This window comes from Metabacillus sp. 84, assembly GCF_050107715.1.
Classification (GTDB): Bacteria; Bacillota; Bacilli; order Bacillales; family Bacillaceae; genus Metabacillus_B.
The window spans coordinates 57,672-115,342 of sequence record NZ_JBNILN010000006.1; the positions used below are offsets into that span (position 1 = coordinate 57,672).

Consider the following 57,671-nt stretch of genomic DNA (forward strand, 5'->3'; position numbering starts at 1 on the left):
GGCGATAGCTAATATTGCCAGTGTCTCTGAAGAAGCAGCTGCCGGTATTGAGGAAACGGCAGCTGCTGCTGAACAGGCAAATTCTGCGATGGAGAAAGTCAGAGAAAATTCTATACATTTATCAGGACTTTCTGAAAAACTGGCTATGTCGGTGAATGAATTTAAGGGCTGAAAAAAAGGATGTTCCGGGCAGGAACATCCTTTTTAGATAAACACGTTAGTTGCTTTTATACTGAAAATGAGCGTTAAGCTGCCCCTGCAGCATTTTTTTTCGCAGCTGAGCGGGGTTTTTATGCTTTTCTTCTTTTTTTCGAATGTCTTTTAAAATTTCAGTCGTTTGTACTCCTTCTTCTCTGAGGTCCGCTATGTTCATGAGCCGCTCTACATCAAAGAATGAATATTTCCTTGTTCCCTTAGAGCTTCGCTGAGGAGAAATCAGCTGACGCTCTTCATAATACCGGATTTGTCTGACGGACAAACCTGTAAGTTCGCTTACCGTTCCGATTGAGATGACTTTTTTATCCTTGTAAGACCGTTCTTCATGCATTTGACTCACTCCTCTGAGGAAACAAATCTTTCCTCCACTATACAACAGTAAGCCTTGAATATCTCCGGTTGTGTTAGATTTCCTTCCATTTATGCTTCTTCTGAAAAACAACATGTCAGATTTTATATCAAAAACCGGGAATAAGGGAAGAGTGTAAGCTAAACTTGCTTTAACAGCAGGCTATGTTCATTTTGGCGGTTGATTGCAGGCAGCAAGCGGTCGCTCATTCAGGGCGGGCGGTGAGCCTTCTCTTCACTTCTCAGCAGGGGGGTCGCGCCTATCCGGCTGTTTTCTCTGTAGTCTCACGCTTTACGCTTTAAACAATGGACTGAAACCAACTATAGCTTAACAATAACAGGAAGTCTGACTGGGATTTCTGGCTGTTTACCAATGAGAGCTAAACTTAGAACCAGTTGAACGAAGGGGGCATAAGAAATGGAACGCGGCAAAGCAATAAAGCTTGCCCAAACTCTGGTCGAGCTGGATTTGAAAAGGGATTTGCTGCTTGAGGAACTGTTGAGGACAGCAGGAAAAGACACGTATGAATTACTGCGCTTTGTCCAAAACGGACAAATCAAGAGGAACAGGCAATCTCCTTAAATGGACGGTTCTCTGGAAATCCGCAAGCCACCCTTGAAGGAAATCGGGATGATACAGTACGGTGATCTCCCTGAACTCTCCATGTTCGAAAACATACAATGAAAGATCAGCTTGCCCGTTTGAGAGAAGCATAAGAGCTGCTGCATCAGGTTCATTTTTATTTAAAAAATAAAAATTATTTTTCTGATCAAAAGCAAAAAGTACAACAGCCATGGGCGATCCCTCTTTCGTATAGGATAGGATCATTGCACCATTTTCATAAATCACATACTTTTAAACAATCTTAATATCAGGCTCAGTAATTTTTACAATGGATTAACCGTCCGCTTACAAAGATTGGGTAATGTAGAAGTATGAGATGGCTTTATTAACTTTAAAGTTTTCGGCTGACCTTGCTATTTTTGGAAGATTATCGGGAGGACTGTCTTTTACTTATCAGAGAGTTTTCGCAGAATCATGCAGCTGGCTGCTTAGCGAAAAGTACAGGGCGGCGGCAGGCAGAGCCAATAAAAAGCAGAAGGGGGTAAGAATAATGAGCAAGCTTTTAAAATTCGCACTTGAGGAACAAAGAAATTACTATTCCCAAAAGCTGCTTGCGATTGGGGTTTATAATAATGAAGTTCTTCGAAAAATGACCATTTCTGAGCTGAAAAATGAGTATGTTTACTTTTACCATAGCATCCCGGCCATTAAACGCAAGCCGGCATCACCTTAAAAGAGTTTGCCGGACATGCAGACTCCTTTTTTGTAAATCGCCGGCTTCTTACCGGAAAAGAGTGCTTCATCATACCCTTCAGCTTTCTCCGATCCGTTCACAGGAAAGACACCATTTTTCTGCTTGCTATCCATCTTCTCTATATTGATTCAGCATCCCTTATTTCAGAAAAAACAGGCAATTTGCACCAATGGATAAAATCGCCCTTTAATTCTCTTTGTATTCATAGTAAAATAAAGATAAAATTTGAGAATTTTGAGAATATTTAAGAGGGCGATGAATATGAGATTTTCTTATACTCAAGAAGAAACCGACCGGGCGTTGGCCTTATTCAGGGTTTTTGCGAAAGCGTTTAAGAGTATTTCCGAGCATTCAATCAGGGATAGCAAAGAGCACGGGTTTAACCCGACAGAGTTTGCTGTATTGGAATTGCTGTACACAAAAGGTCCGCAAAAGCTTCAGCAAATCGGATCTAGGCTTCTTCTTGTAAGCGGAAATGTCACGTATGTAATTGATAAGCTGGAAAAGAACGAATACATCGTCCGCCAGCAGGACCCCCGTGACAAGCGGTCTATTTATGCAAAGCTTACAGCCAAAGGGGAAACTTACCTTGATGAAATTTATCCGATTCATGCTCTTCGAATTACGCGTGCTTTTTCAGGGCTTTCAACTGAGGAACAGGATCAGCTGATTCAGCTCTTGAAAAAGGCCGGACTCCACAGTCAGCATTTGCTGTTCCGGTAATCAAAGTGAGCCTGGCGTTTTGCGCCAGGCTCTCACTGTCTATTCTTCATGCCTATGCAGCGGAGGCTGCAGCTGCTTTCCCAGTAGCAGGCTGGCCCCCCAAAAATATAGATGCGTCAGGACAAGACCTGCACCATCCATAGCATGATGAATCAGAATCACATGATGTTGAACCAGCAAATAATCAGCAGCCAGTAAAAGGATAAAGAGCAGAAGCTTTAAGGTTTTCCATTTTGTAAAAGCGAAAATCGAATAGAACAGGCTGACTGCTATAAAGTAGATGGCGTTTGCAAACGTATGATCCCGGCTTGGTTCCTCAAAAAGACCGAAATGAAACAGTACGGTCGGGCGGATTGCGAACAACAGCCATGTAATGGTGGTTGAGAGGGTAATCATACAGACGTAATGGGTAATAAAAAGAGTTTGGATCCGTCCTTTTTTTAGGAGCCAATACCAAAGTTTTGATATGGAAAATAAGACCGGTATGAAGAAAAAGGTATATGAAGTTTTCCACCAAACATGTTCATATATATCCAGATGCAGAAAAAGGACTTCAATGGCTGAAAATATATAACTGAATATAAGAATGGAGGCTGCCCCCGATTTAAAAAGAGCAGCTACGGTTGCGGCAGCTGGGACTGAGAGACCTTGACTGAATATGGAACCGAAGGTACTATCCACAAAGGGATCCTTAAACACGTCAGGCTTGTACAGATAACAGTTGTACATGACGTACACGACTAATTCAAATAAGTAGGATAAACCTGAATTGAACAGCCATAGCACAATGGCTCTTTTTTTATCTTTTATCCCTGCTGAATAGAGCATTAAACCGGTGAAGATGAACAGGAGAAGGTACCAGAAGAAATTGGGCATATCAGACATCTCCTAGACAGAACGATACCGGTAGTGTTTGCAAAACCGTGCTTTTTAAACAAACTTCTCCTTTACTTGCAGAATAAGCCTTTTTACCCTGCAGAAAGACCAAAACATGTCGATACATAATACATAATCTGTTTTTTTGGAAGGAGGGAGTTTAATGCCTCTAAATCGCCCGTTAAAAAAGGAAGCCTTTAAGCAGGAGAACTCTTTTGAATTCCTGTATGAATTTCATCCTGATGCTATATTACATCTTGCAGAAGATAGAAGGATTCTGAATGCAAATATATCGGCAGCCAAGCTTTTTAATCTTCCCGTCCATGAGCTGTCAGGAGTCAGTTTATCATGTGTTTTGACAGAGGAGTGTTTTTCTGAATCTGAAAAATTGATTCATTCCTCTGTGAAATTACAAACGCCATATTCAGGTGAAGTCTGTCTTCCCTCCGGCAGGGTATGCTGTGTTACGTCTGTTCCTGTATTAACCCAAGATGATGAGCAGGGCGGGGTCTTCTTAAATTTTCATGATGTTACGGACATGAGAAATGCCTATGAGGAACTGCGCGCTTCTTCTTGCTTCGATGAACTTACGATGCTGCCTAATGACCGGACCGTTATGAAAAAATTAGAGGAAATAACGTTAAATGATTCCGGCCGTTCAGCAATTATTAAAGTTAACATTAGCCGGTTTAAATATATCAATGAAATGTTTGGAAAGAACATTGGCGATAAAATCATAAAAGAAATTGGGCAGGAGCTTCGCAGCAGTGTCCCAGCCCCTCATTTTGTCGGGCGTTTTTTCAATGACGAATTCGTGGTTGTAATCGAAAACATTACCGATATAGATGTTTTTTACAGACTCGCAAACGAAACGGCAGAGAACTTCAAAACCCGTTTTTTTACAGAAGGGCGCGAATACAAAGTGAAGGTCAGCTTTGGCGCAGCGATTCATCCGGACCACGGAACAAATCCGGATATGCTGCTGAAGAAGAGTGATCTGGCATTAAAAATAAATAAAGAGTCGGCTATTGGGACGTACAGCGAAGAAAAAAGCCAGGCAATAGAGAGACGGTATTTTTTGCAAAAAGAGCTTATGCACGCTTTAAAAAGGAAGGAGCTCCTGCTCTATTACCAGCCGCAATACGATACGAGGACAAACAGTATTACCGGAATGGAGGTTTTGCTGAGATGGAACCATCCGCTTCTGGGAATTGTTTCTCCAGTTGAATTTATTCCGATCGCGGAAGAAACGGGACTGATAATTGAAATAGGCAAGTGGAGCATGCATGAAGCCTGCCGTCAGCTAAAGGAATGGCAGGCGACAAATTCCCCTGCTTTGCGTCTCAGCATGAATTTATCCATCAAACAGTTCTACCAGCCGGATCTCGTTTCAATGGTATCCCGTGTGTTAGAAGAAAATGGAATCAGCCCGAATCATTTCGAGCTTGAATTTACAGAGAGTCTGTCCATGCATAACAGTGAAATGTTTATCCGGACCATTCAGGAACTGAAAAACATTAAGATTCATTTAAGCATTGATGACTTTGGAACAGGTTACAGCTCATTAAGCTACCTTACTCAGCTTCCTCTCGATAAAATAAAAATTGACCGCAGCTTTGTTCACAATATGCTTAGCAGCAAGCAAGATGAAATTGTCATTAAAGCGATTATCGGGCTTGCTGAAAATCTAGGTCTTCAAATGATTGCAGAAGGAGTGGAATCAGAAGTGCAGGCGCATTTTCTGGGGACCCATGGCTGCCATCATATGCAAGGGTTTCTGTTCAGCAGACCGCTCCCGGAGCATCAAATAACGGAATTGCTTGCAAAACAATCCAAATCACAGCTGCATTGAATTACAGGAAGCTGACAGAAGAAGGAAGAGGCTGTCTAGAAAAAGCAGACCGTTAAAAGGGAGACGCATACCGGCGTTTCCCTTTTATCATCTTAGGCGAGAAGCACCCCACTTCCTGCGGACTCCGGAGCAGGTACCCAAGGGACCGAGAGAAGAGGCTTACAGCAGGACCCTGAAGAGGGGTAATCAGGCTAGCGGGCATCCCAGATCTTTTTGTAAGCTCCTGTTCATTGACCCTGGCAGAATAGCGGCACCAGCCGGCTGCGGGATAAATCTCCGGAAGGATAAACGAGTTAAAAATTGTATTTAAAGGAAAACTATGAAAGAATCTGGTTAACGAATGATTAAAAGGAGTCACTTAAATGAAAATCAGCCTCTTTTCTATAAAAAGACCTATTTTTACATTGGTCACGATGATCCTTGTCCTTATTTTAGGTGCAGTATCCTTTATCGGGATTCCGCTCAAGCTAATCCCGGAATTAAACCCTCCTGTTGGCGTTGTCGTTACAGGCTATCAGGGAGCAGGACCAAAGGAAATTTCAGAAAAGGTCAGCAAGCCGCTCGAAGAATCCCTTTCAACCCTTGAGGGGCTGGACCGGATGACTTCAACCTCTGAAGAAAACTCCAACTTGATTTTGCTCCAGTTTTCCTGGACTTCCAATATTGAGGATTTGGAGAATGAGATCATTGAGAGAATGACATCTGCTCCTCTTCCTGATGGGGCAGACAAGCCGCGTTTTCTTAAATTTGATCCATCACAGTTCCCCATTATCCAGCTGTCTCTGTCCGCTAAAACAGACGAATCAGACAATCTGCAGGTCCTTTCAGAGGATCTGGAAGAGGAACTAGCCAAAATTAAAGGGGTTGCCAGCGTAAGCCTTACCGGTGAATTAACAAATGAGGTAGCGGTTGAACTGGACCAGGAAAAGCTGAAACAGTATCAGCTCTCCCAGGCTGATATAGTCGATAGAATCCGGGCAAATTCCGTATCGTCACCTGGCGATCCAATTATTTCTGACGGTAAAGAGCTGACGACGAGAACACTTAGTGTTATAGATTCTGTGGATATTCTGGAAAACCTGGCAATTGGGAAATCACCTGAAACAGGGGAAAACATATTGCTTAAAGATATGGCAGATGTTTCTCTAAAGCAGAAGGAACAGGAAACCATTACGAGGGAAAATCAGGAGCCTTCGCTGCTTTTGAGCGTCCTTCAGCAATCTGATGCAAATACAGCAGCCGTTTCTGCTGAGTTTCAGGAAAGATTGGAGGAATTGCTCAAGAACGATAAATATAAAAATATTGAATATAACATTATATTTGATCAAGGGGATTACATAGACCGCGCCATCGGCAATATGCTCAGCACGCTCGTTATTGGCGGTGCGCTTGCCATGATTGTACTGTTTTTATTTCTTCGGAATATTCGCAGTCCGCTTATTATCGGTATTGCCATTCCTTACTCAGTCATTGTGACGTTTGTGCTGATGTATTTTTCAAAGTTCACCCTGAATATTATGACCCTCGGCGGTCTTGCCCTTGGGATTGGCATGCTTGTCGATAATGCGATTGTCGTAATCGAAAACATTTACCGGCATCTGTCAATGGGAAAAGCTCCAAAAAAGGCAGCCTATGAAGGAGCGAAGGAAGTGGGGCCTGCGATTATTGCCTCTACTTTAACCACGATTGCAGTGTTTGTCCCGGTTATTTTTATAACAGGGCTGATCGGCGATTTATTTAAAGAGTTTTCGTTGACGATTGCCTTCAGTCTTTTTGCATCACTTGTCGTTGCCTTAACCGTTGTGCCGATGCTTGCTTCTAAATTGCTGATAAAGCCTCCAAAAATGACTGAGTCGAAAAGAAGAGAATCACGCGTGATGAAAGGGTATGAGCGGTCGGTTTCCTGGTGCTTGAGGCACCGGCTGGTTGTTCTGGCCGCAACAGGAGCCCTTTTTGCCGCAAGTATAGCCGGATTAACCAATGTTGGAGCGGTTTTTCTGCCGAACACAGATGAAGGTTTTTTCACGATCCGTACTGAATTGGACAATGGGACTTCCCTGGCTGAGACAGAGAAGGTAGTGGATGCCATCGAGTCCAGCCTATCTGAGAATGAAGCGGTGGATGTGACCGTAAGCTTAATCGGGACTACACAGGAAGAATCATTTAGAGGAACGAATTCTTCCAATATCGCAGAAACGTATGTCAAGCTTACCAAAAAAGAAAATCGGAAGGTGACGGCTTTTGAGCTGGTGGACCAGGTGAAAGAGGAACTCGAAAAAAAAGCCGCTGATCTTAATGCTTCAGCAGAGCTATCCTTTAACCTCCAGTCTACAACCGGTTCAACACCTAATACATTATCATTCAATGTGAAGGATGCGGATAAAGCGCGGTTGGATGAAACAGTTCTTAAAATGGAGCAGGCATTAAAGGAACTGCCTGAGGTAAATAAAGTTGAAACAGATTTAAATGAAACAAGAGAAGAAATTCAGATTCAAGTAGACAGGAAGAAGGCACTGGATCAAGGGCTCACTCCAGCCCAGATAGGAATGGCCGTCGAAACCGTTACAAGAGGAACGAATGCTTTCCAGCTTGACAGCAAGGAGGACAATGAAATTTATGACGTTACCGTCCGTTATAGCGGGAAGGTGACGGACAGTGCTGAATCGCTGAAGAAATTGCTGATCAAGAAGCCACAAGGGGGATTTATCGAACTCGGCGAGGTAGCCTCAGTAAAACGCGGAGAGGCGCCGGCATCTATTCAACGAATCGATAAACAGGATGCGGTGCAATTTTCTATCCTTTACAAGGACTCCGCTAATTTAAGCGAGGTTTCAAATAAAGCAGATAAAAAAATAAAAGATTTATCTATACCTGCTGAAACGGAAATCTCTTTTAGCGGTGACAGGGAACTGCTGGAAGGCTCAATTGATGACATGGTTCTTGCTCTTGTTCTTGCTGTCATTTTCGTCTATATTGTGATGGCTGCCCAGTTTGAATCATTCAAGTTTCCGTTCGTGATCATGTTTACGATTCCATTGATGACCATCGGTGTGGCGGGTGCGCTTTTACTGACAGATACCCCGATCAGTTTGTCGTCTGTGATTGGGATTATCGTATTGGTTGGAATCGTCGTCAACAACGCGATAGTCATAGTGGAGTATATCAATCAAAGGAAAAAGCAGGGGATGAGCCTGCCGAATGCTCTTGTTGAGGCATCCTCAGTCAGGCTGCGCCCTATTTTAATGACCGCGCTCACTACCATTCTCGGATTGCTGCCTCTTGCTTTAGGAATTGGGGAAGGCACCGAAATCAACCGTCCGATGGGAATGACCGTAATTGGCGGCTTGCTTGTCAGTACGCTTTTGACACTCTATGTGATCCCAGTGCTTTATAGTCTTTTTGATCAGGAAACGAGGAGAAAAGTTACGTTTTAATCAATTGAGCGGACGGCAGCAAAAAAAACCTCTGAACGATTCAATCATCATAGCTGCTGTTTTGCCTTCTTAATAAATTTTATTATGTCTGAGACTGCTTCGTCTTGGGGGCTGCTTAGGTATCCTTCAAAAGGGCAGCCTCTTTTTTTAATATGCTCAAAAACGGAAACAATCGTAAATTCTTCCGGAGACAGCTCATCAGTTACTTCCTCCCATAAAAGGGGTGCTGCCACCCGGGCTCCCTCAGCTCCTCTAGGTGAATAGGGAGCGACGATGGTTTTCCCTTCTCCATGCTGCAAATAATCCAGATAAAGCTTGCCTCCGCGTTTTTTCTTAAACCGCTCTGTTGTGAATTGATCTGGAAAGCGTTTAGTTAAATAATCCGCGATAAAACCTGTAAAAGTTCTCGTATCTTCAAAGGTCAATTTTTTACCGGATAGGGGAATGTGAACTTGAATCCCTTTTCCGCCGGACAGCTTCGGATAAGAGGCGAGGCCGAACTCCTTGCATAACTGATGAATCTCTTTGGCTGCCATAATCGCAAGGCTGAATTTATCTCCTGATGGAGGATCCAAATCAAAAACAATTTCCATCGGCATCGATTCAAAATACCGTTTAAATGGAAGATGAAACTCAAGCGCAAGCTGATTTCCAAGCCAGACTAAATCTGAAAGATGCCTGCAAATTATGTATTCGATCCCTTCATCTTCAGCAGTCTGCACAAATGAGGGAGCGTAATCCGGTACATTCTTTTGATAAAACCTTTCACCTGAAGTCCCATGAGGATAGCGGATGAGTGTGAGAGCTCTGCTATTCAACAAGGGCAGCATATGGGGGGCTATTTGGATGAGGTAAAGGATATATTGCCTTTTATTAATAGATGGGTTTTCCCATACCGGTTTGTCTGGATGAGTAATCTGGACGTCATGATGAAGAGGGGAGCTGTCGAGCTGAAGCTGCTCCCACGTGCAGAGGGAAGGATCCCCTTTAAATAGAAAAGAATCAAACGAGGGTTCCCTGAATTCGTTTAAAAAGGATAGAAATTTGATTTGAACGCATAACGCAGGCGCGATCTTGAAATGATCCCTGCTGCGGGAAAGGGCATTATTCTTAATGGTTTGAATAAGGGCCTCCCTTTCTTTTCCTTTTATCCCATGTGAAAAAGATCCTGGAGAAATCACAGTATCATCTTTGTACAAGCCTGTCTCGAAATAGCCGTTTTCCTGATTGTACGCAGTGATGAAAACAGCAGTGCGGCGGTAGTTCTTTATTTTTTTCCACGTTTCCGTTCTTTTCCCTGCTTCCCATCTTCCTTTTGGCTGTTTTGCGACCATTCCTTCTGCACCATGAAGCTCAATCTGCTCCCAAAGTTCTGCCGGATTGAGTGTATAAGGGATCATTTGGAGCGGGGTCAAGGAGTCAGCTGATGGCATTAGTGGAAACAATAATTGATTAAACAACTTATGAAGGTTTTCTTTTCTTTTATAATAAGGCTCGTTTGAAATTGACTGTCCATTTAGAACAAGAAGGTCGAAAACGAGCAGTCTGCAAGGCTGTTCTGAAGAGTACTGCTGGATTTTGGCTTTGGATTTGAGGCGTCCGCGGGTTTGGAGCTCCTGAAAATCGGCAGTAAAGGCTGTTTTAAGGCACACCAGTTCCCCATCCATGGTCAAGGGAAGATAAGGCTTTAATGCAGGCAGTTTACCAGACACAAATTTAATGATTTCAGGAAATAGCACGGCTAAGTCCTTCCCGTTCCTGCTTACCATGGAAACGGATTCCTCTTCTATGTATAAAATGGCACGAAAGCCATCATACTTCACTTCATAGACCCATTCAGGGCCTTCGGGGATCCTGGATGACAAAACTGGGAGCATCGGCTTCAAGATGAACACCTCATTCATTGAAATAACCTAATCGAGACCGTTTGCTTGCTGTTGTGGAATGCAGAAAAGCTTAAAAAGGAGCCGTGCTTGCTATGGAAAAAGCTGTATTTCTTGACCGTGATGGAGTAATCAATGAAGTTCTGACCCGGCGTGTTAAATTTGTGAATCGGCCGGATCAGTTCTATTTGCTTGATAAAGTGGGTGAGGCAGTTAAACTGCTGAATGACAAAGGTTTCCTGGTATTTGTCGTAACTAATCAAGGCGGAGTTGGTCTTGGATACATGTCAGAGCATGCTCTTCAGGAAGTGCATAAAGAAATGACTAAGCAGATTGCTGAGAAAGGGGGAGTCATTCACGAAACAATTAGCTGCACTCATACTCCAGGGAGCGGCTGCAGTTGCCGAAAACCTGAGCCGGGAATGATTCTTATGCTTGCTCTTAAACACAATGTAGACTTATCCCGTTCTTACATGATTGGTGACCGGGAGGCTGATATCGCTGCAGGCCGCAGTGCAGGAACCACCGTTTTGTATATTGGTGATCAGCCAGATCTTGGGGATGCTCAGTTTGCTTCATTGTGGGAGGCTTCTCATTGGATTGCAGAACGTTAAGCCTTCTTTCTTGCCGTCCGTTTCTTTTTCCCTGCTGTTCCGTTCTCTTTTTTTTCAGGCTCCGCTTCCTTTGCTTTTGGGGGTCTCGGCTTCGATTTTTCAATGCTGGCCTGAAGCTGGCTCATTAGGTCAACAACATTTTCCCGGGAATCATCTTCCGGAATGGCTGTCCCTTCATTTTGCTCTATTTTGCTTTTTATTAGCTTAAGCATCGACTCTCTATAATCATCTTTGTATTGCTCAGGATCGAATTCAGCCGTCAGCTGATCAATAAGCAGCATAGCCGTATCGAGTTCTTTTTTCTGAATATCCGTTTTTTCGGGGACTGAAGGCACCTCTGAAGCTGAACGAACTTCATCCGGATAGTGAATGGTTTCCATTACTAAGCAATTTTTATAAACACGGACAACCGCCATTTGCTGCTTAGACCGGATCGTCATTTCAGCCACGCCTATTTTTCCGGATTGCTGCAGGGCTTCCCGCAGTAACGCGTATGCTTTAGAACCATTTTCGCCAGGTCCTAAAAAGTAGCTGCGATTAAAATAAATGGGATCAATGTCTTCAAGCTTGACAAAATCTACGATTTCCACTGCTTTGTCCCCGTGCTCCCCCTTTATTTCCTTTAAATCATCGTCGGATAAAATGACGTACTTTCCTTTTACGTATTCATACCCTTTTACAATATCCCCGGCTTCAAGCTCCCGGTCACAGTTCGGACACTTTTTTTCATACTTAATAGGGGTATGGCACTCCTTATGAAGGCTTCGCAGTTTGACATCCTTGTCTTCCGTAGCGGCATAGAGCTTTACTGGAATATTGACTAATCCAAACCTGACAGACCCTTTCCACATTGTATGCATCCGCATCGCCTCTTCCGTAAGTAATACCGTTAGTTTGTATACGTTTCCATGGTATGATGAATAGAAAAATATGCAAATTCGGGAGGGAGTGGGAATAAATGAAGAAATGTATTATAACAGGTTTCCCGGGATTCATTGCGAGGGAAATGGTTAAAGAATCGGTCATCCAAAATCTATTTGATTTTTACTACGTACTTGTACTGCCGGAATGGAGAAAGCAAGCCGAGAAGGAGATTCTGTATTTAACTGGCGGGAAGGCTAAAGCGGTCACGGGTGATATCACGCTAAAAGGGCTTGGGATCAGCAAGGCTTTACAATCAGAAATCAGCAATGAGGTCACTCACGTTTTTCATTTAGCTGCTATTTATGATTTGGCAGTCGAACCCGAATCGGCAAAAAAGGTGAATGTAACCGGAACGGAGAATGTAGTAGAGTGGGCATGCGGCATGAAGCTGGATTGTTTTACATATTTCAGTACGGCTTACGTGTCCGGTAAGAGGGAGGGGCTGATCCTTGAGAAGGATTACTTCAGGCAGTACGGGTTTAAAAACCATTATGAATCGACCAAGTTTACGGCAGAGGAGAAAGTCCGGGAAAGGATGAATGAGCTGCCTGCAGTCATCATCCGGCCCGGAATCGTAACAGGCCATTCTCTTACAGGAGTTACCAGCAAATTTGACGGCCCTTATTATATGCTGAATATGTTCAGCAAACTGAAGTTTTTGCCTTGCATGCCCAGACTCGGTAATGGGATGGTGCCGTTTAACACGGTTCCTGTAGATTTTCTAGTAAAAACCGTCTTATACCTTTCCCATAAAAAGAATGCGGCAGGACATGTTTTCCATGTAACAGACCCTGATCCCGGTACAATAGGAGAACTGTATGAACAGTTTTTGAAAGAATTGCTCAGCATTTCCCCCGCAGGAAGCTTGCCTTTGAGGGTGGCAAAAATGGGCCTTTCTTCTAAAAGGGTTTGCTCCTGGCTGAATACGAAAAGAGAGGCACTTGATTATTTTCAGTATCATGTCCGCTACGATTGCACCAATTTACTTGCTCACCTTGAAGGCTCAAGACTCACATGCCCGAATATAAGGGAATACGCACCGGCACTCGTTCATTATTATAAAAACAAGCAATCAGCTGAGGAGGAGAAAAATTATGCTTAAAACAATCAATCCAGCCACAGGTACAGAAATGAAAGAAATTGAAGAGGTTTCGTTAAGCAGTACAGCAAGAATTTATCAGCAGGCTGAACAGGCACAAAAAGATTGGCAAGGAAAATCTGTCAGCGAAAGGCTTGCCTATTTTCAATCATTAAGACTGCTAATGGCATCCAAGCTTGACCAGCTGAGCACCATCATCCATGCCGATACAGGAAAACCGAAGGCAGAAGCACTGGCTACAGATATAATGCCTGTCATTGATTATATTCAGCATATAGAAAAAACGGCAGAAGCTTCATTAAACAGGCAGAGCCAATCCACTCCCGTGCTGTTTTGGGGCAAGAAAAGTTATATAGAATACATGGCGAGGGGTACAGTGCTGATTATTTCTCCATGGAACTATCCGCTGCAGCTTTCTCTTATTCCTGTTTTAAGTGCATTGGCAGGCGGGAATGCCGTAGTTTTAAAACCTTCCGAGGTGACGCCGCTTACAGGAAGACTAATTGAACTTCTTTTCAAGGAATCCCGTTTTCCTGATCAAATTGTCCAGGTCGCCCAGGGAGGAAAAGAGCTTGGGGAGGCACTCATAAAAGAGAAGCCGGACTATATTTTCTTTACTGGATCTGTAAAGACCGGGAAAATTATTCAAGAGCAAGCGGCCCGGGATCTGATCCCGACAACGCTTGAGCTTGGCGGCAAGGATCCTATGATTGTATTTGAGGATGCTAATTTGGAACGGGCAGCAAAAGCGGCGGTCTGGGGAGCTTTTACGAACAGCGGGCAGGTATGTATGAGTACGGAAAGGGTGTATGTGCAGCGCTCTGTGTATCAAACCTTTGTCCGGAAAGTACAGGAGCTGACGATGAACCTGAAACAAGGAACGTCGATTCATGATGATCTTGGTTCAATGACGTTTCCCAAGCAAATTCAGATTGTCAAAGAACAGGTTGAAGATGCGCTGAATAAAGGAGCGGTACTTGCTGCAGGCGATGCACCGGAAAATTGGGATAATGATTCCATGTTCATAAAACCGATGGTTCTCCTTAACGTAAATCAAGAGATGGACATCATGAAGGAGGAAACGTTTGGCCCTGTGATGCCAATCATGCCTTTTGACAGAGAAGAGGAAGCTATAGAGCTTGCGAACGGTACCAGCTATGGACTCAACGCAAGTGTTTGGTCGGGGGATATGGAAAAGGCTGAACGGGTCGTAGCAAGCCTGGTGACTGGGAATGCCGCAATAAACGATGTCATGCTGACGGTGATGAACCCGAATCTTCCTTTTGGAGGGGCAAAAAACAGTGGAATCGGCCGCTACCATGGTGAGCAAGGTCTCCGAATCTTTTGCCATGAGAAATCTGTCATGACAGATAGCGGGAAACGGAACACCGAGATTCAATGGTTTCCATACAAGGGCAAATACAAACCATTCAAAACCCTTTTTCAAACAATGTTTGGCCGGAATAAAAACTGGAAAGCAGCCGGGCAGGCATATAGGGAAATCATGAAGGCTTCGAAATAAAGGGATGGATTCGGAGGAAACCCAGTGAAGAGCAGCTAATTATCAATCCGAGAATACCCGGCTGCATGAGTATTCTCGGGTTTTTCTGTTTAAAGCGTGAAGTCCAGTTTGAAATGCGTGTCACTAAAAGACTCCAAAACCTTGAAGAAGCAGTATGCCTCCGCCTAAAATGAACACATAGAAGGCAAACCATCGAAGTGAATGCTTTTTTACAAAACTAATCACAAAAGCGACGGCTAAATATCCAAAAAAAGCAGCAGATAAGGTAGCGAGAAGCATCGCAGGAAAGCCGATGGCAGGGCCTGTATACCCGGATAGATCCTTCAGCTGAAATAATAAAGCACCGAAAACGGCCGGGATGGAAAGCAAAAATGAAAAGTAAGCAGCTGTTTCCTTTTCGATCCCCCTCATCAGAGCTCCAGCGATTGTGAGGCCGGACCGGGATATGGCGGGGAAAATGGCAAGTGCCTGAAAGGAGCCGATCCAAAAAGCATCTGCCAGTGTTAAATTTTCAAGCCCGCGTGCTCCTTTTTTCACCTTGTCTGCAAATAACAGAAAAAGCCCGGTAAATAAAAACTCCCAGCCAATCGTCACACCTGTTCTGGAAATTTCATCAAAAAAGCTGCTGAACAGCAGTCCTGCTATAACTGCAGGAACCGTTCCGGCAGCTAAAAGCCATACAAGCCGGCTAAAAGGTTTTTTTATAAGGCGCCATAGCAGGTCCTTGTAAAAAACAAGTAATGCGATAAGTGTACCGATGTGAAGCATCGTATCCAAAAAGAGGCCGGCTTCCTGCAGGCCAAAAAGGTTTCTGAAGATGTACAGGTGGCCCGTACTGCTGATCGGCAGGAACTCTGTGAGCCCCTGAATCAGCCCGAGTATTGCGGCTTCAAGCCAGTTCATGAACAAAAGCATCCTTTCATTATCAGACGTTCTTACTCATTTTATGTACGAGCCTGCAAGGTTTAGAACAATACCTGCCTTTTTGCCTTTCCATTGACAAGTCTTTAAAACTTCGTTACTATGAAGGTAACAAATTAATATTCTCTCTCAGTCAAAGGGGAGTAGCAGCTCAGATCTTAAAATCTGAGAGCAAAGTCGTCATTTCATGGATTTCTATCCATCGGCTTTGTTGACATGAACGGTTATCTTAAACATGTTCCGCAAGACCTTTGCCCATTAGCGGCAAAGGTCTTTTTTGCGCCGCTAATGGGACGGAAAGAGAAAACCCATTAGGAGGAAGAAAAATATGGATGCTTCATTGTTTTTAGAGTATGGATGGGTGCTGCTGATCCTGATTGTTCTGGAAGGAATACTGGCAGCAGACAATGCACTCGTTATGGCAGTTATGGTTAAGCATTTACCGGAAGAGCAGCGGAAAAAGGCACTGTTCTATGGACTTGCCGGAGCCGTGGTCTTAAGGTTTGGGGCACTGTTTGCGATCTCATTCCTCGTAAATGTGTGGCAGGTGCAGGCTATAGGAGCTTTATATCTTCTATATATCTCCATCAGCCACTTAGTAAAACGCCATGTAATGAAAAAGGACGAAAATGAGGAAAGCAAGCCTAAAAAGCAATCTGGATTTTGGGGGACTGTTCTTAAGGTCGAGCTTGCGGATCTTGCCTTTGCTGTTGATTCCATCCTCGCTGCGGTAGCATTAGCCGTAACCCTCTCCCCTACAAATCTGCCTGAAATTGGCGGACTTGACGGCGGACAGTTTATTATCATACTTGCAGGCGGAATCATCGGTGTCATCATAATGAGATTTGCCGCAAATGCATTTGTTACGCTGCTGAAAAAGCGCCCGAATCTTGAATCTGCAGCATTTATGATTGTAGGCTGGGTAGGAGTCAAGCTTGGATTGTATACACTTGCTCATCCTGAAATAGATTTCATTTCAAAGCATTTTATTGAATCGCCGCTATGGAAAGGGATTTTCTGGACCGTCCTTGCCCTGATAGGAATCGGTGGCTGGTTCCTTTCAAAAGAATCAGACCCCGCTGCTGATGAAGAATCAGCATCATATAAAAAAGCGGAAAACGGATAATGTAAAAAAGCTTGCTGATCATCAGCAAGCTTTTTTTATTACATTTTTGTTACGCAATGCCAATTACGCATTGGTCACTCCTTTCTTAAAATGACGGCTGGGTTTAGTTCTTTTTGCTTATTATAAAAACTTTTCCATACACTCCCCTCAAATTGAAAAACGGATGCGAATCGTTTATTAGGAGGTGAAGGGTAAGCTTGATGGAGGAAGCAGTTCAATAGACTTGGTTCTTTCTTCCTTAAGTAAGTAAGGGGAATATCGTGATGGTCTATGTAACAATGTGTCATTAGCGTTACATTTAAGTAACAAAAACCAGTTTAACCCCGTAAATAAGGGTTTTTATAAGGGGAAATGATAAAAATAACGAAAAACACTCTTTTATATCGGTGTTTTCACCTGTGAAAAAGGGCTGAAATCAGCATTGGTGCTGGTTATATAGATAATTCCAAATTTCTTCCTTTGCGCTCTAATCATAATTTAGCTATGATAAACGCAGTATGATCGGGAGAAACTGAGGTGAATCCGTTGCTCAGCCTTTTATTTAAATTTGGCAGGAAAAAGCATACATTAGAAGACAGTGTTTTCAAAATTCAGGGCGGAGACCTGGATTTACAAAATAAATTAATAGACCAATATAAACCTTTTATTGCAAAAACCGTTTCATCAGTGTGCAAAAGATATATAGATGAAACAGATGATGAATTCAGTATTGGATTAATTGCTTTTAATGAAGCGATAGAAAAGTATTCAACAGAGCGGGGAAATTCTCTTCTCGCATTTGCAGAATTGATTATAAAAAGAAAAGTAATCGACTACATTCGAAAAGAAGCCCGGAATGCGCAAACCGTCAATATGGATCTTCAGGAGCATGAAGAAGGAGAAGCCTCCCAGAGTAAGATCGAAGCAGATCTGTCCATTGGGGAGTATCAGAAAATAGTCGAGCAAGAGCACCGAAAAGAAGAAATCCTGCACCTTCAGACTGTCTTAAAAGAGTTTCACTTAACGATTGCGGATTTGATAGATCATTCGCCAAAGCATAAAGATGCAAGACAAAATGCCATTCAAGTGGCCAAAACCCTTGTAGAGCATGAGGAATTGGTTAAAATTTTGTTCCAAAAAAAACAGCTCCCGGTCAAACAGCTTGAAAAGCTTGTTTCAGTCAGCCGAAAAACGGTTGAGCGGAATCGGAAATATATCATTGCCATGGCCGTTATAATGACAGGGGATTATCTCTATCTGAAGGATTACATTAAAGGAGTGCTTGAAGCATGAAACAAGGGGTCATCATCGATCTTACGGACAGTTATGCCATTGTCCTCACTGCAGACGGGCACTTTGTCAAAACCCTGGATGTGAAAAGCCACTATCAAATCGGAGAAGAAATTTCATTTTCTGCTGCAGAAGCGGAGAGATCCTCTTTTCCTAAACGCACAGGACTATTGGGTTTGCAGCAATTAAGAATTGGTTTTATTACAGCTATTGCTATTATTTTAATTTTCTTCAGCCTGTATCCAGTTTTTAATTCTGACAAAGTGTACGCCTACATGACGATCGATATCAATCCCAGCTTTGAGCTGGCGATTAATGGGAATATGGAGGTTATACAGCTAGACCCTCTAAATGAAGAGGGAGAGAAGCTGCTTTCTTCGTTCCCTGACTGGAGCAAAAAACGCTTTCAGTCAGTAATCGATAGCATTATTTCTCAAAGCCAATCGATGGGATATGTAAAAAACGGAAAAAACATTTTAATTACGACAGTAATTGATCACCAAGATGATCATTTTAGAAAAATTCTGCTGAATCAAGTGCAGTCTGTAAAAAATTCTTATGTTAAAAACAAGCTCTCAATTGAGACGCTGCAGTCTGATATGATGACTCGAAATAAAGCATTAGCTGAAGGAATCTCGACAGGCGCGTATATTAAAAATCAAAAGGCAACTGATGAACCTGACAATAATCAGGAGCAGAAGGAACCGGAAAGAAAAAATGAGCCTGCCCCAAAACCCGATTCCCCTGAAAAACCAGCCTCAGAGAAAAATAACACCAACAGTCATACAGAAGATGGGGAAAGACCATGTGTGGAACCTTCCTGTAAAAAAGAGCCACAGCCAAAAAAGGATACCAATAAACCAAAGCCTGATCCGGATGCTGTTAAAGAGATGGAAAAGAAGGCCAAACAGCCTCCGTCTGTCCCGCCAAAGCGGGAAGCCGCTCCTGAACATCCTGAATCAGATGCCCGCAAAAAAAACGAAAAGAAACAGCAAAAAGATGATAAAAAGAAGGTGTATCCGCCTCAAGAAGATGACCTGAAATCAAGGAATGAGGACTCAGAATCGGATGACGAAAGAGAATCAGACGATGAGGATTCAGATGACAAAAGAGAAGATGGAAGAGAATCGGATGATGACGAGGATGACGGATCAAATGATTCAAGATCTGAAAACAAGCGGGATTCATCTGGAAAAGAGAAAAACAAACAGGTTGCACAGTCCGTGCACTATGTTAGTGGAGAAAAAATCAGGATACAATATCAAATGAGGAAAGAGCTTGAGGAGGATCGGGGCTATTACAGGCAGGTGATAAGAAACCAGGAAAAGCAAAAAGAGAACTAAAAAAAGAGCCTTCTTAAGGTGACTCAAAATTGACGTCCCCTTGTTTATCAGCCACACACTTTTCTCATGCATAACTTACATACATAGCGCCGGGCATATTCGCACGGCGCATTTCCACATTATTCAGTTTTTCCGTGATTGCTTTGCTGAGCCTGTGTAATCAGACGTTTAGTCATCTCGCCGCCTACTGAGCCATTGGAACGGGAAGTTGTGTCTTTTCCAAGACTCACTCCAAACTCCTGAGCTACCTCCATTTTGAACTGATTAAGAGCTTGCTCTGCCCCAGGGACCAGCAATTTATTGGTTCTAGCCATAATTAAACCCTCCTTTCAGCTTTCCAGCTGTACTTCTATTGTCCGTCTGCCAGTTGAAACTATTCATGGAAAACAGAGGGTTTCATTCAGTTGTTTGCTTATAACAAGTCATTCATTGGTACATGCTATCGGTAAAAAGGGGATGAACCAATGAACCTTCAAAACGGAAAATTGTATTGGCCTGATACATTTCAATCACCTGCCTCCTATCCAAGTCTTGAAGAAGACATGACTGTGGATGTCCTTATTATCGGAGGAGGGGGATCTGGTGCCCAATGTGCTTATTTGCTTTCCAAGCAAGGGCTTTCGGTTGCGGTAGCTGACAAGAGGTCTTTCGGCGAAGGCAGCACATCTTCCAATACTTCCCTCATCCAATATGCAGGAGATAAAACATTTACACAATTGATTCATACTTTCGGGGAAAAAAATGCTTCGAAACATTTAAAGCTTTGTGAGACAGCAATCAGCGACATTGAGGCCATTTGTGCTGATCTGCCGATTCAAGCGGATTTCACCCGCCGGAACAGTCTTTACTATGCCAGCTGCAAAGATGATGTGAAAAAGCTCAAAGAAGAATATTCGTATCTAATAAAACACGGATTTAGTGTCGAATGGTGGGATGAAGATCTAATTGCTTCCCGTTATCCTTTCAGCAAGAAAGCCGCTCTTTATTATTTAAATGATGCGGAAATGAATCCTTTAAAATTTGTTCACGGGCTTTTTGAAGCAGCTAAGCCAGCGGCAAAATATTTTGAACAAACAAAAATTAATGGAATGAAACGAAAAGGCCAGAAGAATCACTTTTACACCGATAAAGGGAGAACCATAGCGGCGAAGTATGCCATCATTTGCGGCGGCTACGAGACGCTGGAAATGAAGAAAGAGAAAAATGCCGTTATGGAAAGCACGTATACGATCGTGACAAATGTTATGGAGGACTTTGAAGGATGGCATGAGAGAAGCCTGATTTGGGAGTCGGCCCGTCCATACATCTATTTAAGGACGACTCCGGATAACCGAATTATTGCAGGGGGCCTTGACGAAGCTACAAATATTCCTGAGGAAAGAGACGCAAAGCTTCTAAACAAAAGAGACCTGCTTATTCAGGAATTAAACAAACTGTTTCCTGATTATGATGTAAAAGCAGACTATTATTTGAGCGCTTTGTATGGGGGTACCCATGATGGGCTGCCAGTTGTCGGAATGTACGAAAACTGGCCGGATTGTTTCTTTTTGATGGGATACGGTGATAATGGAACGGTATACAGTATGGTATTGTCTAAACTGATCTGCGAACAAATCGTTACAGGCAAAAGCCAGGATCTTGGACTTTATACGCAAACGAGACCTTTTGCTTAGGATGGATCGAGAAAATGCTCCTGATACTGCCGGGCTCTGTTCAGCAAATGGGAATAAAGGACAGAGAAAACGGTTAGCACTAAAATGGGTCTTATCTGAATCCAAGAGTCTTGGGGAATGCGTGTAAAGGCTGTCCGGATGATATCTGCTTCCATTTCGATTTTTTCTTCCAAGTCCGTAGCCGGCGGAAAGTGGAACGATTCGTTAATGAGCTTGTCAAGAACTACAGCATATGCTTCATAGTAATCGACAGGGCTTATCAGATCATCTGTGCGGTCTGAAAGAGTATTAAACAGCTTATTCATCATTTTGCGGATTGTATCGAAATCATATATGGACTTTAAATCCCGGACGATCAAAAGAATGACTGCCTGATCAATCGAGTATTTTTTCCCGAGCGCCGGTTGGCCGATCAGCTCTTTAACATCACGTTTAATCCAGTTTTGAATGGAGGTTGATTTAAAGGCGGTCAGCTCACAAAGATTTCCTAAGGCCACAATATCATTTGTTGAAAGCCCTGAAGCGCTAGCTCTATTCCGATTATACCGTTTCACAAAATCCGGTATGAGACTTGATGTATGCTGGTTCCTTGTATTTAAAAAATTATCAAGTTCCATACCGTTTTGCCGGTCAAGTGCATGGAGCAAGCCTGACATTTCCAATCTGGTTAGTTTTGGTTCGTTCATCGCACACCTCTTTTGTTTATCCTAAACTTGGAAAGTTAGCATTAGATCATATTGCTTGTCATAAAATTAGGATGGGATTATAATTATTGTATAATAAGTTCATATGAACTTGAAACCATGAGGTGAAAAATGTTTAAGCGAATAGGATTATTTATATTAACCAACATTCTTGTCATTACGACCATTGGAATTGTTCTATCGGTTTTAGGCGTTGGCAATTATATAACGGCCTCTGGTGGAATCGATCTCTTAACCCTTCTTGCGTTTAGTGCCGTCGTAGGTTTTACCGGAGCACTGTTCTCACTGGCGATCTCCCGCTGGATGGCGAAAATGATGATGGGCGTTCAAGTATTAAAGCCTGATGACAATCTTTCCCCTGTAGAAAGGGATCTAGTCGAGCGTGTACACAGACTTGCCCGCACTGCGGGGATGAGAAAAATGCCGGAAGTCGGTATTTACCGTTCAAGGGAAGTTAACGCTTTTGCGACAGGCCCCTCTAAAAACCGTTCTCTTGTAGCTGTCTCTACAGGACTGCTTGAAGAAATGGATGAGAATGCTATAGATGGCGTCCTCGCCCATGAAATTGCCCATATTGTAAATGGAGACATGGTCACGATGACCCTTCTGCAGGGGGTTGTCAATACGTTTGTAGTCTTCCTCGCGAGAATTGCTGCCTGGGCTGTATCAAGATTTGTACGGGAAGAATTAGCAGGTGTTGTTCACTTTATAGCTATCCTCGTGTTCCAAATTCTTTTCTCCATCTTAGGAAGCCTTGTCGTGTTCGGATATTCCCGATATCGCGAGTATCATGCTGACCGCGGAGGAGCAGATTTTGCAGGGAAAGATAAAATGATTCATGCTCTAAGAAGCCTGCAGCAGTATTCAGAACGCACCCGGGATGAAGACAGTTCTTTAGCAACGCTTAAAATTAATAGCAAGCGCAAACGTTCTCTTTTCTCCACTCACCCTGATCTTCAGGATCGAATAGCGAGACTGGAGCAGCGCTGATCCCTCATAACAGGCCTCTCATAGAGGCTTGTTTTTTTTGTCCGGATTATCAATTAGAGTCCTTGTAAAAGAGATCATGCTGGATGGCTGTTCTTCTTCAGTCATTAAGTCAGAGATGGATGGTTTAAATGGGATAAGAGAAGGAAAATAATAATACCACCGTCCTCACGATCAGAGGATTAAAGCGGTGCGTTTTCAATTATCTCAATAGTTGGAATTTTGATCAGAAACGCATATATGACGGCATTATAAAGACATTTCATAAACGAATTGCTGAATAAGCCTTTTTTTTAGGGGAAATATTCATTAAGATAGTAAAAGCTACTAAAGTTGAAGGACGGTCTACTATGCATATTGCTGAAAGGCTGAGAAGGCAAAAGCTTTCTCCGGCCAAAATCATTGTTTCGTATTATTTTATTGCTGTTACAGCATCTATAATGCTCCTCAGCCTTCCGTTCGCAAGGAATCCAGAGGCGAAATGGACCTTTATTGACGCGCTTTTTACTTCTGTAAGCGCCGTAAGTGTAACCGGTCTGACAACCATTTCCATAAAAGACACGTTTACGACTCCCGGGATATTTATTTTAGCGTTTATTCTTCAATTCGGCGGCATTGGCATTATGACATTAAGCACATTCATCTGGCTTATTTTACGCCGGAGGATTGGGTTAAAAGAAAGACGTTTAATTATGACAGACCAAAATCAGTCCAATTTATCCGGTCTGGTCAATCTGCTTAAACAAATCTTGATCCTGATCATTGCTATAGAGGTGATAGGCGGTCTGATATTAGGCACATATATGCTGAAGTATTTCCCTTCATGGGAAGAGGCTTATTTACAGGGTTTTTTTGCATCAGTAAGCGCGACTACGAACGCAGGGTTTGATATAACGGGACAGTCTCTCATCCCTTTTGCAAAAGACTACTTTATCCAGTTTATTAACATTCTGCTGCTTACGCTCGGTGCCATTGGGTTTCCGGTATTAATTGAATTAAAAGCTTACCTGTTCCACGAGAAAAAACACCGGTTTACATTGTTTGCAAAGGTAACGACCCTAACCTTCATCGGACTCCTTCTTTTAGGAACCGTTGGCATTCTAATTCTGGAATCTCAAAGCTTTTTTAAGTACAGGCCATGGCATGAGTCATTTTTCTATGCCCTCTTTCAATCATCTACAACGAGAAGCGGCGGACTTTCAACGATGGATGTTTCCCAGTTCACAGACGCAACGCTTCTATTCATCAGCTTTCTGATGTTTATCGGTGCTTCACCGAGCTCTGTAGGCGGGGGAATCAGAACGACTACCTTTGCTCTAAACCTCCTTTTCATCTATCATTTTGCAAGAGGAACGAAATCCATTAAGCTTTTTAAGCGGGAGGTCCATCACGCGGATATTATCAAATCCATGGTTGTGACCCTTGTAGCGATTTTCATCTGTTTTGTATCCATTGTCATTCTTGCGGCTACGGAACCTTTTACACTGCTTGAAATAATATTTGAAGTGGCATCAGCCTTTGGAACGACGGGGCTTTCGCTCGGCATTACTGCGGGATTAAGCACTGGAGGAAAATGCATCATTATTCTGCTTATGTTTATAGGGAGAGTAGGGATTGTCACATTGCTGCTGATGATGAATAAAAATGAAACCGAAGCTAATTTCAAGTACCCAACCGAAAGAATTATTATCGGATAACCTGTGTGGGAAAACGCACAGGTTTTTATTTTTTGCAGCAGATCCTTCTTTTAAAGGAAGCGTGACATTGCCTCTTTCAGCAGACATCGTGCTGTTTCATAAGTTCTTATACAGAGGGAACAATGAACGGAGAAGGGAGGGAGTTTAATGGATAAACCTGCGCAATTTCCCGTAGCTGAGCTTAATGCAGAGGAGCTTAGCAAGCTTCAGAAGTTTGAGGATGATTTTCGCAATCGGACTGGAGAAAATATTGTCCTGATTGCTTATGAGCACCAGGAACGACGCTGAAAAAACTGCCAGCATGAAAAAGCGGTTCCCGAGAAAAAATAATTCTGCAGTGAGATGCTGCGTAATTTAATCATTAGGGGGATGTTTATGAAACGAAAGGCTGCGAATCATCAGGCTCTAAAGAACAATCATACTCCGACAGAAAGCATGGCTGATGCGGAATTTTCTGCAGAATTCAATCATGAAAATCCTAAGAAATATGCCAACCGCAATTCAAAAAAAGGGTTGCAGGGCAAAACGGGGACAGCCAAATGAGCAAGAAACAGCATAGCAAAGAGATGCAGAATCACAAAAAGCCAATGGATCCTCATGTACTTCAAGAAGAATTCGGAAGTGAATTTGGTGACGCCAACTCAGGAAAAATATATGATATAAAAGAACAATTGAAACGGAATTCCTGCCAGGAATAATAGCTTCAAGCAGCTCTATGGGAGATCAGCTAAGCGCGGGAGAAACTGCTTAGAATGTATACAAAAACCCCCCGGTATGCTTGTGAACACCGGGGGACTCATACCAATCATTTTTTCATTAGGACGATCCAGGCAGCCCCTTTATATGGCCCGGGTCTGATCCAGGTTCACATTCGTTGTGTAAATATGTGTTTCATTTGAATTTGAATCATAATGAATGAGCATCCAAGTCTGAGTATAGATCAAGTTCCCGTGCAGCTTGTATTCTTCAAGGTCAAAGGGAAGCTGCTCGACTATTGTGTGCTTATAGAGCTCTTTTTCTGTAAGAGGGTTCTGCTCATAGACAGAGCCAAGTCTTTGGGGCTCCTTGAGCAATTGTTTATAAAACCGGTCCCGCTCCTCTTTCGGAAGCATAGTATCCTCCCAAAGGGCTTTTCTTGGTTTATAGCGCTGGTTTTTTAAATAATCAAATGTCATAAGCGCGACAGCAGCACTTAAATGATCAGGAGCTATGGAAGTAATGAACAGACGGAGTCGTCTGAACAAATCCTCCAGCTGATGACCGATTCTGCTCCAGCCTTTTTCATCCCAAAACGTGCCGAATTGCTGAAAGAAGTCAAAAGGAGTTTCAAAAACGTGCTCCACCAGATATTCAATCGTTTGATCCATCCGGTGATCATTCCAGTATTTTTCCAGCACATCTTCAACTTGTTTAATTTTGGAGATATCATGGAAGCTCAGTACATTATTCTTTAAGATTTCATATGGAGAGTGGTCCATATAAACGTAATCATGCTGGGCCGCTCTCAGACGAAGTCCGGTGCCCCTCAGCATTTTTAAAAACCCAAGCTGGAGTTCCTCAGGCCTCATTGCGAAGACATCGTTGAATGTTTTTTTAAAGGAATGATAATCCTCTTCTGGCAGCCCGGCGATCAAATCCAAATGCTGTTCAATTTTTTGCCCTTCCTTAACCATCGTAACGGTTCGGGTAAGTTTGCTGAAATTCTGTCTTCGCATGACTAAATCGTTTGTCTCATCGTTTGTGGACTGTACTCCAATTTCAAACCGGAATAACCCTTTAGGAGCATGTTCATTCAAAAACTGTATCACTTCGGGACGCATGATATCTGCGGTGATCTCAAATTGAAAGACCGTGCCGGGTCTGTGTTCATCAATTAAGAACTGAAACATTTCCATTGCATAGCTGCGGCTTATGTTAAAGGTCCGGTCTACAAATTTAATGGTTTTCGCGCCGTGGTTCATGAGAAAACGAATGTCCTCTTTTACTTTCTCCCGATCAAAATAACGTACCCCTACTTCAATCGAGGAAAGACAGAACTGACAGCTGAACGGACAGCCTCTGCTTGTTTCTATATACGTAACACGCTTGGCAAGGCTGCCGAGATCTTCTTGAAAGCGGAAAGGGGATGGAAGCTCTTTAAGATCCACTTTGTTTCCTTGAGGCTGAATCCTGATTTTCCCGTCTTCCCTGTAGGCAACCCCTTTCACAGCATTCATCGGATGACCTTGTTCAATAGCCTGAAGAAGCTGTTTGAATGTTTGTTCTCCTTCTCCAATAACGATATAATCTGCCTGTGGAACCCGTTCCATCCACTCGAGCGTATCATAGGTGACTTCCGGACCGCCCAAAACGATGATAAGCTCCGGCCTGATTTTCTTTAGCATATTAATGACCTTGATGGTTTCTTCAATATTCCAGATATAGCAGCTAAACCCGATAACATCAGGGTTTCGATTGAATAAATCACTTACGATGTTTATAGAAGGGTCTTTAATCGTATATTCTGCCAGTTCAGCATCGTATTCCGGCTGCGCATAGGCTTTTAGGCAACGGATCGACAAGCTTGTATGAATGTATTTTGCATTTAATGTGCTAAGCACAATGTTCATGAATTTCCACCACTTTTAATAAGATTATTCTGCTTTAAAACATTACTCATTTTAACACATTCCAGCCTGCGGGAAACGTTTTTCATCTAAAAAAGGCTGATCCCGCATTACTTGGGACCAGCCAGCGTGCTATGTTTGCTGTATAGATTTAAACTTGTTTTTAAGGCGTGTGGCTTTTAATTCTACAATAGGCTCCGTTAAGGTTTTGACGAAATTCGATGACAGAATGAATGTGACGAGCACAGCGGCTGCAGCATATATCGCGATGCTTTGGTAATCGCTCAGCCATTCCTCCGCAGCGCTGTTCCGAATCCCGTTTATAATAAATCCATGCAGGAGGTATACGTAAAAGGTTCTTGTGCCCCAAGAGGTGAAGAACGCTTCCCGCTGCGGAACAATGGCCAGAAAGCTCAGTGTAGAAGCGACGGTCATCATGTAAAAGCTTGTGCGTATGAGAGCACTGGCTGCAATTTCCTCTCCAAATGCCGAGTAAGGCTTTGAACCGAAAAGCCACTCAAAATCAAACTCCAGGAAAAAATACATACTGAAGGTTAACGCAAGGAAGAGAACGGACACGGTTCTTCCTTTCACCGTGGTTAATTGATGGAAGTGCTCTCTTTTCATATAAAACCCCATAAGGAACAGCGGGAAAAATACAAAGGTTCTTCCGATGCTTAAAAAGCTGCTGTCAAAATCAGCATAACCGATTGCGATCCCAATCAGAAAGGAAGTTCCAAGAGCCGCCTTCCAATTAATCTTTGTAAAAAGGAAAAGCATCAGATTCCAGAAGAATAAGCTTAGCAAAAACCAAAGGGACCATTGCGGGTCTAAAGGGTTCAGCTCCAGCTTATCCTGTTTATGAATAAGAACATAATATACCGAATAAACTCCTTGGAAAATTAAATAGGGGATAATGAGTTTTTTGGCGATTTTTCGAACGTAGCCTTTTTTCTTGTACCCCTTGGCAAAATAGCCAGATACCAGAATAAATGCAGGCATATGAAAGGTGTAGATAAACTTATAAAGGTGAAGCATCACATCATTATTATCAATAAATGAACGGATGAGATGGCCAAATACAACAAGAATAATCAACAAGAATTTCGCGTTATCAAAGTAACTGTCTCTTGTTTTCAATGCACATCACCTGCCTGTTCTGCTAATAGTTACGGGAAATACTGTAAAGACCATTTACCCATGCCTGATTAGTGTAAAACAGAATGGCGGCATCAAACCTTAAAAATCATTCATTGTGAGAGAGATTTAATCCTGCTGTTACATAATTGAGAAATATGTAGTGTTTCCGATAAGCTCTGCTGAGATTTTCTGGTGATGCGGGAAAGCCGATGCCTGATAGAAGGTAAATCAACATTCTCACGATAAATCGCTAAGGAAAAATAACCCTTTTCGGATAAATCATGGAATATAAGTTAGAGGAATGAAGGACTATGGAATTTGCTGTAGAAATAAAACATATATGAACATGGAAGTTAAAAAGGGAGTGTACGGGGAATGAGTCAGCTGATAGAGGAGGCACAAATTGCTCGGTTAACGATTGAACTGGAACGCTTAAAAGAGGAAAATACCCAACTTAAAAAAGAATTGTCTAAGCACCAGGTCATATTTAATCAGGCACTGGACGCGATCATTATTTTTGATCAGGACATGAATTTTATAGATGCAAATGAAGCAGCCTGCTTAATGTTTAAAGAAACGAAAGATAAGCTCCTTAGAAAATCATTGTATGATTATCTTGCTTTGTTTGCTAATGAAGAAATAAAAAGACAAAGGGACGTGCTATCGGAAAAAGGTGCTTTAAAAGAGGAATTAATGATAAAGCTCGATGACGGACAGCTAAAGTTTATTGAATTTGCCGCAAAAAAGAAAGCGATCGGTGAGTTTGATTTATCGATCATGAGGGATATTTCTTCAAAGAAAATACTGGAAAGAGAAAGAACCATCAATGAGCAAATGTTTCAGGATCTTTTTCACCGGGCACTGGATGGAATTGTGATCTACGATCAATATGGCAGGCTCGTAGATGCAAACACCTCCTTTTGCGAGAGCTTCGAACTGCAGAAAAACCAGCTTTCCTCCTATAAGCTGAAGGATTTCATTGATAAGGAAAGTCAAGGGGAAATGGATCAAACCTGGTCACTTCTTTCTAAATCAGGAAAAGCGAAAGGCGACCTGCCAGTCAGGCTGAAAAGCGGCCTAAGAAAAATCTTCGAGTTTACAACTACGGCGAATATCCTCAATGGCTATTATATGTCGATCATGAGGGACATTACAGAGAAACGGGAAATGGAAGCCCAGCTTTATGAAAGCGAAGTCCGCTTCCGGGAAATTTTTGAAAACGCTATGGATGCCATCATCATATGGGATAAAAAGGGGAAAATCCAAAAAGCGAACAGATGGGCGACACGTATTTTCGAACTTCCGATGGAAGGGCTGCTGAAAAGCTCAATTACAGACTTTATTGATCAGGGAGACCCGCGTTATCATGATGCTTTTGATGAATATTTAAATACAGGATCCATCCGCCAGGAACTTAATTTCCATATGCCGAACGGACAGTACAAACAGCTGGAATTCACTTCTAAAGCCAATATTTTTAAAGGCCAGCATATTACCATTTTACGAAATGTAAGCGACAGGAACCGCATGGAGAAAGAATTGCGGCAAAGCGAGGAAAAATTCCGTAAAATTTTTAATGGAGCTATGGAGGGAATCATCCTTTTTGACAGCCATTTTTCCATCATGGCTGCCAATCCAGTATCAGCCAAAATTTTTGAGATGAATCATGAGGCAATTGAGAAATGCAACCTGTATACGTTATTGTTTCCAAATCAGACTAAAGCTCCTTCCGATTTTTTTGCTGAGCTTCAAAAAGAAGAGGAGGGCACAAATGAAATCTGCCTGCAATCCAAACAAGGGCATACAAAAATCCTTGATTTTTCATTAAAGCTGAATTTAAATGAAAATATGCATTTGGCCATATTCAGGGATGTAACTGAAAGAAAGGAACTCGAAGAGCGGCTTAGAAAATCAGATACGTTAAATGTTGTCGGGGAGCTTGCAGCAGGAATTGCCCATGAAATCCGAAATCCGATGACAGCGCTGAAAGGATTCATCCAGCTTTTGGAAAGCGGTGTGAAAGAGGACTTTGGCATGTATTTTCATGTGATAAAATCCGAACTGGACCGAATTGAAAGCATCATTACCGAGTTTCTAGTGCTGGCTAAACCGCAGGCTGTGCATTTTGAACAAAACAGCATTGTGAAAATTATGAAGGAGACAATGGAACTTTTAAACGCACAAGCCATTTTTTCCAATGTTCAGCTGGAGCTGACAGCAGAAGGCGAGATCCCATCCATATTCTGCGAGCCCAATCAAATGAAGCAGGTCTTTATTAATATTTTAAAAAATGCGATTGAAGTGATGCCAAACGGTGGAAAGGTACGGACTAAGCTGAAAATGCCGGACCCCGATCACTTAATCATATCCATTGAGGATGAAGGGAACGGAATTCCTGAAGACAAGCTAAGAAAATTAGGAGAGCCATTTTACACAACAAAAGACCGCGGGACAGGTCTTGGTCTTATGGTAAGCTTTAAGATAATCGAGGAACACCGGGGCAAGGTAGAAGTGGAAAGTTATGTAGGAAAAGGTACTACCTTTTATATTACTCTTCCTGCAGGAAAAAAAGAGGTGGAATAAGTGATAGGATTCGCTCAGGTTTATACATCTATAGGAAAGATAACGATTGTATCGGACGGGACTGATATTTTGGAGGTTTTGCTTCCAGGCTCTGATTTATCCCGTTTGCCATGTGAAGAGGCTGATTTTCCTGTGTTAGAGAAAGCTAAAACCCAGATGAAAGAATATTTTGAAGGCCGGCGGACTGAATTTGATCTGCCATTTAAATCCGAAGGGACTCCCTTTCAAATGCGTGTGTGGGAAGCATTAAAATTGATTCCATACGGAAGTTCCCTAAGCTATTCCCAAATTGCTGAAAAAGCTGGAAGCCCAAAAGCAGTTCGCGCCGTCGGACAGGCCAATAAGAACAATAAACTCCCGATTATCGTCCCGTGTCACCGGGTAATAGGAAAAAATAAATCTCTCACCGGTTATGCAGGGTCGAAAACAGACTTAAAAGCTGCGTTACTGGAGCTCGAAAAAACAGAATACAAAAAGGCATAATACAAAACACCGGATGACTAATCCGGTGTTTTGTATTGGAATGCTGGTTACCGGCTGCCAATTCCCGTTTTACCCGTGCATTGGCGCTTTGATTCACGCTGCCGGAAACTTGTCACAAATATGGAGCCGTGACATAGTATTTAACAAGGGTAAAAAAGTTTCCTGAGCGCAAGAAGGGGGAGGGATTACTGTGATCATCCGGCCGGCAAGAAATGTGAAAATTGCAGCCTGTGCAGCGCTGTTTAATAAGTGCAGCCTCATCTCAAAAGAACAGGCTCAAGCCATTATAAAGCTTCAGAAATAATTGACAATAGAATACAAATAAGACTATTATCTAATTAGATATATATCTAATTATGAGGTGCATACATGCAATTAAACCGCTTAGTCCAATTTCATAAAGCAATGGGAGATGCAACAAGGCTAAAAATCATTGCCATCCTGGCAAACGGGCCTAAACACGGCCAGGCATTAGCAGGGATTCTCGGACTCACTCCGCCGACCATCACCCACCATCTTTCCAAACTGAAAGAAGTCAATCTGGTCCGTCAAGAAAGAGAAAAAAACACCATTTATTACTTTCTTCAAAGCAAGGTTATTGAAAATTATGCAAACGATATTGGAAAACTTATCAATGCTGAGGAGGAAAACAAAGTGAAGCAGCTAACGGGGGATCAGTTGAAAATTGTGCAAAATTATTTAACTAGTGAGGGGAAGTTAAAAACCATTCCATCCCAGCGCAAACGAAAGCTTATGGTTCTCTGCTATATTGCGAAAGATTTTGAAGCTGGGAAGAAGTATACAGAAAAAGAAGTGAATGAAGCGATCACCAAATATCATGAAGATTATGCCACCCTCCGGCGGGAAATGATTGTCAATGCAATCATGTACCGTGAAAACAGCATTTATGAGCTCAATCCAAAGGAGCTATGGGCAAAGATTGAAGAATGAACACTCAAATCTTTTATTGGGAGGATCCCCAGCTGCAAAGCTGATCCGGCTGAACAGCGTTCAGACATGCAAACCTGAGGATACATAAAAGCCGGCATCCTCAGTTTTTTCAGCTCTGATTGTTCCTCAGCATGCCCGTTCGAACGGATTCCCGGATTTCATACAGATGGTTCGGGTAAAAAAAGCTCTTCGATTTTAACGCTGTAATTTCCTCTCATGACCCCTTTTTCTGTCACTATGCCTGTTATCAGCTCTGCAGGAGTTACGTCGAAGGCAGGATTGAAGACCTGGACGCCGTCTGGGGATACTTGGGTTCCTGCTATATGAGTAATTTCCTTAGCGTCGCGTTCCTCAATTGGGATTTGTTCTCCGACTTCCATGTTTAAATCAAAAGTAGAGAGTGGGGCAGCAATATAAAACGGGATGCTGAAGGCATTTGCTAAAATAGCAAGATTGTATGTTCCAATTTTATTAGCGGTATCACCGTTTTTCGCAATGCGGTCTGCTCCTGTAATGATGGCGCTGATCTTCTTGTTTTTAATGGTAAAGGCAGCCATGCTGTCTGTAATCAAAGTAACATCGACCCCTGCCTGCATAAGCTCCCATGCAGTGAGTCTTGATCCCTGAAGCACCGGCCGGGTTTCACATGCAAACACTTGAAGCGGGAAATTTTGCTCCTTTGCCAAGTAGAAGGGAGCAAGCGCTGTTCCGTATCTGGCAGTCGCTATTGAACCTGCATTGCAGATGGTCAGGATCCGGTCGTTTTTAGAAAAGAGCTTTAACGCATGCTCTCCTATTTGTCTGCAGGTTTCTTCATCCTCTGCCTGAATTTGAATGGCTTCATGTATAAGATTGGTTTTTGCTTCATTCACTGATTGAACATTGCCGCATGATTTCAGAAGACGGTTAAGAGCCCAGGACAGATTTACGGCCGTTGGCCTCGACCCAGCTAAATATTCCTGCTCTTTTTTTAGCCGTTTCAGGAATAAACCAATTTCTGTTTCACTGTAGCGGGATGCAGAAAGGGCAAGCCCGAATGCTGCTGTTATTCCGATTGCCGGGGCGCCTCTCACTTTCAGACTTTGTATAGCCTCCCAAACGTCTTTTATGTTGTTCAGGCGAATGTATTCGGCTGCGGCCGGCAGTTTTTGCTGATCAAGCAAGGAAATATAAGTATCCTTCCATTCAACTGAACGGGGTACGATGAAAGATGGCTGAAGCATGTTTATAGTCCTCCTAATCAGGGGGCAATAGCATGACGGAAAAACCGTTTGAGCTGCCCTGGTTCCGTAAGATTGCGCCGCTGCTTGATCAATTTTTTCCCAAGCTCCAGCGACTGAATTTTCACTTCTATTCTCCGGCTGTGCGGCTGGATGCCATCGAGGTCGGCCACATGGGCGAGGCCGATTGTCCTTCTGATCACCTCACAGCCCGCAAAGCCGATTGTATCCTCAAATATCTGCGCCAATGTATGTTCAAGATAACCTTCCACTTCAGAGTAGCAGTCCAGACTGCTGTTTTTCCAAGCTTCTTTAAACACATAAGCAAATGTGTTCCATGCTGTTTCGATCGCATGAAACAGAAACTCCTGTTTATCCGGTTCACGGGATAGGGCATTAAGCAGGAGATTTCCAATAAACTGTCCTGGATCAAAGCCGATCGGGCCGAAGAACGCAAATTCAGGATCAATGACTTTCGTTTCTGTTTCTCCTGCAAAAATGCTTCCTGTGTGGAGGTCTCCATGCACTAAGGCATCCGCCTGCGTTAAAAATTTCTTTTTAAGCTTGGCAGCTTCCAGTTTTAAATGGGTGTCTGCCCAGATCTCTTCCGCCGCTTTCCGGAGCTCCGGTTCAAAGTCATTTGAATCATGATCGAAGAATGGATCGGTGAACACAAAGTCCTCTGTAATTTTACAAAGGTCAGGATTCGTAAATTGTTTAACAAGCTGTTTTTTCACATGAGGCTCAAGGGCGAAATCGCTCGTATAAAAGAGCGTCCTGGCCATAAATTCTCCAATGTGCTGAGCGAGATGCGGGAGCTGTTTTCCTTCGATCAATGCCTGCCTGGCAATTTGTAAGTGTGACAGGTCTTCCATTACGGTTACAGCTAGGGGCTGGTCGGTGTAATAGACCTCCGGGACAAGCCCTGGTGCAAGCTCTGCATGCTTAACGAGGGCGCTGCTTTCAATGCGTGCCCGGTCAAGGGTAAGCGGCCATGATTCACCGATTACCTTTGCGTATGGAAGAGCCTGCTTAACAATCACCCCTTTGCCTGATTTTGGATCATGTACTCTGAAAACAAGGTTCAAATTCCCATCGCCAATTTCCCTGCAGTGAAGAATCGTGTCTGGAACGAGGCCCAGCCTGACCGCGAGTGCCGCAGCGGCGGCTTCCGTTAACGGTTCATAAAATGCTGAATGTGGTATACCCAATTTTTTCGCCTCCTGAAAAGCCGTTTTTTAGATAAGTGCAAATACAAAAAGCCTCTTTCGTTTTGAGAAAGAGGCTTGAAGAGGCTGTCTCCGCACCTCTTATCTCCCAGAAAGCATAAAGCTTCTGACGGATTTAGCACCGTGCCTTTTGGAGCGTCTTGCTCCGGCGCTTCTTGCTGCGCCCCATTTCGCAATGGAATTACGGTCGGTTGCTGTTGGGGTCAACGGGCCAATTCCCTCTCCCAACTCTCGATAAGAGTATATGTGTTAGATTTTTTTGAATGTTTTAATTGTTTTGCAATCAATCATTGATGAAAATCTTACCAGCTCCACAATAAGTCTGTCAATCTTTTTTTAGTATGTTTTAAAGGCCCGGCATCAGAAAGAATCTGATAAAACCATTCATAAGCTTCAGGCTGAGTGATTTAACCCTTATATATAAAAAATTAAATAGGGAGGTCAGCTTTTAAAGAACGATTGGTACAATTCAGGCCGGCGGTCCTGAAATACGGGAATCTGTCTTCTAATTTCAGCAATTTCTGCGAAATCCAATTCAGCGCGGAGTGTTTCTGCTCCTTGCCCCGCCTCGGCCAAAACTGATCCCCATGGATCAATGATTATAGAATGTCCGGCAAATTTATTTTTGGGGTCGGACCCGCATCTGTTGCAGGCAACGACAAAGGCCTGATTCTCAATGGCTCTTGCTATGAGGAGCGCCCGCCAGTGGTTAAGGCGGAGGAGGGGCCATTCAGCGGCGACGAACAATACTTCTGCTCCATGGGCTGCATGATCCCGCATCCATTCAGGGAAGCGGATATCGTAGCATATAAAGCCTGCGCATTGGATTCCATCCAGAGAAAAAAGTCCGCTGCTTTTGCCGCCTGTCAAATAATGGTGTTCATCCATCAGTTTAAATAAATGAATTTTGCTGTATTCATGTACCAGCTCTCCGCTCCTGCTGAAAATGAGCATTGTATTTGTTATCTCTTTACCGGACTTTTTGGCAATGGACCCTGCCACCAGGTGGACATGGTGCTCTCTAGCCAAGGCCGAAAGAAAAGCCTTCGAGTCCCTTCCTTCCGGGTCCGCAATCTCATCCAGTCTTGTCAAATCGTATCCAGTGTTCCATAATTCGGGTAATACAAGAATGTCCGGCGGATTGACTTTAACGGCTTCCCTGATCGCAGCTGCCGCTCTTTTTTTATTTTCTTCCGGATTGCCGAATGCGATATCAAATTGGATGCACGCAATTGACTGTTTCACTTTGACCCCCGCTTTCAATCAGAATTTTCTTTACTTTTCTGTATTAACACTATATGATTTGTGACTATCATTTCAAGAATTTTTCGAGAAGGTGGAATAGAATGACATATTTTGAACCATCCCGCTTACTAAGACGGCTTCCTGAGCAATTTTTCGCTGCCTTGTCTTTAAAAGCAGCTGAAAAGATTAAAGAGGGCTGTGACATCATCAATCTGGGCCAGGGAAACCCGGATCAGCCTGCACCTGCACATATCGTTAAGGCGCTTCAAAAAGCTGCAGAAGAACCGGCCAATCACAAATATTCCCCTTTCAGAGGTAAACAGTCTTTTAGAGCAGCTGCTTCAACCTTTTACAAGAGAGAATATGGGGTTGAATTAGATCCGGAGACGGAGATAGCCATCCTGTTTGGTGGGAAAGCCGGGCTTGTTGAGCTTCCACAATGTTTACTAAACCCTGGTGATGTGGCGCTTGTTCCAGATCCTGGATACCCGGATTACTGGTCTGGCGTAGAGATGGCCGGCGCAGGGATGCACATGCTTCCGCTGCTTGAAAAAAATGAGTACCTCCCGGATTATGATCAAATTCCTGATCCTGTTTTGCTTAAAACAAAGCTTATGTTTTTAAATTATCCGAACAATCCTACGGGAGCAGCAGCCAATGCAGCTTTTTTTAGAGAAACCGCTGATTTTGCCAAGCAGCACCATATTTGTACCATTCATGATTTTGCCTATGGAGCGATTGGGTTTGACGGCGAAAAGCCGTTAAGTTATCTTCAGACCCCTGGTGCAAAGGAAACGGGAATTGAAATTTATACTCTTTCGAAAACGTTCAATATGGCGGGGTGGCGGGTAGCGTTTGCAGCTGGAAATGCCAGTGTTATAGAAGCAATCAACCTGTTTCAGGATCATATGTATGTAAGTGTTTTTGGTGCTGTTCAGGATGCGGCCGAAGCAGCTTTGCTGGATAGAGGGGACAGCTTAAAAGCGCTTGTCCGGATGTATGAAAGACGCCGGAATACACTGGTGGATGCCTTTAAGGAAATCGGCTGGAACATTCAAGCTCCTAAGGGGAGTTTCTTCGCTTGGCTGCCCGTTCCCGAGCGCTTTACATCCCAGGAATTTTCAGATCTTCTTCTGGAAAAAGCTCATGTTCTTACCGCACCGGGAAGCGGGTTCGGCCAATTTGGCGAAGGATATTTGCGTGCTGGTCTGCTTACGGATGAAGCCAGGATCCGGGAGGCGGCCGAAAGGATTGGGAAGCTTGACATTTTCCGGCCGTAATGGAATGATTTTCAATTATGACTTGACACATTTCCAAATCCCTGCAATAATCCAAATTAATTGAAAATTTCGCCTGCGGATTTTTTGCAGGCCTATACCGTACTTATCAAGAGCAGGCGGAGGGACCAGCCCTATGAAGCCCGGCAACCGACTTGAACTGAACGTTCAAGCACGGTGCTAAATCTTGCAGTGTCAGCACTGAGAGATAAGGTACTGCATAACTATTATGCAAAGCCTCTTCTCTTATGACGAAGAGGCTTTTATATTGCTATGAAGACGGAGGCTTGACGATGAGTGAACTGATTGCGACCTATCTTGTACACACTTCAAATGACCGCCTGGAAGAAAAAGCGGAGGGGATTGCGCTCGGGCTGACCATAGGCTCGTGGACAGATCTTCACGAGCTTGAAAAGGAGCAGCTGAAAAAACATAAAGGCACAGTACTGTCCGTGGAAAGATTAAGCGGAGACGTGCGTGCGAATGAATTCTTCGGTAAAAAGCTGACGCGCGGTCTCATTAAAATTGCCTACCCTGCAGCCAATTTTTCTGAAGACCTTCCCGCTGTTTTAACGACTGCTTTTGGGAAATTGTCGCTGGATGGGGAAATCAAGCTTCTGGATCTCGAATTCTCCAGTGAACTTGCAAAGAAATTTGCGGGCCCTAAATTTGGAATCAGCGGAATTAGAGAAAAGCTTGGTGTAAATGACCGTCCGCTGTTTATGAGCATTTTTAAAGGCGTGATTGGCAAGGACTTGGAATATTTGAAAAAGCAGCTTTATGAGCAGCTTGCAGGAGGGATGGATTTAGTAAAGGACGATGAAATCCTGTTTGAAAATCCCCTGACTCCGTTTTTGGAACGGGTTAAGAAAGGACGGGAAATCATTGACCAACTGCAAAAAGAAACAGGGAAACGTTCTTTATATGCAGTGAATCTGACGGGAAGGACATTTGAGCTCCGGGACCGGGCAAGATGGGCGGCCGAAGCTGGCGCGACAGCTCTTTTATTGAATGTGCACGCGTATGGACTGGACGTTCTTCAGGCTCTGGCAGAGGATGAGGAAGTGAATGTTCCGGTCATGTCCCATCCGGCGGTAAGCGGCGCTTTCGCTTCTTCGCCATTTTATGGATTTTCCTATCCGCTCCTTTTAGGGAAGCTGACACGTTTGGCTGGCGCAGATCTTTCCTTGTTTCCATCTCCATACGGAAGTGTAGCTTTGGAGAAAAAAGCAGCATTGGGAATTGCTGAGGAATGCACCGTCCAAAGCAGCATCAGGGAAACCTTTCCGGTACCTTCTGCCGGCATACATCCAGGTCTAGTTCCGGTTATCATGAACGACTTTGGAACAGACTGTGTCATTAATGCAGGAGGCGGCATCCATGGGCATCCTCTTGGTGCTTCTGGAGGAGCTGCGGCCTTCCGTTCCGCAGGAGAAGCCGTTCTTGAACACATCTCACTTGAAGAACGGGCAAAAACCGATAAACCATTGGCTCTGGCCCTTGAATTATGGGGTCAATATGGCAACGCTGAAAAATGAAGCCTGTCATTTTCTGTGATTCTGATGGACCGGTGACGATTTAATGTTGGCGGTGTAATGGATTGACCGGATTGCTTGAAAAAAAGGGGGGAAGAGCGTGAGTCAAAAAGAAAAACAGCCGCTGAAGGAATTGGCACTTATAAAAAGAGAACTGGCTGAGAGAGACTGGTTTCCAGCCACCAGCGGAAACCTGGCTATTAGAACGGGGAACGACCCGCTGGCGTTCTATGTAACTGCAAGCGGCAAGGACAAGCGGGAAGAAACCGATGATGATTTCCTTTTAGTGAATGAGCATGGAGAGCCTGCTGGGGAAACCCATTTAAAGCCTTCGGCTGAAACACTGCTTCACTTAGAGATATTCAAGAAAACACACGCCGCGTGCAGCCTTCATGTCCACACCGTTGATAACAATGTCATCTCGGAAATCTTTGCAAATGAAGGGATGGTTACCTTCACGAATCAGGAGATCATTAAAGCATTCGGCCTGTGGGAGGAAAACGCATCCTTTTCGGTGCCGATTATTCCAAACCATGCAGATATCCCCGCTCTTGCCAAAGCTTTTGGAGTGCATGTTCATAAAGATGCGGGTGCCGTCTTGATCCGGAATCACGGAATAACGGTTTGGGGACGGACAGCGCTGGAAGCAAAGAAGTATCTGGAAGCATGCGAGTTTTTATTTTCGTATCATGTTAAGCTTCTGCAATGCAGGGTAAACCAATCTATTAAACTATAGGGGGAAACAGCAATGGCCTCAATTCTTTATCAGCAAAGCGGAGAGCGAATCACCGATCAGGATCAGGTTTCAGCTTTTCTGGAAAGCCAGGAAGTCATTTATGAAAAGTGGGATATCGAAAAGCTTCCAGCACACCTTAAGGAAAATTTTGAATTGACCGATGAGAATAAAGAAGAAATTCTGGAAGTATTCAAGGCGGAAATTGTGGATATTTCCAAAAGGCGGGGGTACCAGGCGCAGGACATAATCTCACTCTCAGATAAAACGCCTAATCTTGATGAGCTGCTGAAGAATTTTCAGCAGGAGCATCACCATTCAGATGACGAGGTTAGATTTATTGTCAGCGGGCATGGGGTTTTTATTATTCAGGCTAAGGACGGTTCTTTTTTTAATGTCGAGCTTGTTCCAGGGGATCTAATATCAGTACCCGAGAACATCCGTCATTATTTCACCCTTCAGGATGACCGCAAAGTAGTAGCGGTCAGAATTTTCGTCACGAAAGAAGGCTGGGTGCCGATTTATGATAAAGAAGAATCGAATGCAAACTAAACAAATGAGGGGGCTGTCTGAAAAGTCCTGCTGAGAGAAAGGCTAAAGCCCCGGTATGCGTAAAGTGAAGCATACCGGGGTTTTTCTGTGAGTCGAAAACAAATTGGAGGAGCGGAAATCAGGCATAAAGCCTAAGGATATAAGGAGAGTGTGTGTAATAGCTGGCGAACGGTTCTGTTTAGAGCGGGTACAGATAGGATTGGAAGCTGTCATAAATCACACTGATCACACATGTAATAGATGGACAAAAGATCTTTTTAACAGAAAAATCGAAATATTCTTTACTTATTTCATTCTTATGTGTAAAATTTTCTACAATCGATATCAGTCTACTTTACTAGGAGGGTTATCATGAAAATCCGTTACAATTACGTGAAAAAGGAAGCAGTAAAATACTGTAATCTTTCAAACACCGTAAAAGAAGCATACGACCGCTTAAAGGAGACAGGATACCGCTGCATCCCAGTGCTGGATGAAGGCGGGAAAAAATTTACTGGCCTGATTTATAAAGCATCCCTCCTGGAGTATTACTACGAACAAAAGGGTCAGGACAACGATTCCATCGCATCATTAGTTAAGGACCAGGACGCATACATTCTCGAGGAAGATTCTTTTATTAAAGCATTTATGTCCATTAAGAGATTGCCATTTCTCGCTGTACTTACGGAGGATCAGGAATTTACCGGTATTATGACCCACGCAAATATTATGGATGTTCTGGAAGATTCCTTCGGATTGAGGACGGGCGGATACCTTCTGACGGTAGCAACAAAAGAACATAAAGGCGCGATAAAAGAGCTGGTCAGCACCATAAAGGATGTTAACATCGAAGGCCTCCTGACATTGGATAACGGAGACTATCTCAGAAGAATTGTCGTCAATCTGTCTCATGATCTGACAGAGAAAAAACTGAATAAGATCATCAGCAAGCTGGAGGAAAAAGAATTTCGTGTAACCTTTATTGATGATGTAAGACAGGGAAAAGCAGCGGCTGGTAAGGCAGAGTAAAGCATTTTAGCAGCTTAGAGGATTCACCTGTCATGAACGAATAGAAAAACCAAAAAAGATAGTTTTTGGAGAATTTTAGTCCAAATACTATCTTTTTATATGTTTTTATATAAAAAAATGGTTTAAAGCCTTCCAAGTTTGGGAATAAAATAATAAAATCTAAATATTAACAATTATGTAACATATTTATATATGATTCGGCAAATTTTTCTCTAGGAATGAATGAATACTTAGGTTTTATTAATGAGCTTCTAAATCCTAAGAGGAGGAAAAGACGTGATCCCACAATTCCAGAAAGATCAGCTGATTACGGAGATTGATAAAAAAAGAGAAGAAATGATTGCCGCAGCCGAATCAATGAGCTATACAAGCTGTGAAGTAGTCAGGTTCAGCCAGGAGCTGGACGAGCTCCTGAACCAGTTTCAGCAAATAGAATGGGCGGAGAATGAGAGTTCGACTTCCTTATCTAAATTCGTCAACCGGATGGCATCGTGGAGATTTTCAACAGAACAGAGACAGACTGCTGCAGAACATTAAACAAGACTGGCAATGTAAACAAGCCAGTCTTGCTTTTTTTGTATTTTTTGCTGTGGACTAAGCGTAAGGAGACATTAGAAAGCCTCTACAAGAAGCAGCATAAACACGATGCCGGTTATAAAGGCATAGGTAGCAGTACGTTCATTCCCATCCCCGTGGCTTTCCGGAATCAATTCCTTATAAATAATAAACAGCATGGCACCAGCTGCAAAAGTAAGGCCATATGGTACGAGCATACTTACATAAGAAGTTAGATAGAATCCAATTAAAGAGGTAACTATTTCAACAGCACCTGTTGCGGTTGCGATTAAAAATGCTTTCAGCCTGCTTATATTCTGGTTTATGAGGAATAGCGCAACTAAAAACCCTTCGGGGGCATTTTGGAACCCGATGGCAAATGCAATTAAATTGCCAGTATCGCTGGCATCTGCAGCGTAGCTTACTCCGACTGAAAGGCCCTCCGGTAAATTATGCAAGGTGATGGCCGCTACAATCAGCATCGCTTTTTCATCAAACTGAATGCCGCTCTTATTATGCTCCAGGTCAATATGGGGGATCTGCTTCTCTAGAATGGTAAGGGTGAGCACACCCAGAAACAAGCCCAGTATAACCGGGAGCATTCCTCCAATTCTCAAAGCTTCAGGGATTAGACTGAACATAGAGGCCGTCATCATAATCCCCGCGGAGAAAGCGAGCAGGATGTCTCTCCATTTATGAGTGAGCGTATTTTTCAAAAATAGAATCGGCACAGCACCCAATCCGGTGGACAAGGCTGATAAAATACTTCCAATGTAAACGTCGTTCATTCTGCACCTCTAATTTCATCATTTCATTAAAATATAAAACAATCCTTCCTGTTATTATAATCCCTCCACTAGATTTCGACAATTCTTACGTTTCCTAGCGACTCGTGTCACTATTCGTTGAATCATTCATGTCAAAATTCCTTTACGATGTTGGAAATTTCTGATAAGTTAAGAGTGATTTTATAGATAGCTGTCATTTGACTGCAAAAAACGCTGAATACTTTTGGGGGGAACGGGATGAACTATCGCAGATTGGGACGGTCAGGTTTGAAGGTCTCGGAAATCAGTTTGGGAAGCTGGCTTACATTTGGGCAGACGATCGATGAAAAGTCTGCTGAACAGATTATACATAAGGCTTATGATATGGGAATCAATTTTTTTGATTGCGCTAATGTATATGCAAAAGGGATGGCTGAGACTGTGATGGGAAAAGCGCTTAAATCTTTTGAAAGAGAATCGTATGTCATTACTACGAAGGCTTTTTGGCCGGTTGGCGAAGGGCCGAATGACCGCGGACTTTCAAGAAAGCATATTATCGAACAGGTTCATTCCAGCTTGAAAAGGATGAATGTAGACTATGTAGATGTCTTTTATTGTCATAGATACGATACGGAAACGCCCCTTGAGGAGACGCTTCGGGCTATAGACGATTTAATCAGGCAGGGGAAAATCCTCTATGCGGGAGTAAGCGAATGGTCAGCTGCACAGCTTCAGGAAGCGGTGCATGTAGCGGACAGGTATTTACTCGAACGAATCGTGGTTAACCAGCCTCAATACAATATGCTGCACCGTGACATTGAAGATGAAATAATGCCCATCAGCGAAAAAAACGGCATATCGCAAGTAGTGTGGTCGCCGCTTGCACAGGGAGTTCTGACAGGAAAGTATATGGAAGGAAAAATTCCAAAGGGCAGCAGGGCATCGAATGAGGAAGTGAATACGTGGGTGAAAGAAATTTTGGATGACATCATGAACCGGAAAGTCACTCTTCTGTCTGAGCTGGCTTCCAGTCTCGAAATAACGATAGCCCAGCTGGCGCTATCCTGGACACTGCGGAATCCTAATGTAGCGAGCACGTTAGTCGGTGCGTCCACCCCGGAGCAAATTGAAGAGAATGCCAAGGCTTCTTCTGTGATTCTTCCATATGAAGTTTTGAATGAAATCGAAAGCATATTGGCAATCTGATATGGAAAAGGCAGTGGAAGAACGGTTTACTAAAGAGGTCATTGAAACATCAGCCCGCTTTTTTGGTGCGGAGCTGTCCATTTTAAGGAAACTGGGGGAAGCAGAAAACTATGTGTTTGAGATCTGCTATGACGGGGCGTCTGCAATCCTGAGAATCACCCATTCAAGCCACCGGTCACTTGAGCAGATAGAAGGGGAACTGGACTTTGTTGCTTTTCTTTATAAGGAAGGAATCCGTGTGTGCCGCCCCATATCTTCTAATGGGAAACGCATTTGTATTCATTCTTGTTCAGATGGATCGGCCTTCTACAGCAGCCTATTTGAAAAAGCACCGGGAGAAAGGGTTGCACCGGACGGACCGGAATGGAAGACTGATTTATTTCATGAATGGGGGAAAACCATCAGCCTTTTGCACCTGGCCGCTGATCAGCTTAAGAAAACTTCCTCTGCACCGGCCAGACCTGAATGGGATGAAGAAGAGCTTTTGGATATCGAGCGCTTTAAGCAGAGACCAGGCAATGCCGTACTTCAGCAGAAGGAGAGGCTGCTGCAAATGCTGAGAAGCCTCCCTAAACATGATTTTGGACTTATTCACTCTGATCTTCATACGGGCAATTTTCATTGGCATGACCGTGCCTTGCACTTGTTTGATTTTGATGACAGCTCCTATCATTGGTTTGCAAGTGATTTGGCTATCCCTCTTTATTATTATGCGTGGGGACTCGAACGAAAAGGAGAAAGCAGCTTTGAAGATAAGTGCAGCTGTTTTTTTCGTGAGCTTATCAAAGGCTATGAGACTAAGCGGTGTTATTCCAGTGAGATGGCCACCAGCATCCCAATTTTTCTGAAATTAAGGGATTTTGTTCTTTATGTGTATTTTCACAAGAAGTACGATGAAGCAAAATGGGATAAAGCGACGAAGGAAGTGGTTGGAAACCTCCAGAGAAGAATTGAGAGTAACTTGCCCATCGTCAGCATTGGCGGGAGCTTTGACTAAGTGGAGAAGGTTGACTTTGGATGAATAGTTTACTATTATTTATTTAGAATTCAAGATTTTTTACTTTAAGGATTGATATATATGAATGAATCAGAACAATCACTGAAGCTATTTGTCGTATTATCCCGTGCTTATCGTGCAATAAACGACCGAATGAATAAGCACATTACTTCGTTTGGCTTAAATCCTACTGAATTCGGTGTGCTTGAACTGCTGTACCATAAGGGAGACCAGCCGCTGCAGCAAATTGGCGGGAAGATACTTCTGGCCAGCGGCAGTATAACGTATGTGGTAGATAAGCTTGAACAAAAAGGGCTGCTTGCCCGTAAGGCATGCGAAAAAGACCGCCGGGTAACGTATGCTCATATTACGGATAATGGGGAAAAATTAATTGAAGAAATTTTTCCTTCTCATCAGGGAAAAATAGATGAGATAATAGGAATACTATCAGCAGATGAAAAAGATCAGGCGATTGAGATGCTAAAGAGAATCGGATTCCATGCTAAAGAAATAAAATAGAATAAGGCAATTCTGAAACTGAAAACGCAAGAACCGCTGTTTGAATGAGCGGCTCTTGCGTTTTCTTTTTTTGCTTCGCTGGTTTTTAATCCTGTAATGAAATGATTTAAACCGGCTGCTGCTTTTGGACGAGCGGCAGTATTAAAATTTCAACCCGTCTGTTTTTCTGTCTTCCAAGTTTAGTCCCATTATCAGATATGGGCCGGAATTCTCCATACCCCTTGGCACTGAATAATTCCGGTGAAAGAGAGGGGTTTGTAAGAAGCAATTTCATGAATTCAACAGCTCTCATGACACTAAGTTCCCAGTTCGACTCAAACTGAGCATTTTTAATAGGTATATTATCTGTATGTCCGCTTACAATGATGCTTCGCGGAGGCTCCATAACCAGCAGCTGAGAGATTTCCTTTGCAAGGTCTTCATCACGGTTTCGTACAAAAATACTGCCTGATTCGAACAAAATATCATTATTGATGGTAATAAGGAGCCCTTCGTCTGTAAGAGAGGTCTTCAGTTTGTCGTTCAGCCCTTTTTTATCAATGTACTCCCTGATTTTCTTTTCCGCTTCCTTCAGCTTTTCAATCTCCTGCTCGCTTTCTTGCTTCTGCTCAGTTTTTGTCATATCCAGCTGCTCCATTTCTCCATCAGGTGTCGGGCTGGGATACTCCAGTACTCCGGTTCCTCCGACAAATGTACTGTTGAAAGCTCTTGCCATCATCTGGAATTTGTTTGCATCAATTGAGCTCATAGCGAAGAGAACAATGAACAGGGCAAGGAGAAGAGTCAAGAGATCCGCATAGGGAATGAGCCAGGATTCATCTACATGCTCCTCATGCTTTTCCTTTCTCTTCCTTCTAGCCATTCGGATTTTCTCCTTCCGTTATCAGCTTTGAGCGTTCTCCTGCAGGAAGGTACGTAGCAAGCTTCTGCTCGATTGCTTTTGGAGCCTGTCCTTCAAGAACAGAAAGGACTCCCTCAATCATCACTTCCCTGATCATTACTTCCTGACGGGACTTGCGCTTTAGTTTATTGGCAAAAGGGTGCCAAAGAACATAGCCTGAATAAATTCCGAGCAGTGTTGCAACAAAGGCCGCTCCGATTGCACTGCCCAGTTCTTCTGTGTTGTCCATATGGGAAAGAGCTGCAATTAATCCAACAACGGCTCCGAGAACACCAAGTGTAGGAGCATAGGTCCCAGCCTGTGTGAAAATGGCGGCTCCAGAGGAGTGCCTGTCTTCCATCGCTTCTATTTCTTCACTCATGACATCCCGGATAAAATCTGCATTTTGTCCGTCTACCGCCATACTCAAGCCGTTTTTTAAAAATGGATCCTCAACATCTGAAAGCTTTGCCTCCAGTGCAAGCAAGCCTTCCTTCCGGGCAACTTGAGCCCAATCAGAAAACATTGGAATGAGCTCCTGGACGGATGGAATCTTTCTTTCTTTGAATAAGACCCCGAATAATTTAGGGACGCGCTTAATTTCATCCATCGGAAAGGCTGTTACAACAGCGGCTATCGTTCCGACAATGATGATCAGGATGGCAGCGGGATTTAAAAGAACAGCCGGGCTTACGCCTTTCATGACCATTCCGACTCCAACTCCAACAACTCCTAGAACAAGACCTATCAGCGATGTTTTATCCATACGTTCATTCACCAAACCTTTTATATCTTTATTTCGGCAAATTTACCGGAAAGGGTTAATTCCCTTTATCTACTTCCTATATCGGAACAATCGTGCCAATCTTAATAGGAAAAAGGAAGGGATTTGCGAATGAGTGAAGAATAATACAGAATTAGGCTAATAGAAGGAAAGGCAGTGATGAGATGCGTTTTGAACAATACATATATAAAAGACCCTAATTGAATACGGTTAAGCACCTTTTCCATGAAGCGCTTGACCAATTTAGGCGGGCAGAAAGTGCTGCGGATCAGGACCGGGCAATGAAAGAAATGTATCGGATCCGGAACGAAGCCGATACAATGGTAAACCTTTGCTATATTCGGCACTCCATCGACACAAATGATGAGTTTTATAAGGCTGAGCAGGATTTTATGGATGAACTTCAGCCGCACCTGCAAGCTTTAATATCCGAATTTTACAAAGAACTCATCTCATCAAAATTCCGCAAACAGCTTGAACAGAAATGGGGTCCCCAGCTTTTCAGTCTGGCTGAGATGCAGCTCAGAACGTTCAAAGAAGAAGTACTTGAAGATCTTCAGGAAGAAAACAAGCTGTCGAGTGCGTATACAAAGCTGGTCGCTTCAGCAAAAATAGAGTTTGAAGGCAAGGAATACACCCTTGTCCAGCTGCAGCCTCTTGCAGAATCCACTGATCGAAGCTTGCGCAAGCGGGTCAATGAAGCAAAATTCGAATTCTTTTCAGCCAGAAATAAACAGTTTGATGAAATTTTTGATAAGCTTGTTCAAGTAAGAACGCGCATCGCCGGGAAATTGGGGTTCCGTACTTTCACCGAGCTTGGATATGCAAGAATGAACCGGGTGGATTATAACGCTGATATGGTGAAAGAATTCCGCGATCAGGTCGTTACATACATTGTTCCAATCGCTTCCAGTCTGTATGAACGTCAGAGGAACAGGCTGGGACTTGCCGAATTGGCCTATTATGATGAAGCAGCAGAGTACACAGCAGGCAACGCGGTTCCTAAAGGGGATCCTGAATGGATTGTTGAGAACGGCAAGAAAATGTACAAGGAGCTTTCTCCTGAAACAGATGAATTTTTCAGGTTTATGGCAGATAAAAACCTTTTAGACCTTCTTGCCAAAAAAGGAAAGGCGGGAGGGGGGTATTGTACATATATCGCTGACTACGAATCCCCTTACATTTTTGCCAACTTTAATGGGACCTCAGGAGATATCGACGTCTTGACCCATGAAGCCGGCCATGCCTTTCAAGTTTACATGAGCAGGGGCTTTGAAGTAGCGGAATACCAGTGGCCTACCTATGAAGCTTGTGAAATTCACTCGATGAGCATGGAATTTTTCACTTGGCCATGGATGGAGCTGTTTTTTAAAGAGGATGCCGAGAAGTACAAATTCTCTCATCTAAGCGGAGCGCTTACATTTATTCCCTACGGGGTTGCGGTTGATGAGTTTCAGCATTTTATCTATGAAAATCCAGACGCATCTCCTGCGGAACGAAATAAAGCCTGGAGGCATCTCGAGGAGAAATACTTGCCACACCGCAAGTATGAAGACAGTGATTATTTGGAGAATGGCGGGTTCTGGCAGAAACAGAGTCATATTTATAATTCTCCATTTTACTATATTGATTACACATTGGCTCAAATTTGCGCGCTGCAATATTGGAAGCAGCTTCATGAAGATCGCGAAGCTGCCTGGGACAGCTATCTTAGCCTGTGCAAGCAGGGCGGAAGCAAGTCCTTCCTCAGTCTTGTTGAAGCGGCCGGCCTGAGATCCCCTTTTGATAAGGGAACCGTAAAATCAGTCGTGGGTGAGATTACAAATTGGCTTGATCAGGTGAATGACAAAATGCTGTAAGCTCTCTTTCAAGGCTTAAGCTTTCAAACGGAAAACAAGGGAATGCCATTTTGGCGTTCCCTTGTTTTTGATTTCTTTTGGTGATTCCAGACAGTCATTTTGCTATTTTTAAGCAGGCGCCGAGCAAGGTGGGTGCTGGGCATTCTATTCCCTGCACACTGCAGGGCTATAACGGTCCCTCTGCTCACAGCTCGGAGTCAGGCATCTTCTGCTCCTATCAGCCTAACCAATCCTTCTGGATTAATTCCTCAAAGAAATCCCCGGTTCATGATGAACCGGGGATATACTGTTGAGTTATTCTGATTTGCTGACGCTGATGGTTTCATCTTTTATATCTGCCATCACATGATTCAATTCACTGTGTTCGATGAGAAGATCTGTAATTTGGTCTTCGAGCTGTTCCTGTATGACGCGGCGAAGCGGACGGGCACCAAACGCAGGGTGATACCCGAGTTCAGCCAGCTTGTCTTTTGCTTCCGATGTAACTGTCAACTTAAGATTTTTTTCGTTTAGTGTTTCCTGAAGTTCTTCCAGCATCAGTTCAACGATGGAAAGCATATGCTTCCGTTCAAGAGCCTGAAATTCAATGATGCCGTCAAAACGATTAAGGAATTCGGGTTTAAAGAAGGAACCCAATGAATCAAGAAGTGTGCTTTCTTTAATTGCAGAAGTCGCTTCTGTATCAAATCCGACCGTAATCCTTTTTTCAGATGAGCCGGCATTGCTTGTCATAATAATGACTGTATCCTTAAAATTGACAGTGCGTCCATGGCTGTCTGTAAGGCGTCCATCCTCCAGAATTTGAAGGAACATATGCTGAACATCTGGATGAGCCTTCTCGATTTCATCTAGAAGGATGATGCTGTACGGATTCCTGCGGACTTTTTCTGTCAGCTGACCTCCGTCGTCATGCCCTACATAGCCTGGCGGCGATCCAATAATTTTTGATACTGCATGTTTTTCCATATATTCGCTCATATCCAAACGGATCATTGAATCTTTCGTGCCGAAGAGTTCTTCAGCAAGCGTTTTTGTCAGTTCGGTTTTCCCGACTCCGGTTGGTCCTGCAAACAGGAAGGAACCAATCGGGCGGTTTTTCCGTTTTAATCCTGCCCGGCTTCTGCGGACGGCTTTTGCTACTTTACTTACCGCTTCCTCCTGGCCGATGACTTTATTCGCCAGATGCTGTTCCAGGTGTTTCATTTTCGTTTGCTCGTCTTCTTGAATTTTACCAACGGGTATGCCCGTTTTTTGCTCGATAATTGTCTGTATTTCATTTAAACCTACTATCATTTTTTCCTGATCCTCTTGTTTTTCAAGCTGTTTCTCGAGCAAAATTTCATCGTGGCGAAGCTTGGCTGCCAGTTCATAATTTTCTTCGGCAGCTGCTTTTTCCTTTTCAGAAGCCAGTTTGCTTAATTGTTCGTTGATATCTGCTTCCTCAACTCGATCCGCCTTTAAATTAGCTTTTGAACCGGCTTCATCCAGCAAGTCAATTGCTTTATCCGGAAGGAAGCGGTCCTGAATGTAGCGGTGGGACAGCGTTACACAAGCGCGAATCGCTTCTTCACTGAATGTGACTCCATGGTAATCTTCATATTTGGATTGAATCCCTTTTAAAATTTCTACAGATTTGTCAAGAGATGGTTCATGAACCATTACTGGCTGGAACCTGCGCTCAAGAGCAGCGTCCTTTTCAATCTGGCGGTACTCTTTTAACGTCGTTGCGCCGATCAGCTGCATTTCACCGCGTGCCAATGCAGGCTTCAGTATATTTCCTGCGTCCATGGACCCCTCAGCAGATCCGGCTCCGACGACAAGATGAATTTCGTCTATAAACAGGATGACGTTCTTCCTGGATTGCAGTTCGGCAATCAGCTTTTTCATCCGGTCTTCAAATTGGCCGCGCATGCTTGTATTTGCCACGAGTGATGCTATATCAAGCAGGTATACTTCTTTTTTCGTTAATTTGGAAGGGACTTTACCTTCAGAAATTTTAAGTGCCAGCCCCTCAGCGACAGCTGTTTTCCCAACTCCCGGTTCTCCGATCAGAACAGGGTTGTTTTTATTTCTCCGGTTAAGGATCTCTATAACGCGGCTGACTTCTTCCTCACGCCCGATTACTGGATCAATTAGACCGGCTTTTGCTGCATTCGTCAAATTCCGGCCCATTTGGTCAAGAAGACCTCCGCCGTTTCGGGCTGAATGAGTTTTTGTTTTATCTGTCGCTCCCTGTTCTTGCCCGCTGCCCATATTTTTGAACAGCTGGTCAAATGGGAAGGAAGAGAATCCTGAATTACCTCCGCTGAACCCGGTAGGAATCTGGTTTTGGTATTGAGAAAAGCATGTATCACAAAGGTGCATTTGTTTAAGTGACCCGTTAACTTGAACATTTAATTGAACGGTTGCCTGATGCTGTTTGCAGTTTTGACATTGCATGAAAAAACAACCTCCTGAAATGAGTTTAGAAATGGACTTTGACCATCTTTGACTTTTATTATAGTTTGACCTTTTTTGACTTTCAAGTATTTTGCTTACATTATTTTTTTATAGGATTTTGTACAGACATTACTGCATCATTTCCTTCTTTTCAAGAAACTTGTCTCATACTTTTATAGAAGAGAAGAAGGGGGACGAACCTGTATGCGGAATAAACAGTTCTTAATTGTGCAAATTGCGTTTGTCTATGTTGGAACAGTAGTAGGAGCAGGATTTGCAACAGGAAAAGAAATTGTAGAATTCTTTTCACGTTTTGGGGCAGCGGGCACACTGGGAATCCTTCTTGCAGGGGGGCTGTTTGTCCACCTCGGCACAAAGCTGATGATTATTGCAGCAAGAGTGAGAGCACCCTCCTTCAAAGAGATGAATGAATATCTAATGGGAAAAAAAGCCGGAAAGGCTGTTAACAGCATGATGATGCTGCTGCTTTTCGGTGTGACTTCTGTGATGGTTTCCGGAGCAGGGGCCATTTTTGAAGAACGGTTCGGACTTTCCTCCTCCGCTGGTGTACTGGCCAGTATTCTGATTACGTTACTGGTTATGTCGAGGGGGCTGCACGGAGTCGTTGGTGTTAATATGCTTGTGGTGCCCATGCTGATTCTTTTAAGCGCTGCGATCATGGGCAGCTCCATTAAAGACGGTGGCCTGCCTGTTCTCTATTCTGCTGTAAATTGGCACGACTTCAGCTGGATTCTCTCTGCTGTTTGTTATGCCGCCTATAATCTTGCTCTGGCCCAGGCAGTGCTTGTGCCTCTTGCTTATGAAGTGAAGGATGAAGACGTGCTTAAACATGGGGGGATGCTTGGGGGGATGATTCTCATGTTTATCATGCTCGGAAGCCATTTGGCGCTGATTCATATTCCCGGCGCAATCAAGTTTGAAATCCCGATGGCTGAGGTAATGAATAGCGTCTTCTCGGCAGCGTATCATCTATATGTGCTCGTCATATTTGGGGAAGTCCTGACTTCCATCATCGGGAATCTGTATGGCATGGAACGCCGTCTTTCTAAGCTGATAAGGCTTCCGAGAATGTCCGTGATCGCCATTATTTTAGGATTATGCTTTTTCCTTAGCTTTATTGGATACGGAAAATTGATTTCTTCCATTTATCCGGTGCTGGGATATATCAGTCTGCTGTTCCTGGCTGCCCTGCTTTTTAAAAAGAAGCCAATCAAATGATTCCTGTGTTAAAATTGAAGCTGTCTGGAAAAAGGAGTGACCATTCATGAATCGAATCGCTGTGATTTCAGATGTTCATGGAAACATGCCGGCACTAGAGGCGGTCTTAGAGGATATTCATCAAAGAAAGCTGGATAAAATATTATGCCTTGGGGACTTGGTCGGTAAAGGGCCGCAATCCCACGATGCTATAGCAAAAATTAAACTTCACTGTGAAATAACAGTGAAGGGAAACTGGGATGATTTTATTACGAAGGAAACAGAATTTGAAACACTTAAATGGCACCAGCAGCAGCTCACTCATGAGGACATGAATTATTTAACAGCGCTGCCTTTCTCAGCAGAACTGATGATGAGCGGAAAACTAATCCGGCTTTTTCACGCCTCACCGTTCAGCGTATACACCAGAATCCAGCCATGGGATTCATTGGAGCGCCGTCTAAGCATGTTTGAGAGTACCGAAATGACTGGAACAGAGACAAAGACACCGAATATCGCAGCCTATGGGGATGTCCATCAGGCATTTATCCATCAATATAAAGATAAGATGCTGTTTAATTGCGGAAGTGTGGGCAATCCGCTCGATATGCCGCAGGCATCCTATGCCATTATGGAAGGGATAGAAGGGGACGAAGAAACGGCTCCTTTTTCAATACAGCTCGTCAGGGTGCCATATGACATTGAACGTTCAATACGCATAGCAAGAGAAATGGAGATGCCGGATTTGGAACCATACATTCAGGAACTCACAACGGCTAAGTACAGAGGACTCAGCTAAAACTAAGGGTGATAGAGAAGATGAATATTTTATGGGATTTTGATGGGACGCTTTTTAACACCTATCCAGCTTTTACTGAAACAATGTATAAGCTCCTGAAGCCTGAAATTAAAAAGGAGCGCATTTTTGAACAGCTGAAAATATCTTTTTCGCATGCTGCTGATTTTTTCGGACTTTCAGAACAGGAAATTGCTCAATTTAAGCAGGCTGAAAAAGCGTTATCACCTGGCTTAAAGCCGCCATTTCCTTATGTGGAAGAGGTGCTGCGGTTTGCATCCAGGAATGTGATTATGACCCATAAGCCAAGGAATGAGGTTGCTGCCATTTTAAGCCATTATGGGTGGGAGCACTATTTCTCTGAAATAGTAGCAGGAGATGATGAATTCCCCCGTAAACCACACCCTGCTTCATACGAGTACCTGCATAAAAGGCATCATATAGACCTTGCCATTGGCGACCGGGAGCTGGATATTTTGCCTGCCAAAATGCTTGGAATCAAAACTTGTCTTTTTCAGAACGATTCTGAGGGAGCAGACTTTTATCTGATTGATTACCGGCAGTTTTCTGAAAAAGTTGTTCCTGCTTTCAAATAAGCAGCAAAAATCAGCCCGTCTGGTGCAATCAGATGCAAGAGTAGACGATCCTTCCGCCGCCTGGCTAACAGGATCTTTAGCCAGGGTCAGCTAACCCGCGGACTGCGGGTGTTCTTAACGGGATGTAAAGCAGGTCAGAAGTGAAATAACATGGAGGGATGAAAAACCTTCCAAATCACTGAAAAATTGCGTGAAACCTATATAAACAAGTCATTTTCAAGGATAATCGTCATATTTATAAGGAAATTGAGAAATTGTTATGTTTGACTCTATACTTTTCTATCGTATATGATTCTAGTAACTATCTACAGATTGGAGTGATAAGATGGGGCAGTGAACAAGGCCGTTAAATTAAGATCAGCACATACTCAGCAAGCTGCTTCATCCTTATTGGCTGCAATCGCTGGCCGGTGAAATGACAGCTGAAGCACTGATAAGATCTTCAGCCAAAGAGTATTCATTGTGTTGAAGAAAAGCATGAACTCACAAGGCGAAAGATCAGGTGTGGAATAGTATTTGAAAACCGCGTTATTTAAACCTTGGAACGGTATTTTATCAGCTGGTTAGCCCAGCACCTTTAATATATGCGGATTTCCCCAGTATTAAAAGGAATTTTTATTCATTAACCCAGGAGGTGACTTCCTTTTCCGTATTGAACGGAACAAGGAACATATTTGGACATAGTAAATTTATTGCTCATTGCAATATTGATTGGATTAACCGCGTTTTTCGTGGCGTCTGAATTCGCTATTGTAAAAGTTAGAAGCTCTCGTATTGACCAGCTCGTTGCGGAAGGCAACAAAAACGCCGCAGCAGCAAAACGGGTGATTACGAATCTTGACGGGTATCTTTCCGCCTGTCAGCTTGGTATAACCGTGACGGCATTGGGTATTGGGTGGCTCGGAGAACCAACGTTTGAGCATATGCTTAAACCGATTTTTGAACAAACAGGAATGCCAGCTGCGCTGACCCCTGTTTTCTCCATAGCATTTGCATTTGCGATCATGACATTTCTCCACGTGGTTATTGGAGAGCTGGCTCCGAAAACGCTCGCGATTCAAAAAGCAGAAAAAATTACCCTTTTGCTTGCACGTCCACTGACATGGTTCAATACCATTATGTACCCGTTTATCTGGTCTTTGAACGGATCGGCAAGATTTATTACAGGGCTGTTCGGTCTTAAACCTGCGTCTGAGCATGAATTGGCGCATAGTGAAGAAGAGCTGCGCATTATCCTTTCAGACAGCTACAAAAGCGGTGAGATTAATCAATCTGAATTTAAATATGTCAATAAAATCTTCGAATTCGATAATCGGATTGCTAAAGAAATTATGGTGCCGAGAACAGAAATCGTCTCCCTTTCCATCGATTCACTAATGGAAGAGAACATTGAAATGATGCAAAATGAAAAATATACAAGGTATCCGGTTACAGACGGTGATAAAGATCATATTATTGGAATGGTGAACATAAAAGAAGTGTTCACTAATCTAATTCAGAACCAAGGCAAAGAATCTTTATCTCTCCAGCAATACGTGCGGCCAATCATACAGGTAATCGAATCCATTCCTATCCAGGATCTGCTTGTAAAAATGCAAAAAGAACGGATTCATATGGCTATATTAATTGATGAATATGGCGGGACTGCGGGATTGGTAACAGTGGAAGATATTCTGGAGGAAATTGTTGGCGAAATCCGTGATGAGTTTGATATGGATGAGGTTCCAAACATCCAGAAAATCAACGACAACCGCTATATCCTTGACGGAAAAGTTCTTGTCAGCGAGGTCAACGATCTGTTTGGTCTGGACATCGATGATAAAGATGTGGATACAATTGGCGGTTGGGTACTCACGGAGAAGTTTGATATTCAAAAGGGTGACGTCGTCCAGCTCGACTCCCTTACATTCAAGGTGCGGGACATGGAGAATCATCATATTAAATATCTCGAACTAACAAGGAAAGTTCAAGAGAGTCCCGGAACAGTTTTGGAACAGGTAGATCAAAGCGTGGCCAGCACCTCTTGAAAGGATCGATAATGTGGCTGTTATAATAACCCGGGGAAACTCAATGTGAGTTCCCGGGTTTTTTTCTCCTTATTTTCCAGCTCAGGATCCATTTTCATGTCCGGCACGGCCGGGTGGGAGCCTTTTCAGCCGCCTTCAAAAGCTGGAGCAGGAGAAGGATGCCAGTCACCTGCAGCGGAATTTAAGAGTTGGGTTCAGTAAAACTTAAATGAAGAGAATAAATTCGCTCTTCTGTTTTAAACTAAAGGCAGTACAACCAGGAAAGGATGATTACGCTGACTCAATCAAAAAGCCAGAAAGAAAGGCAATGGGAAAACCGCAAGCAGAATCAGCAGCCGCATGGGAAGGTTAAATCCTTTGAAGAACTGGCAGATAAAGAGCGAAAAGAATCAAACGATTCCTAGCAAAAACCTGCTGCCGCAACCGGCAGTTTTTTTTATTTTGGAAACTTTCGGCTTGATTCAGGCAAGAACGATTCTCATGAATCAAACTGTCCGATGTACTAACTTATCAGGAAAGAGTGAAAGAGGAATAGGATCGTATCGTTACGTACAAAATAGGGTGGAACTTTTAGAAAAGGGGAGACGCCCGATGCCGGCAGATTCATATCATAGACGGAGACTCATCGCCACCGTTAACCCCTATATGACGAACCTTTTTCATTTAAGGAATCCTTTTATCATTGCTTGGTGGTCTGCATCATTCCCTGGATTTGGGCATGTTCTTTTAGGGAAATACATCACAGGTATACTGCTAATGGTGTGGGAAATTTTTGCCAATAATATGGCCCATCTGAATGAAGGCATTTTCTACAGCATGACAGGCCGCACTGAGAAGGCGGTAAATGTTATGAATGAAGAATGGCTTTGGCTGTATGCAGTATTTTACGTATTTATTATATGGGACAGCTACAGGCAAACAATTGAGTTCAACAAGTATTACATACTATCTATCAGAGAGGGTTCTCCTCTTAACATAACGAACATATCTGCAATGGAGATCAGCATACTCGAGAAAAAAAAGCCTTTTCTTGCCCTTTTCTGGTCCCTTATGGCCCCCGGACTCGGTCATTTTTACCTGAATCGTCTTCCAGCCATCGTATTTGGTGTTTTTTTATGGATGATTACCGCGTATTTTGCCGGATTTTATAAGTGCTTGTTTTATTCTTTTACAGGTGATTTCGAACTCATCCAGCAAACTGCAGAGCCGCAGTGGTTTTTATTTCTGCCGTCTATATATGTGTTTCTTGCTTATGACAGCTACGTGAATGCTGTCGAACATAATAAATTATTTGATCGTGAGCTTGAGAAGCATGTAAAAAGCAGGTATCAGCATAGCTATTTTAAAATGCCGCTGTAAAGAAGGATGTGGTGAAGCTGAATTATTTATTCTCGACTTTCACATACTCTACTTCGATTGAATTACTGGTTACCGAGCTTGAAAAATCCGGTGTGGCCAGTGAACAAATCCTGGCAGTCCCTTTAGAGCGGTATGATGACAATCAGTCCGTTTTTGATACGGATCTTTCAGATGATGGAAAGAGTCTTTTAGATTTAGCCGGAGTTTTTGGGGCTATTTTTATGCTGCTCGGGGTGATTTATGGTCTGGTTTTTTATTGGGGACCGGTGATCTGGGGACTGATGGGGCTTGTATTTGGACTCGCGTTCGGATTTTCCATTGAATTTTTCTATAAAAAAAAAGGAGCGAGTAAGAGAATGGGGAAAGCAGAGAAGGAATTTGTCATCATCATTCATATCGAGGACTTTTTAGCAGAGCAGGCCGTAAACATTATGAACAGCCATGGAGCAAAAGGGATTGGCCGGATAGAAAGATGACCGTGCAGAGAATTCCTGTACGGTCTGATCCTTCATCATATACCTGAAAAACTATTTTCCTGTAAACACGCCTCGGCCAATCTTTGAAACTTCAGGTCGAG

General features: G+C 43.2%; 55 protein-coding genes and 3 riboswitches (2 of these 58 cut by a window edge). Of the genes, 38 read left to right on the forward strand and 17 right to left on the reverse strand.

The genetic code is table 11. The features are described from left to right. On the forward strand, positions 1–172 hold the 3' portion of the coding sequence (locus ACQCV8_RS12450) for a methyl-accepting chemotaxis protein (RefSeq protein WP_426844965.1). Its footprint begins 1,529 nt before the window's first position; the window shows 172 of its 1,701 coding nt (coding positions 1,530–1,701); its start codon lies off the left edge, out of view; it ends in the stop codon at positions 170–172. A gap of 45 nt (positions 173–217) precedes the next feature. Here ACQCV8_RS12450 and ACQCV8_RS12455 read toward each other — a convergent pair whose 3' ends face one another. Further along, a complete protein-coding gene (locus ACQCV8_RS12455) occupies positions 218–547 on the reverse strand; it encodes a MerR family transcriptional regulator (RefSeq protein WP_426844966.1) in 330 nt (109 codons plus the stop codon). Positions 548–982: 435 nt separating this feature from the next. Between ACQCV8_RS12455 and ACQCV8_RS12460 the strand changes: the two genes are divergently transcribed. From ACQCV8_RS12460 to ACQCV8_RS12470, 3 genes are all read left to right on the forward strand, one after another. Beyond that, positions 983–1,147: a hypothetical protein gene (locus tag ACQCV8_RS12460; protein ID WP_426844967.1), complete on the forward strand. Its 165-nt coding sequence runs from the start codon at positions 983–985 to the stop codon at positions 1,145–1,147. 532 nt (positions 1,148–1,679) lie between these two features. After that, positions 1,680–1,862 (forward strand): Fur-regulated basic protein FbpA, encoded by a 183-nt coding sequence (fbpA, locus tag ACQCV8_RS12465; protein WP_426844968.1) that lies wholly within the window; start codon positions 1,680–1,682, stop codon positions 1,860–1,862. A 282-nt stretch (positions 1,863–2,144) separates the two neighbouring features. After that, the gene (locus tag ACQCV8_RS12470; RefSeq protein ID WP_426844969.1) at positions 2,145–2,606 is read left to right on the forward strand and encodes a MarR family winged helix-turn-helix transcriptional regulator; all 462 of its coding nucleotides are present in this window, start codon (positions 2,145–2,147) and stop codon (positions 2,604–2,606) included. A gap of 39 nt (positions 2,607–2,645) precedes the next feature. Here the strand turns inward: ACQCV8_RS12470 and ACQCV8_RS12475 are convergent, their stop codons facing one another. Beyond that, positions 2,646–3,482 carry a hypothetical protein gene (locus ACQCV8_RS12475; protein ID WP_426844970.1) on the reverse strand — a complete coding sequence of 279 codons (837 nt, stop codon included), beginning with the start codon at positions 3,480–3,482 and terminating at the stop codon, positions 2,646–2,648. Between the two features lie 163 nt (positions 3,483–3,645). On the opposite strand from ACQCV8_RS12475, the gene ACQCV8_RS12480 reads away from it, so the two are divergent. Further along, positions 3,646–5,334, forward strand: coding sequence for an EAL domain-containing protein (locus ACQCV8_RS12480; protein WP_426844971.1), 1,689 nt, complete (start codon positions 3,646–3,648; stop codon positions 5,332–5,334). A 362-nt stretch (positions 5,335–5,696) separates the two neighbouring features. Then, positions 5,697–8,768 (forward strand): efflux RND transporter permease subunit, encoded by a 3,072-nt coding sequence (locus ACQCV8_RS12485; RefSeq protein WP_426844972.1) that lies wholly within the window; start codon positions 5,697–5,699, stop codon positions 8,766–8,768. A gap of 47 nt (positions 8,769–8,815) precedes the next feature. Here the strand turns inward: ACQCV8_RS12485 and ACQCV8_RS12490 are convergent, their stop codons facing one another. After that, complete coding sequence (locus tag ACQCV8_RS12490; RefSeq protein WP_426845109.1) at positions 8,816–10,645, reverse strand: DNA ligase D; 1,830 nt, start codon at positions 10,643–10,645, stop codon at positions 8,816–8,818. Between the two features lie 101 nt (positions 10,646–10,746). On the opposite strand from ACQCV8_RS12490, the gene ACQCV8_RS12495 reads away from it, so the two are divergent. Then, positions 10,747–11,265: a D-glycero-alpha-D-manno-heptose-1,7-bisphosphate 7-phosphatase gene (locus ACQCV8_RS12495; protein ID WP_426844973.1), complete on the forward strand. Its 519-nt coding sequence runs from the start codon at positions 10,747–10,749 to the stop codon at positions 11,263–11,265. Here the strand turns inward: ACQCV8_RS12495 and ACQCV8_RS12500 are convergent. Then, positions 11,262–12,125: a Ku protein gene (locus ACQCV8_RS12500; protein ID WP_426844974.1), complete on the reverse strand. Its 864-nt coding sequence runs from the start codon at positions 12,123–12,125 to the stop codon at positions 11,262–11,264. The genes ACQCV8_RS12495 and ACQCV8_RS12500 overlap by 4 nt on opposite strands. 98 nt (positions 12,126–12,223) lie before the next feature. Here ACQCV8_RS12500 and ACQCV8_RS12505 point away from each other — a divergent pair, with 98 nt between their 5' ends. Continuing rightward, positions 12,224–13,291 (forward strand): SDR family oxidoreductase, encoded by a 1,068-nt coding sequence (locus ACQCV8_RS12505; protein ID WP_426844975.1) that lies wholly within the window; start codon positions 12,224–12,226, stop codon positions 13,289–13,291. Then, a complete protein-coding gene (locus tag ACQCV8_RS12510; RefSeq protein WP_426844976.1) occupies positions 13,284–14,810 on the forward strand; it encodes an aldehyde dehydrogenase family protein in 1,527 nt (508 codons plus the stop codon). Before ACQCV8_RS12505 ends, ACQCV8_RS12510 begins: the two co-directional genes overlap by 8 nt. Positions 14,811–14,933: 123 nt before the next feature. Here the strand turns inward: ACQCV8_RS12510 and ACQCV8_RS12515 are convergent, their stop codons facing one another. Then, complete coding sequence (locus tag ACQCV8_RS12515) at positions 14,934–15,713, reverse strand: undecaprenyl-diphosphate phosphatase (RefSeq protein WP_426844977.1); 780 nt, start codon at positions 15,711–15,713, stop codon at positions 14,934–14,936. 144 nt (positions 15,714–15,857) lie between these two features. Then, positions 15,858–15,972, forward strand: a riboswitch (yybP-ykoY riboswitch). Positions 15,973–16,059: 87 nt separating this feature from the next. Between ACQCV8_RS12515 and ACQCV8_RS12520 the strand changes: the two genes are divergently transcribed. The 3 genes from ACQCV8_RS12520 to ACQCV8_RS12530 all read left to right on the forward strand — a co-directional run bounded on the left by ACQCV8_RS12520 (position 16,060) and on the right by ACQCV8_RS12530 (position 19,469). Then, on the forward strand, positions 16,060–16,857 hold the full coding sequence (locus ACQCV8_RS12520; protein ID WP_426844978.1) for a TerC family protein: 798 nt from the start codon (positions 16,060–16,062) through the stop codon (positions 16,855–16,857). 516 nt (positions 16,858–17,373) lie between these two features. Continuing rightward, positions 17,374–18,129: an RNA polymerase sigma factor SigI gene (gene sigI / locus ACQCV8_RS12525; protein ID WP_426844979.1), complete on the forward strand. Its 756-nt coding sequence runs from the start codon at positions 17,374–17,376 to the stop codon at positions 18,127–18,129. After that, positions 18,126–19,469, forward strand: coding sequence for an anti-sigma-I factor RsgI family protein (locus tag ACQCV8_RS12530; protein WP_426844980.1), 1,344 nt, complete (start codon positions 18,126–18,128; stop codon positions 19,467–19,469). The genes sigI and ACQCV8_RS12530 overlap by 4 nt, the downstream gene beginning before the upstream one ends. Positions 19,470–19,588: 119 nt before the next feature. On the opposite strand, the gene ACQCV8_RS12535 is transcribed toward ACQCV8_RS12530, so the two are convergent. Continuing rightward, complete coding sequence (locus tag ACQCV8_RS12535; RefSeq protein ID WP_426844981.1) at positions 19,589–19,783, reverse strand: small, acid-soluble spore protein, alpha/beta type; 195 nt, start codon at positions 19,781–19,783, stop codon at positions 19,589–19,591. Between the two features lie 150 nt (positions 19,784–19,933). Between ACQCV8_RS12535 and ACQCV8_RS12540 the strand changes: the two genes are divergently transcribed. Continuing rightward, on the forward strand, positions 19,934–21,142 hold the full coding sequence (locus ACQCV8_RS12540) for an NAD(P)/FAD-dependent oxidoreductase (RefSeq protein WP_426844982.1): 1,209 nt from the start codon (positions 19,934–19,936) through the stop codon (positions 21,140–21,142). Here ACQCV8_RS12540 and ACQCV8_RS12545 read toward each other — a convergent pair. Further along, a complete protein-coding gene (locus ACQCV8_RS12545) occupies positions 21,139–21,828 on the reverse strand; it encodes a DUF1836 domain-containing protein (protein ID WP_426844983.1) in 690 nt (229 codons plus the stop codon). The two genes, ACQCV8_RS12540 and ACQCV8_RS12545, sit on opposite strands and share 4 nt — an antisense overlap. A 129-nt stretch (positions 21,829–21,957) precedes the next feature. Between ACQCV8_RS12545 and htpX the strand changes: the two genes are divergently transcribed. From htpX to ACQCV8_RS12570, 5 genes are all read left to right on the forward strand, one after another. Then, the gene (gene htpX / locus ACQCV8_RS12550) at positions 21,958–22,836 is read left to right on the forward strand and encodes a protease HtpX (protein ID WP_426844984.1); all 879 of its coding nucleotides are present in this window, start codon (positions 21,958–21,960) and stop codon (positions 22,834–22,836) included. A 311-nt stretch (positions 22,837–23,147) separates the two neighbouring features. Continuing rightward, the gene (locus tag ACQCV8_RS12555; protein ID WP_426845110.1) at positions 23,148–24,530 is read left to right on the forward strand and encodes a TrkH family potassium uptake protein; all 1,383 of its coding nucleotides are present in this window, start codon (positions 23,148–23,150) and stop codon (positions 24,528–24,530) included. Between the two features lie 147 nt (positions 24,531–24,677). Then, the gene (locus tag ACQCV8_RS12560; protein WP_426844985.1) at positions 24,678–24,818 is read left to right on the forward strand and encodes a hypothetical protein; all 141 of its coding nucleotides are present in this window, start codon (positions 24,678–24,680) and stop codon (positions 24,816–24,818) included. Between the two features lie 87 nt (positions 24,819–24,905). After that, positions 24,906–25,073 (forward strand): hypothetical protein, encoded by a 168-nt coding sequence (locus tag ACQCV8_RS12565; RefSeq protein WP_426845119.1) that lies wholly within the window; start codon positions 24,906–24,908, stop codon positions 25,071–25,073. Then, positions 25,070–25,228 (forward strand): hypothetical protein, encoded by a 159-nt coding sequence (locus ACQCV8_RS12570; protein ID WP_426844986.1) that lies wholly within the window; start codon positions 25,070–25,072, stop codon positions 25,226–25,228. Before ACQCV8_RS12565 ends, ACQCV8_RS12570 begins: the two co-directional genes overlap by 4 nt. Before the next feature lie 141 nt (positions 25,229–25,369). Here ACQCV8_RS12570 and ACQCV8_RS12575 read toward each other — a convergent pair whose 3' ends face one another. Continuing rightward, complete coding sequence (locus ACQCV8_RS12575) at positions 25,370–27,139, reverse strand: B12-binding domain-containing radical SAM protein (protein WP_426844987.1); 1,770 nt, start codon at positions 27,137–27,139, stop codon at positions 25,370–25,372. A 129-nt stretch (positions 27,140–27,268) separates the two neighbouring features. Continuing rightward, a complete protein-coding gene (locus tag ACQCV8_RS12580) occupies positions 27,269–28,276 on the reverse strand; it encodes an acyltransferase family protein (protein ID WP_426844988.1) in 1,008 nt (335 codons plus the stop codon). A 375-nt stretch (positions 28,277–28,651) separates the two neighbouring features. On the opposite strand from ACQCV8_RS12580, the gene ACQCV8_RS12585 reads away from it, so the two are divergent. From ACQCV8_RS12585 to ACQCV8_RS12595, 3 genes are all read left to right on the forward strand, one after another. After that, complete coding sequence (locus ACQCV8_RS12585; protein WP_426844989.1) at positions 28,652–30,859, forward strand: PAS domain S-box protein; 2,208 nt, start codon at positions 28,652–28,654, stop codon at positions 30,857–30,859. Beyond that, positions 30,860–31,342 carry a methylated-DNA--[protein]-cysteine S-methyltransferase gene (locus tag ACQCV8_RS12590; protein ID WP_426844990.1) on the forward strand — a complete coding sequence of 161 codons (483 nt, stop codon included), beginning with the start codon at positions 30,860–30,862 and terminating at the stop codon, positions 31,340–31,342. Between the two features lie 369 nt (positions 31,343–31,711). Beyond that, positions 31,712–32,293 (forward strand): metalloregulator ArsR/SmtB family transcription factor, encoded by a 582-nt coding sequence (locus ACQCV8_RS12595; RefSeq protein ID WP_426844991.1) that lies wholly within the window; start codon positions 31,712–31,714, stop codon positions 32,291–32,293. 158 nt (positions 32,294–32,451) lie between these two features. Here the strand turns inward: ACQCV8_RS12595 and mtnA are convergent, their stop codons facing one another. From mtnA to ACQCV8_RS12610, 3 genes are all read right to left on the reverse strand, one after another. Beyond that, on the reverse strand, positions 32,452–33,516 hold the full coding sequence (mtnA, locus tag ACQCV8_RS12600; protein WP_426844992.1) for an S-methyl-5-thioribose-1-phosphate isomerase: 1,065 nt from the start codon (positions 33,514–33,516) through the stop codon (positions 32,452–32,454). Positions 33,517–33,533: 17 nt separating this feature from the next. Then, positions 33,534–34,724, reverse strand: coding sequence for an S-methyl-5-thioribose kinase (gene mtnK, locus ACQCV8_RS12605; RefSeq protein ID WP_426844993.1), 1,191 nt, complete (start codon positions 34,722–34,724; stop codon positions 33,534–33,536). Between the two features lie 96 nt (positions 34,725–34,820). Next, positions 34,821–34,983: riboswitch (SAM riboswitch) on the reverse strand. Between the two features lie 200 nt (positions 34,984–35,183). After that, entirely contained in the window at positions 35,184–35,987 is an 804-nt protein-coding gene (locus ACQCV8_RS12610; protein WP_426844994.1) for a carbon-nitrogen family hydrolase, read from the reverse strand. Between the two features lie 101 nt (positions 35,988–36,088). Between ACQCV8_RS12610 and ACQCV8_RS12615 the strand changes: the two genes are divergently transcribed. From ACQCV8_RS12615 to ACQCV8_RS12640, 6 genes are all read left to right on the forward strand, one after another. Next, on the forward strand, positions 36,089–37,267 hold the full coding sequence (locus tag ACQCV8_RS12615; RefSeq protein WP_426844995.1) for a pyridoxal phosphate-dependent aminotransferase: 1,179 nt from the start codon (positions 36,089–36,091) through the stop codon (positions 37,265–37,267). A 100-nt stretch (positions 37,268–37,367) separates the two neighbouring features. Beyond that, a riboswitch (SAM riboswitch) is annotated at positions 37,368–37,479 on the forward strand. Between the two features lie 78 nt (positions 37,480–37,557). After that, complete coding sequence (locus tag ACQCV8_RS12620) at positions 37,558–38,802, forward strand: 2,3-diketo-5-methylthiopentyl-1-phosphate enolase (protein WP_426844996.1); 1,245 nt, start codon at positions 37,558–37,560, stop codon at positions 38,800–38,802. Positions 38,803–38,899: 97 nt separating this feature from the next. Then, a complete protein-coding gene (locus ACQCV8_RS12625; RefSeq protein WP_426844997.1) occupies positions 38,900–39,535 on the forward strand; it encodes a methylthioribulose 1-phosphate dehydratase in 636 nt (211 codons plus the stop codon). A 12-nt stretch (positions 39,536–39,547) separates the two neighbouring features. Continuing rightward, positions 39,548–40,084 carry a 1,2-dihydroxy-3-keto-5-methylthiopentene dioxygenase gene (locus ACQCV8_RS12630; RefSeq protein ID WP_426844998.1) on the forward strand — a complete coding sequence of 179 codons (537 nt, stop codon included), beginning with the start codon at positions 39,548–39,550 and terminating at the stop codon, positions 40,082–40,084. A 351-nt stretch (positions 40,085–40,435) separates the two neighbouring features. Continuing rightward, the gene (gene cbpA / locus ACQCV8_RS12635) at positions 40,436–41,092 is read left to right on the forward strand and encodes a cyclic di-AMP binding protein CbpA (protein ID WP_426844999.1); all 657 of its coding nucleotides are present in this window, start codon (positions 40,436–40,438) and stop codon (positions 41,090–41,092) included. Between the two features lie 276 nt (positions 41,093–41,368). Next, complete coding sequence (locus ACQCV8_RS12640) at positions 41,369–41,629, forward strand: aspartyl-phosphate phosphatase Spo0E family protein (RefSeq protein WP_426845000.1); 261 nt, start codon at positions 41,369–41,371, stop codon at positions 41,627–41,629. Positions 41,630–41,703: 74 nt separating this feature from the next. Here ACQCV8_RS12640 and ACQCV8_RS12645 read toward each other — a convergent pair whose 3' ends face one another. Next, positions 41,704–42,435, reverse strand: a complete 732-nt coding sequence (locus ACQCV8_RS12645; RefSeq protein WP_426845001.1) for a ZIP family metal transporter — start codon at positions 42,433–42,435, stop codon at positions 41,704–41,706. A 237-nt stretch (positions 42,436–42,672) separates the two neighbouring features. Between ACQCV8_RS12645 and ACQCV8_RS12650 the strand changes: the two genes are divergently transcribed. From ACQCV8_RS12650 to ACQCV8_RS12660, 3 genes are all read left to right on the forward strand, one after another. Then, a complete protein-coding gene (locus tag ACQCV8_RS12650; RefSeq protein ID WP_426845002.1) occupies positions 42,673–43,620 on the forward strand; it encodes an aldo/keto reductase family protein in 948 nt (315 codons plus the stop codon). Next, positions 43,592–44,617 (forward strand): phosphotransferase enzyme family protein, encoded by a 1,026-nt coding sequence (locus tag ACQCV8_RS12655; RefSeq protein WP_426845003.1) that lies wholly within the window; start codon positions 43,592–43,594, stop codon positions 44,615–44,617. The genes ACQCV8_RS12650 and ACQCV8_RS12655 overlap by 29 nt, the downstream gene beginning before the upstream one ends. Before the next feature lie 81 nt (positions 44,618–44,698). Further along, a complete protein-coding gene (locus ACQCV8_RS12660; protein ID WP_426845004.1) occupies positions 44,699–45,136 on the forward strand; it encodes a MarR family winged helix-turn-helix transcriptional regulator in 438 nt (145 codons plus the stop codon). A gap of 106 nt (positions 45,137–45,242) precedes the next feature. Here the strand turns inward: ACQCV8_RS12660 and motB are convergent, their stop codons facing one another. Both motB and motA read right to left on the reverse strand, forming a co-directional pair. Beyond that, positions 45,243–45,998, reverse strand: coding sequence for a flagellar motor protein MotB (gene motB, locus ACQCV8_RS12665; RefSeq protein ID WP_426845005.1), 756 nt, complete (start codon positions 45,996–45,998; stop codon positions 45,243–45,245). Beyond that, positions 45,991–46,782, reverse strand: coding sequence for a flagellar motor stator protein MotA (gene motA / locus ACQCV8_RS12670; RefSeq protein WP_426845006.1), 792 nt, complete (start codon positions 46,780–46,782; stop codon positions 45,991–45,993). The genes motB and motA overlap by 8 nt, the downstream gene beginning before the upstream one ends. A gap of 218 nt (positions 46,783–47,000) precedes the next feature. Between motA and ACQCV8_RS12675 the strand changes: the two genes are divergently transcribed. Beyond that, positions 47,001–48,659, forward strand: coding sequence for a M3 family oligoendopeptidase (locus ACQCV8_RS12675; RefSeq protein WP_426845007.1), 1,659 nt, complete (start codon positions 47,001–47,003; stop codon positions 48,657–48,659). A 294-nt stretch (positions 48,660–48,953) separates the two neighbouring features. Here ACQCV8_RS12675 and ACQCV8_RS12680 read toward each other — a convergent pair whose 3' ends face one another. Further along, the gene (locus ACQCV8_RS12680; protein ID WP_426845008.1) at positions 48,954–51,098 is read right to left on the reverse strand and encodes an AAA family ATPase; all 2,145 of its coding nucleotides are present in this window, start codon (positions 51,096–51,098) and stop codon (positions 48,954–48,956) included. Between the two features lie 204 nt (positions 51,099–51,302). On the opposite strand from ACQCV8_RS12680, the gene ACQCV8_RS12685 reads away from it, so the two are divergent. From ACQCV8_RS12685 to ACQCV8_RS12715, 7 genes are all read left to right on the forward strand, one after another. Next, positions 51,303–52,337, forward strand: coding sequence for a YkvI family membrane protein (locus ACQCV8_RS12685; RefSeq protein ID WP_426845009.1), 1,035 nt, complete (start codon positions 51,303–51,305; stop codon positions 52,335–52,337). A 46-nt stretch (positions 52,338–52,383) separates the two neighbouring features. Next, positions 52,384–53,115: a metallophosphoesterase family protein gene (locus ACQCV8_RS12690; protein ID WP_426845010.1), complete on the forward strand. Its 732-nt coding sequence runs from the start codon at positions 52,384–52,386 to the stop codon at positions 53,113–53,115. Between the two features lie 20 nt (positions 53,116–53,135). Beyond that, the gene (locus ACQCV8_RS12695; RefSeq protein ID WP_426845011.1) at positions 53,136–53,708 is read left to right on the forward strand and encodes an HAD-IA family hydrolase; all 573 of its coding nucleotides are present in this window, start codon (positions 53,136–53,138) and stop codon (positions 53,706–53,708) included. A gap of 674 nt (positions 53,709–54,382) precedes the next feature. Continuing rightward, positions 54,383–55,735 (forward strand): hemolysin family protein, encoded by a 1,353-nt coding sequence (locus ACQCV8_RS12700; protein WP_426845012.1) that lies wholly within the window; start codon positions 54,383–54,385, stop codon positions 55,733–55,735. Between the two features lie 275 nt (positions 55,736–56,010). After that, positions 56,011–56,139 (forward strand): DUF6254 family protein, encoded by a 129-nt coding sequence (locus ACQCV8_RS12705; protein WP_426845111.1) that lies wholly within the window; start codon positions 56,011–56,013, stop codon positions 56,137–56,139. Positions 56,140–56,326: 187 nt separating this feature from the next. Beyond that, a complete protein-coding gene (locus tag ACQCV8_RS12710) occupies positions 56,327–57,094 on the forward strand; it encodes a hypothetical protein (RefSeq protein ID WP_426845013.1) in 768 nt (255 codons plus the stop codon). Between the two features lie 11 nt (positions 57,095–57,105). Then, positions 57,106–57,570, forward strand: coding sequence for a hypothetical protein (locus ACQCV8_RS12715; RefSeq protein ID WP_426845014.1), 465 nt, complete (start codon positions 57,106–57,108; stop codon positions 57,568–57,570). Between the two features lie 35 nt (positions 57,571–57,605). On the opposite strand, the gene ACQCV8_RS12720 is transcribed toward ACQCV8_RS12715, so the two are convergent. Further along, a protein-coding gene (locus ACQCV8_RS12720; RefSeq protein WP_426845015.1) for a DUF2254 domain-containing protein crosses the window boundary here: on the reverse strand, positions 57,606–57,671 show its 3' portion. 1,254 nt of this gene lie beyond the right edge of the window; the window shows 66 of its 1,320 coding nt (coding positions 1,255–1,320); the start codon falls outside the window, past its right edge; it ends in the stop codon at positions 57,606–57,608.

Bases quoted from the DNA above. Each gene is read 5' to 3' on its own strand.
- ACQCV8_RS12485 (WP_426844972.1), top strand. From the start codon at position 5,697: ATGAAAATCAGCCTCTTTTCTATAAAAAGACCTATTTTTACATTGGTC.
- motB (WP_426845005.1), bottom strand. From the start codon at position 45,998: ATGGCTAGAAGGAAGAGAAAGGAAAAGCATGAGGAGCATGTAGATGAA.
- cbpA (WP_426844999.1), top strand. From the start codon at position 40,436: ATGAAAATCCGTTACAATTACGTGAAAAAGGAAGCAGTAAAATACTGT.
- ACQCV8_RS12650 (WP_426845002.1), top strand. From the start codon at position 42,673: ATGAACTATCGCAGATTGGGACGGTCAGGTTTGAAGGTCTCGGAAATC.
- ACQCV8_RS12680 (WP_426845008.1), bottom strand. From the start codon at position 51,098: ATGCAATGTCAAAACTGCAAACAGCATCAGGCAACCGTTCAATTAAAT.
- ACQCV8_RS12655 (WP_426845003.1), top strand. From the start codon at position 43,592: ATGAAATCGAAAGCATATTGGCAATCTGATATGGAAAAGGCAGTGGAA.
- ACQCV8_RS12500 (WP_426844974.1), bottom strand. From the start codon at position 12,125: ATGCATACAATGTGGAAAGGGTCTGTCAGGTTTGGATTAGTCAATATT.
- ACQCV8_RS12480 (WP_426844971.1), top strand. From the start codon at position 3,646: ATGCCTCTAAATCGCCCGTTAAAAAAGGAAGCCTTTAAGCAGGAGAAC.
- ACQCV8_RS12490 (WP_426845109.1), bottom strand. From the start codon at position 10,645: ATGCTCCCAGTTTTGTCATCCAGGATCCCCGAAGGCCCTGAATGGGTC.
- ACQCV8_RS12530 (WP_426844980.1), top strand. From the start codon at position 18,126: ATGAAACAAGGGGTCATCATCGATCTTACGGACAGTTATGCCATTGTC.
- ACQCV8_RS12630 (WP_426844998.1), top strand. From the start codon at position 39,548: ATGGCCTCAATTCTTTATCAGCAAAGCGGAGAGCGAATCACCGATCAG.
- ACQCV8_RS12535 (WP_426844981.1), bottom strand. From the start codon at position 19,783: ATGGCTAGAACCAATAAATTGCTGGTCCCTGGGGCAGAGCAAGCTCTT.
- ACQCV8_RS12495 (WP_426844973.1), top strand. From the start codon at position 10,747: ATGGAAAAAGCTGTATTTCTTGACCGTGATGGAGTAATCAATGAAGTT.
- ACQCV8_RS12520 (WP_426844978.1), top strand. From the start codon at position 16,060: ATGGATGCTTCATTGTTTTTAGAGTATGGATGGGTGCTGCTGATCCTG.
- ACQCV8_RS12560 (WP_426844985.1), top strand. From the start codon at position 24,678: ATGGATAAACCTGCGCAATTTCCCGTAGCTGAGCTTAATGCAGAGGAG.
- ACQCV8_RS12615 (WP_426844995.1), top strand. From the start codon at position 36,089: ATGACATATTTTGAACCATCCCGCTTACTAAGACGGCTTCCTGAGCAA.
- ACQCV8_RS12540 (WP_426844982.1), top strand. From the start codon at position 19,934: ATGAACCTTCAAAACGGAAAATTGTATTGGCCTGATACATTTCAATCA.
- ACQCV8_RS12455 (WP_426844966.1), bottom strand. From the start codon at position 547: ATGCATGAAGAACGGTCTTACAAGGATAAAAAAGTCATCTCAATCGGA.
- fbpA (WP_426844968.1), top strand. From the start codon at position 1,680: ATGAGCAAGCTTTTAAAATTCGCACTTGAGGAACAAAGAAATTACTAT.
- ACQCV8_RS12545 (WP_426844983.1), bottom strand. From the start codon at position 21,828: ATGAACGAACCAAAACTAACCAGATTGGAAATGTCAGGCTTGCTCCAT.
- ACQCV8_RS12660 (WP_426845004.1), top strand. From the start codon at position 44,699: ATGAATGAATCAGAACAATCACTGAAGCTATTTGTCGTATTATCCCGT.
- ACQCV8_RS12685 (WP_426845009.1), top strand. From the start codon at position 51,303: ATGCGGAATAAACAGTTCTTAATTGTGCAAATTGCGTTTGTCTATGTT.
- ACQCV8_RS12585 (WP_426844989.1), top strand. From the start codon at position 28,652: ATGAGTCAGCTGATAGAGGAGGCACAAATTGCTCGGTTAACGATTGAA.
- ACQCV8_RS12475 (WP_426844970.1), bottom strand. From the start codon at position 3,482: ATGCCCAATTTCTTCTGGTACCTTCTCCTGTTCATCTTCACCGGTTTA.
- ACQCV8_RS12515 (WP_426844977.1), bottom strand. From the start codon at position 15,713: ATGAACTGGCTTGAAGCCGCAATACTCGGGCTGATTCAGGGGCTCACA.
- ACQCV8_RS12570 (WP_426844986.1), top strand. From the start codon at position 25,070: ATGAGCAAGAAACAGCATAGCAAAGAGATGCAGAATCACAAAAAGCCA.
- ACQCV8_RS12710 (WP_426845013.1), top strand. From the start codon at position 56,327: ATGCCGGCAGATTCATATCATAGACGGAGACTCATCGCCACCGTTAAC.
- motA (WP_426845006.1), bottom strand. From the start codon at position 46,782: ATGGATAAAACATCGCTGATAGGTCTTGTTCTAGGAGTTGTTGGAGTT.
- htpX (WP_426844984.1), top strand. From the start codon at position 21,958: ATGTTTAAGCGAATAGGATTATTTATATTAACCAACATTCTTGTCATT.
- ACQCV8_RS12645 (WP_426845001.1), bottom strand. From the start codon at position 42,435: ATGAACGACGTTTACATTGGAAGTATTTTATCAGCCTTGTCCACCGGA.
- ACQCV8_RS12510 (WP_426844976.1), top strand. From the start codon at position 13,284: ATGCTTAAAACAATCAATCCAGCCACAGGTACAGAAATGAAAGAAATT.
- ACQCV8_RS12460 (WP_426844967.1), top strand. From the start codon at position 983: ATGGAACGCGGCAAAGCAATAAAGCTTGCCCAAACTCTGGTCGAGCTG.
- ACQCV8_RS12620 (WP_426844996.1), top strand. From the start codon at position 37,558: ATGAGTGAACTGATTGCGACCTATCTTGTACACACTTCAAATGACCGC.
- ACQCV8_RS12505 (WP_426844975.1), top strand. From the start codon at position 12,224: ATGAAGAAATGTATTATAACAGGTTTCCCGGGATTCATTGCGAGGGAA.
- ACQCV8_RS12595 (WP_426844991.1), top strand. From the start codon at position 31,712: ATGCAATTAAACCGCTTAGTCCAATTTCATAAAGCAATGGGAGATGCA.
- ACQCV8_RS12565 (WP_426845119.1), top strand. From the start codon at position 24,906: ATGAAACGAAAGGCTGCGAATCATCAGGCTCTAAAGAACAATCATACT.
- ACQCV8_RS12575 (WP_426844987.1), bottom strand. From the start codon at position 27,139: ATGAACATTGTGCTTAGCACATTAAATGCAAAATACATTCATACAAGC.
- mtnA (WP_426844992.1), bottom strand. From the start codon at position 33,516: ATGCTTCAGCCATCTTTCATCGTACCCCGTTCAGTTGAATGGAAGGAT.
- ACQCV8_RS12690 (WP_426845010.1), top strand. From the start codon at position 52,384: ATGAATCGAATCGCTGTGATTTCAGATGTTCATGGAAACATGCCGGCA.
- ACQCV8_RS12470 (WP_426844969.1), top strand. From the start codon at position 2,145: ATGAGATTTTCTTATACTCAAGAAGAAACCGACCGGGCGTTGGCCTTA.
- ACQCV8_RS12695 (WP_426845011.1), top strand. From the start codon at position 53,136: ATGAATATTTTATGGGATTTTGATGGGACGCTTTTTAACACCTATCCA.